The sequence below is a fragment of the Oceanospirillum maris DSM 6286 genome (assembly GCF_000422865.1).
GTDB lineage: Bacteria > Pseudomonadota > Gammaproteobacteria > Pseudomonadales > Halomonadaceae > Oceanospirillum > Oceanospirillum maris.
Genome location: NZ_AUGW01000003.1, coordinates 230,686 through 288,356 on the forward strand (window position 1 = coordinate 230,686; position 57,671 = coordinate 288,356).

Sequence of the window (57,671 nt, forward strand, 5' to 3'; positions counted from 1 at the left end):
ATCAATAAAGCTAATACCGTTGCAGATTAAGACCAAATGCTGCAACTGAGGCTGCTCAGAGATAATTGCCATCACCTCATCTTCAATATAACGAGTGTTAGCAAAATAAAGGTTTTCATCAATGCGCAGTCCTAAACAGCAGGGATTAGTTTTCACCTCAAAACGCTTAACATTACGAAAGTGCTCACTGTTACCAACCCGTCCTACCACTGCAATATGAGGTTTACTGGTACGTTGCAAAAGTAACCCCACAGACAGCACCATACCGGAGAGAAGTCCTATTTCAACACCAAAGACCAGTACCATTGCGAACGTTACCGCCAGTGTTAACGCATCTGCACGATTAAAGTTCCATGTGTTTTTAATACCGGAAAGATCAATCAATGGCAGCACCGCCATAATCACAATGACACCCAATACCGCCTTTGGCAGATAATAAAACCACGGTGTAAAGTAGAGTACCGTTAACGCCAAGCCAGACGCAGTAATCACAGAAGCTACTGTTGTTTGAGCACCAGATGCATCATTCACCATTGATCGGCCAAAACCACCGGCAACAGGATAAGCCCCACTAAAAGCAGCACCTATATTGGCAAAACCTAAAGCGATCAGCTCTTTATTAGGTATGATACGTTCGCGGCGTTTACTGGCTAACGCCGTTCCAACAGAGACACTTTCTAAAAAACCGACTAAAGCAATCAGCAAGGCTGCAGGTAATAAGCTTACCCACCAATCTATCTCAAAAGGCAGTAGAGAAAACTGCGGTAATCCAGCAGGAATATCACCCACAATACTAACGCCATGCTCTGTATGAAGATCAAAAACCACAACAGACGCAACACCGGCTAAAATAGCAAACATGGGGCCTGCCTTCGCAAAGGAACCTGCTAATAACGGTGAGGCACCCCATTTTTTTAAGACATTTGCCAAATATGTCTTGCTGAACCACATAATAAAAAAGGCAACCAAGGCTATCGCCAAAGTAGCTGAGTTAAACGTCGGCAAGCTGAAATAAAGACCTTGTAACGTCTCATAAAATTGATGGCCCCGAGGAAACTCCAAGCCAAAAACATATTTCAACTGACTGAAAGCGATCATCAGAGCGGCGGCACTGGTAAAACCCGTAATCACCGAATGGCTGAGGAAATTAACTAAACGGCCTAACCTCAGCATAAACATCAACAACAAAATCATGCCAACCAACAACGCCAACACCATGGCAGTGGTGATATAAAGATCTGTTCCCGGCTCTGCTGTTTGGGAGATCGCCTCCCCAACCATTAAAGAGGCAATAGCGACAGGGCCCACCGCAAGACTGCGGCTGCTGCCTAAAAAGGCATAGATAAACAAAGGAATAATACCAGCATACAACCCCATTTCTGGCGGTAATCCGGCCAAAAAGGCATAAGCCATGCCTTGAGGAACCAGCATAATCGCAACAATAACACCGGCTAACGCATCGTTAATGAGAGTATCGCGACGGTATTGCGATAGCCAGCCTACAATAGGAAAGAGACGCTGCAACTTATTAGGCTTGAAACTGTTGCTAGGTTTAAAACTTTTGGTGCTAAAGCTATCTGCTTTGGCCTTGTTCGACTTTGGAGCGGATGATGACATAGGAAAAAGCCTGATTATTAAAACTTTTTGGAATATTGTTATTATAAATCATTATATGCTAATATTCCATTGAATCGCGCTTTCTGCCAAAAGATAAGCAAATAACAATACGGTCACAACTTAATCCTGTATCCGTCACCCGATCTGCCCCCAATCCCTCCCATACGAAGTTAAACAAGGCAGGGATAGCTGCTGAAAGGAGATTTTTTATGAGCGCCCAAATCAAAGCTTTCTTCCATGAAACAACCTCAACTTTTACCTACGTGGTGCATGATGGGATAAACCCTGAATGCGCAATTATTGATCCGGTTTTAGATTTTGATTATAAATCAGGTCGCACTAGCACTCAGTCTGCCGATTCAGTTATTCAGTGGATTAAAGACCAAGCATTGTGTTTAAGCTGGATTATGGAAACCCACGCCCATGCAGACCATATCAGTAGCGCCAAGTATATTCAGAATCAAATAGGTGGAAAAATTGTTATTGGCGAGCATATCACGTTGGTTCAGGGTGTTTTTAAGAAAGTCTTCAACTACGGCGATGAGTTTATTGCCGACGGCCATCATTTCGATCATCTAATCGCTGAAAACGAAAGCTTTAAAATAGGCGAGCTTGAAGTCAACGTATTACATACACCGGGCCATACACCAGCCTGTATCACCTATGATATTGCCGGAAAACTGTTTGTTGGTGATACCTTGTTTATGCCTGATGTCGGCACAGCCCGTTGCGACTTTCCCGGTGGCGATGCACAAACCCTATATGATTCTATTCACCACCTACTAAGCTACCCCGATAACACAGAGCTCTATATGTGTCATGACTATCCGCCACAAGGTCGTGAAATCTGCCATGTGTGTACCGTTGCGGAGCAGAAAGAGAGCAATATTCATGTTGGCAAGGGTGCCAGTAAAGCTGACTTCGTTGAAATGCGCTCAACCCGTGATGCCACCCTGGAGATGCCAAATCTAATTCTGCCATCTATTCAGATTAACATCCGTGCCGGTGAACTGCCGGATGCCGAGAACAACGGTGTTTCCTACCTGAAACTCCCCTTGAACCAATTTTAAGCCATTAAAAAACCCGCCTTTCCTTTGATCGTTTACCGATCATCGAAAAGACGGGTTTTTTATTTGATGAGCATAGAATCTAACTCATCAGGCCACAGTCAACTTACAGCTGGCTACGACCTTTCTGAGCAGCAATGCGCATACGCAGTGCATTCAGTTTGATAAAGCCTTCTGCATCTTTCTGATCATAAGCACCGGCATCATCTTCAAAGGTTACAATATTGCTATCGTACAGGCTGTCTTCAGACTGACGACCTACAACAATCACGTTACCTTTGTACAGTTTCACTCGAACGACACCATTTACGTATTCTTGAGAGTCATCGATCATGGTCTGCAGCATCTTACGCTCAGCACTCCACCAGTAACCGTTGTAGATCAGCTCGGCGTATTTCGGCATGATGCTGTCTTTCAGATGCGCGGCTTCACGATCCAAGGTGATTGATTCGATCGCGCGGTGCGCTTTCAAAATAACCGTGCCCCCTGGTGTTTCGTAGCAACCACGGGCTTTCATACCTACGTAGCGGTTTTCTACGATATCAACACGGCCAATACCGTTAGCACCAGCTACCTCATTCAGGTAAGTCAGTACGGTTGCAGGGCTCATCTCTTTATCGTCAATTGCAACGATATCGCCCTTCTTGAAGGTCAGGTTTAAATAGGTCGCTTCATCTGGAGCTCGCTCTGGACTCACAGACCAACGCCACATATCTTCTTCTGGCTCCGCCATTGGATCTTCCAGAATACCGCCTTCGTAGGAGATATGTAGAAGGTTAGCATCCATTGAGTATGGTGATTTTTTCTTACCAGAAGAGAAATCAACAGGGATATTACGTTCTTCACAGTACTGCATCAGAGTATCACGAGACGTCAAATCCCACTCACGCCAAGGCGCGATCACTTTTACGCCAGGCTTCAGCGCGTAGGCACCCATCTCAAAGCGTACTTGGTCGTTACCTTTACCCGTGGCACCGTGAGCAATCGCATCCGCACCGGTTTCATTCGCAATTTCGACCAAACGCTTAGCGATCAAAGGTCGAGCGATAGACGTACCCAGTAGGTACTCACCTTCATAGATGGTGTTGGCACGGAACATAGGGAAAACGAAGTCACGTACATATTCTTCACGCACGTCTTCGATGTAGATTTCTTTAACCCCTAGCGCCTCAGCCTTAGCACGGGCTGGCTCTACTTCTTCACCCTGACCTAGGTCAGCGGTAAAGGTCACAACTTCGGCGTTATATTCGTCCTGTAACCAGCGCACGATTACAGAAGTATCCAGGCCACCAGAATAGGCCAGTACTACTTTTTTGATATCTGACATTGGATGCTCCACGCTGACTTAAATAACCAGAGACCTCTCTGGTATTAATACTGTTGCTAGTATTCGTGTTTTAACGACGTAGTAATTGACTAGCAAAACAAAGATAAACGGCCATCATTTAGATCACCGCTCAGGCGTTATATTTACCTGAAAATTCTGGGGGGTATTGTATACGACTTACGAAAAAGATACGACTTACGAAAAAGATACGATTTGAGATAAAGCACATAGAAAATTCAGGCCATCTCAAACCGTACGCTCTAACGCACTGACTAAAACTTTACTGAAGCTGGCCGTTAAACTCGCCACTATATTCATTAAGCGTATTAGGATCGCCAGGAGCCAAGCCTTCACGCTCTAAACGAATTGTCACACGGCGGTTCTTCGCGCGATTTGCTTTAGTCGTGTTAGGAACAATAGGATAGCGCTCACCGTGATAGCGTGCAGTGACCATTTTATCATCCAAGCCCACATCCAGCAGGTAATTCAGAACCGTGTCCGTACGCTGCTTAGAAAGCTTACGGTTATCACGGCGGGAGCCATAACTATCCGAGTGGCCATCAAGGAACACGTATTTCACCGACGGGTCCGCTTTAATATAACGAACAATCAAGCTTAACCGTTCTTTGTCATCAGCGGTAATATCAAATCCGCCACCGGGAAATATCACTGTTGAGCGAGCGATCTGATCGAAATTCACCGGTAATAATTCACCACGACAAGCAATATAATCGAAATAAACCGGCTTAAAGTTGAGGGCGCTTAACGAACCTCGAACAGGAGCATAACGGCTGTCTCTTGGAGTTTGCATAAAGGTAGGGTTCAACCCTTGGGTCAAGGCCTCTATCATCAGGTGTGCTTGTTTAGAGCCTACACGCACACCTTCTTCACCAGCACCAACCCTTACCTTACCTAAGTCCAGAGGGGCATCTCCGGGCTTCCAGTTTGGCGGCAAAGCCATTAGGTCTGCTGCTCCTATCCGCAAGGGCTGCCCCAGCGGCTCTAAAAAGAATTTAAGGTCTTCGCCAGATCGATGGGTAAATCGAGCCATCCCCATATCTGGAATAGAATGCGTTAGTTCACAATAGAGCGGAGATGGCTCAGTAGCCCGCCATTCACTATTGCCAATACCTGCGCCATAATCAGCAGCCAAAAGGCTCGATGACAGCAACAAGCCTAAACCTAACGACAGGCCTTGTTTTCCTCGTGACGGTTTTACTGGCGACCGAGTCAGCGACATCAGTGGCAATCTCCTTGATTTTTAAGAACTCTATTTTGCCCTCATCGGCCTACAAACTCAAAACTTTAGCCTATAACTGTTAGATTGAATCAGTTACCATTTGAAAAAATACAACTTCGACCAAATTTGATTAGGGAGCAGAGGGTCTTGGATTCATTCACATCTGATACAGAGCACTATGGCGACAAACACCCAATGGCTAACCGTTTCCGAGGGTTCTTGCCTGTTGTTGTCGATGTAGAGACTGCGGGATTTAACGCAAAAACTGATGCTCTGTTAGAGATTGCTGCCGTAACCCTGATGATGGATGAAGAGGGGTATCTACATCCATACAACACCTATTCTTTTCATGTAGAGCCCTTTGAAGGGGCGAACATTGAACAAGCCGCATTGGATTTCACTAAAATTGACCTTGAAAATCCGATTCGTAAAAGCATGGCAAAAAGCGAGCAACAGGCCTTAGGCGATGTGTTCAAACCCGTGCGTAAAGCATTAAAAGAGTTTGGCTGCACCCGTGCGGTACTCGTCGGCCACAATGCTAGCTTTGATCAGGGCTTCTTAAACGCTGCCGTGGAACGCAGTGGTATTAAGCGTAATCCGTTCCATCCTTTTTCAAGCTTTGATACCGCAACACTCTCAGGCTTAGCTTATGGCCAAACGGTACTCGCCAAAGCCTGTAAAGTTGCCGGTATCACATTTGATAACAGCCAAGCACACTCGGCGCGCTATGACACAGAAAAAACGGCAGAGCTGTTCTGTTCCATTGTGAATCGCTGGAAAGAACTTGGAGGATGGGAGCTAGCGGCAGAAGAACAGCACCGCTTACGAGATTAAGCGCCTAATCGTCTAAACTTTAACAACACGGCTGGTCATTACTATAAAAAATAGCCATATAAAAAGATATTTATAAAAAAACCGGCCACTTCAAAAATGGAATGAAGTGACCGGTTCTTTTATGGCCGAGAATTTAAGACTGATGTCTTAAATTACAGCTTGTCGGCTTCACCGGTCAGGTAAGATGCAACACCTTCTGGAGATGCGGTCATACCTTTATCACCTTTGCTCCAGCCTGCAGGGCAAACTTCACCATGCTCTTCATGGAACTGTAGCGCGTCAACTAAACGGATCAGCTCATCCATGTTACGGCCTAGTGGCAGGTCGTTAACGATTTGAGAACGAACATTACCTTCCAGGTCGATCAGGAAAGCACCACGGAATGCAACACCGCCATCAGCTTCAACATCATATGCTTGGCAGATGTCATGTTTAACATCAGCAACCATAGTGTATTTAACAGGACCAATACCGCCATCATTGATCGCGGTGTTACGCCATGCGTTATGGGTAAACTGAGAATCGATAGACACAGCGATAACTTCAACGCCACGGGCTTTAAACTCATCCATGCGATGATCTAGAGCGATCAGCTCAGATGGGCAAACAAATGTGAAATCCAGCGGGTAGAAGAAAACCAGACCGTATTTGCCTTTTAGCGCTTCAGTCAGATTGTAGTTATCAACGATTTCGCCAGTACCTAGTACCGCTGCTGCTGTAAAATCAGGAGCTTTCTTGCCAACCAATACGCCCATTTTCATTCTCCAATTATTGAGTTATTTAACGGTGAAAAAATTCTGAAGCCCAAAAGCCGCAGAATTAAAAATACATTATCGCCATAAGCTATAGGCAAAGATCAAATATTCAAGCTTCGCTTTTACTTACGGCTAAAGAACTTAGGAAGCAACCGCTTCAGAGATCTGTGTTTTCAGCTCACCGGACTGGTACATTTCCATAATGATATCGCAGCCACCAACCAGCTCGCCTTTAATCCACAGCTGTGGGAATGTTGGCCAATTGGCATATTTAGGCAGCTCTGCTCGAATATCAGGATTGTCCAAGATATTAACAAAAGCGAATTTTTCTTCACAGGCCATCAATGCCTGCACCGCTTGAGAAGAGAAACCACACTGTGGCATCTGTGGATTACCCTTCATATAAAGCAAAATAGGGTTGCTGGAAATTTGTTCTTTGATGGTGTCTAAAGTGCTGCTCATGTGCGTTCCTTAAAATCGGGGAAAAGCATTTCTGGTATTAACGTGTAACTCTACAGTATTAACCTACTAATAAGGTCAATTTTACCGTGCTTCATTTAAAAATGCAGCCACAATAGACTTGATTCAAGTCAGAGACCTGTTTTTTTTATAAAACCAATCGTTTTTTAAAAATGCGACTTTATTGACAGCGACACATTTTGGCATTAGCTTTACGCCTTTGGTCATCTTTCTCGGCAGCGCTTACGCTGCCGTTTTCTGTTTTAGGGCACAATTTTTTTCGAGATTCTGTTTTCTTTGGATACATGTCTTCTTTAAGAGAGCTTTTTTCGAGATGGTGTTTTCTTCACGATAGAGATTCAACGCCAATATTTGTGACCATGCTTGCGCGACAAAATGGACGACCGAAAAATACAGCACCACTTCGGCTTTAGGGATAAATACTCCCCATTAGATTGATCAAGCAAGCATCGCCGAATAGAGATAATAAACTGAACCTGACTATTCTGGTGCTACATACTTTTCTGTGGCACCTGTGAACTCTATTATTGGAATTCGAGAAAATGGCAAGACACTTTTTAACCTTACTGGACTTAACTCCAGAAGAACTCAACTATGTTATTGAACGGGCGATCGTGATCAAAAAGGGCCTAAAAGCCGGTAAGATTTACGAACCTCTAAAAAACAAAGTTCTCGGTATGATTTTCGAAAAGTCATCCACTCGAACCCGAGTATCTTTCGAAGCAGGCATGACTCAGTTTGGTGGTAGCGCTATTTTTCTATCCTCACGGGACACTCAGCTAGGCCGTGGCGAACCTGTTGAAGACAGCGCCCGAGTACTATCTGAAATGGTTGATGCCGTGATGATCCGTACCTTTGATCATGCCACCGTTGAGCGTTTTGCTGAATACTCCAGTGTGCCCGTGATCAATGCCCTAACCGATGATTACCATCCGTGTCAGCTATTGGCTGACGTACAAACCTTTGTTGAGCTACGCGGTAGCATCCAAGGTAAAACCGTCACCTGGGTTGGTGATGGCAATAATATGTGTAACTCGTACATTAACGCGGCCCGTCAGTTTGATTTCCAACTGAATATTGTTTGTCCAGAAGGTTTCGAGCCTCTGCCAGAGTTGATGGCCGCGAACAAAGAGCGTGTTCAACTGTTCCGTAAACCTGAAGAAGCAGTTGCAGGCACTCATCTGATTGTCACCGACGTTTGGGCTTCTATGGGCCAAGAAGAAGAGCAAAAAGAGCGCGAAAAAGCCTTTGCAGGCTATCAAGTGACCACAGAAATGATGGACTTGGCAGCCAAAGACGCACTCTTTATGCACTGCTTACCGGCTCACCGTGGTGAAGAAGTCAGCGCAGAGCTGATGGATGATGAGCGTGCGGTTATCTGGCAGGAAGCAGGTAATCGTCTTCATGCACAGAAAGCCTTGCTAGAATTCCTGATTCTGGGCAAAATTGAGAATAACTCTTAATTAGCTTTTTTAGGCAGAATAATAAAGAGCCCGAAAGTACCCTTTCGGGCTTTTTTATTCATATATCTGCCGCCCCGCCCATGTAAGGATCTCCGAATGAGCACTCTGCTTCAGGTCGATAATATTGAATGTCGCTACGATCAACTCGTTATTACTCAAGAGATCAGCTTTAGCCTGAACCAAGGCGATATTTGTTGTCTGCTTGGGCCAAGCGGCTGCGGCAAGACAACGTTACTTCGAACGATAGCAGGGTTCGATCCTATCTATACCGGTGCTATTAGCCTAAATGGTGAAACCATTTCCGCACCAGACTTTATGGTGCAACCAGAAGATCGTCGTATTGGCATGGTTTTTCAGGACTATGCACTGTTTCCGCATTTAACACTGGCTGAAAACGTTGCCTTTGGCTTGCGTAAAATGCCGGATGCTAAACGTAAAACCCGTGTTGCAGAGATGCTGGATCTGGTTAATATGAGCGATTTGGGACACCGCTACCCCCATGAGCTTTCTGGCGGTCAACAGCAAAGGGTTGCTTTAGCCCGTGCACTAGCTCCCCGACCACAGATGATTTTGTTGGATGAGCCTTTTTCGAATCTTGATTTTGAGCTACGAAAACATCTGGGTTTAGAAGTCCGTCGCATTTTGAAAGCCCTGAATATTAGCGGTATTCTCGTCACCCATGACCAAACAGAAGCCTTCGCGATGGCTGATTACGTAGGCGTACTCAATCAGGGCCGCTTGCAGCAGTGGGACACCCCTTATAACCTTTATCACGAACCACAAAACCGCTTTGTCGCTAACTTTGTTGGGCAAGGTTATTTTATTCCCGGCACTTTACAAAACCATACCAATGCGGCCACGGAAATAGGGGTAATCGAAGGTAATCGAGCCTACCCTTGGGAAGACGGTACACCGATTGACGCTCTGTTACGCCCTGACGATATTATCCATAACCCTCAAGGGCCGATTAAAGCAACGGTTGAGCAGTTTACGTTTAGCGGCTCCGCAACCCTGTATCGACTGAAGTTACCCTCAGGTCAAGTGGTTGAATCTATGTTCAATAGCCATGAAGAATTTAATATCGGTGATACCGTACATTTGGAAGTAAAAGCAGATCACCTGATTCTTTTTCCTCGCACTAAAGCGGAATCAGGCTCTAACTTCTAGCTTCTAACTAGCAATGGTTTCTTTCTTTTCTGGCTCCAAATGGCCCAGAGCCTCGGAGCCAGACGCTACCGCACGCTGCTTGCGGCGGATATAAAGCGTTCGCATCACCCGAGCAACCAACTCACCGTTATCATCTCGAATTTGCACCTCAAACTGTGGCAGGTATTTTTCACCCTTTGCTGTTTTTTCACGAATATCCTGCAACATCTCTGGAGTTACATTAAATTCCGTGCGAACCGTTGACCGCCCCGGCTTAATATAATCAATATGCGCCGCCTTATCCCAAACCACATAGTCTCGCCCTAGGCTTTCAGAGAGCATCAACATGTAAAAAGGGTCGGTCATTGAATAAAGAGAGCCACCATAATGCACACCGACATAATTGCGGTTATACCAACGCAGCTTCATGCGAATACGCGCATAGGAAAAATCCTTGGCTAATACTTCCACTTTAACGCCAGCGCCAAGAAGCGGTGGCCAAAGGGATATTCCCCACTTTAAGAATGCTGCCTTCACAATAGGATTACCTTATAGCTAGAACTAAATATCAAACGATCGTTTGATATTAAAACAGAAACAAAAAAAGGAAGGCAAGCCTTCCTTTTTAAAAATCAGATTAATTCAGCTATTAGCTTTTAATATCAAGCAAATTACCCAATGACGCCTGATTGGTTCTTACTTCAGACTGCTTAAGCAACGAATCATTGCCTTGATCCTGAACACTGTTGTAAGTTTTTTGCTGTTCGACAGTTTCCACTGCCCGGTTAACCTGATCGCTCGGTGCGGAACTGATGGCAACACCACCTTTCACAGCATCGGCAGCAGTAATACCAGCACTAGAAGTTGGCTGAGTAGAACCGCCCTCTTCTTGTCGACTTTCACTCGCAGCATCTAGCCGTTGCTGAGCCTGATTGTTTGTACCGGCAATCTGACGGTTCGCCAGAGTGACCTGTGAAACAGATGATTCAATCATGTTGGCCTCCCAGAAGAAAAAATTAAACCCATGTGAGTATCAAGTAAGACTACGGATACAGACATGGGTTCAATATAGCCTCTAACTCAAGCTTCCGAAAGGAAGTATTAGAAATAAATTATGTTTATTTAGGCTTATCATTTTTAATAAAGTAGATTAAACCGCCAAAAAACGCGATTGCTCCGCCAATTACCAGCAGGCTGGCGAATACAGCATCATCCATATACATAGTCAGCACCTCAAAGGGTTTGTTTCGCAATAAACTGAGTCCAGACTAACAAGCGATGAAGAGATAAACCCTGCCCTAGATCAAGTGAATTAGCGCTCCAACATATAGTCCTATTAAGCTTGTGACCCGCGTCAATAAACCGCAGTTACGGGCCAAAAGAAGTAGCCGTTAACGGTTTTATCATCTACGGCTTAAACAAGCCTGCTACCCCTTAATTTGAGGTCCGCTGTATTTGATCTTGAATAAACAAACCTATCGCTTCAAGCTCTGCCATACACACTTCATGCATCATAGGATAAGCCTGCCATTGGGAGCGTCCTGCTAGGGCTCGCGTTATCTCTACAGCTTTTTTACCCATACTGAAAGGCACAACATCATCCTGAGAGCCATGCCCATGCCAGAAAATCAGTTGATTTAACTCTAGGTGAGGCATATCAACAGGAAGCGCAACATAAGTCGATAATGCCAAAACCGCTGCGGGTTTGGTCGGAGTCTTTTTAGTCGAAGCCTTTATATTGGCTGCCGTATTATCAACAATTTCATCCGAAGCGTTCCCTACAGAATAACGCCCCCCATTAAGAGCCGCTTCTAACACAACAGCACCACCTTGAGAAAAGCCGACCCAGAAGATTCGCTCCTCCGGAATCCCATCATCAATCTGGGCTTGCGTTAGTTCATGTAAGCCCTGAGCCGCTTCATAAAGATGCTCCGGTACAATTTCACGTTCAGGTAACATTTTTAAAATGTCATACCATGCGGGCATCGCCCAGCCGCCATTAACGGTAACAGGCCTCTCAGGAGCCTGCGGGAAAAGAAAGCGTACCCGAGCATCATCGGGCAATTTTAGATGCGGAACTGCTGGAATAAAATCATCGGCACTAGCGCCCAGTCCATGCAACCAGATAACACAAGTATCCGGCTTAGGTGATGTTTCAAGCGATTTTAAACCTAATGTAAAAAGATCCATGACAGCCTTCTCAAGAGTTACGTTAATAAAATTATATTCTTACATAGCGGTATAGAGGAAACGGTATCAAGCCCTAACAATCAAGCCCTAAAAAATAGACTAATAAAGACAATTCTGATATTGATTTTATTGATTAATCCCACTATTTTTAAGATATCTTTGAAAACATGACGTATTTTCTTTATGCTTCCGCTTCTGTGCGCCATTCAATCCAGCCAGACTTAATGCCATGCCTAAGCTGCTCGTCCATATTATTCTTCTTATCGGAAGCCTTTTGCTATCTGCCTGCAGTAGTTCGCCCTATGGGCCAGCAACAAGCAAGGTGCATTTAGTCAGGCTTGGGGAAACCTTCTACAGTATTGCCCGTCGCTACGATGTTGATCTTGAAACCCTTGCCCGCTACAACCCTAAAGTCGTACCTCATCGGCTAAAAGCCGGTACAGAGCTGCAAATCCCTGCCCGTGGCGTCGTTGCGCAAAAGCCCAGTATTCAATACACCGTGCAAAGAGGCGATACCCTAAGCAGTATTTCTGATCATTTTGCTACCCCCCTTGGCGATCTAAAACAAAGCAACCCAGGTATTGACCATGACCGTCTGTTTCCGGGTCAGAACCTCATTATTGCCGTTGGTACTCGCCGTGCTGCAACAGGCTATATTTGGCCGATTAGTAGCCCTCAACTGATTAGCGGCTTTGGTGAAGAAAACTGGGGCTTGCAAAAAGGGGTAAACTTACGAGCAAAACAGGGGCAAACAGTATTCGCGGCTAAAGGAGGCTCTATCAGCTTTGCAGGGGAAATGAGAAGTCTCGGCAAGGTTATTATTATTCAGCATCCAAACGATCAGCAAACCGTTTATGCCAGCTGTGAAGCTCTCGTCGTTAAAACCGGCGATCGCGTGAAAAAACAGCAACCCATCGCTACTGTTGGTTTTAATACTTTGGTTAACGAAGCAGCCTTACATTTCCAGTTCCGAGACAGGGGCGCCCCCCTGCCACCAGAAAATTACCTACCAATCATTGAATAAACCTTTCTAGCTCTTCTGACGCTTGGCAATAGCATCCTGTAGGAAGCCTGCAGGCATCGCTTTGGAAGCCTGGGAGAAATCCGTTCGCGCGCCAGCTTCATCAACCCAGCAACTGATAAGTCGTGACGGCGTCACATCAAAATAGATATTTCGAGGATGAATAAACTCAATGGCAGGCAGTTGTAGCTCATCCGTTTCCATCTCTTCCAGTTCAATCTCATCCGCACGTCGACGACTATGCTTAAAGCTCTCTGCCACGAAAAAGACTGGAACAGCATGATCACGAGCCGCTAACGCAACCAAATACGTACCCGCTTTATTCACTACAGAACCATCATCAAGCACGCTGTCGGCACCCAATAGAACAACATCCGCTTGATTGATAAAGCAGCCTAGCTGAGCTTCTGTAATGTAGGTAGTTTCTATTTTCATCTCCGACAAGGCACGAGCTAACCGACGCCCTTCAATACCGGGACGCGCCTCCGTAATAATCACACGGCAATCTGCCGTTTGCATCGTCTCAAGAATGGCTAACACCGTGGTACTGTAGCTATGGGTTAAAATCACGCTTCCCGGTGGAATCTGGGGACTCACCGCCTGAACAATCGCCTTACCCGCTTGCAAAGACATCTTCTGCAGCATTTCAGCCTGTTCAATGCCGTATTCTCGGGCAGCATCCATTGTATCCTGCGGCATATTTTCCAACTGCTCAATCCAACGCTGCATAACATTCCACAACACAGCCATACTAGGCCGAGCCAACTGCATCTGCATTGCCAGATCCAGTAGTTCACTTTTCAAATCAGTGGGGCTATCAGCATCACAAGTATTGGAATACTCTTTAAGATCTTCAAGGGCACTGCGAGACAGCTCACTACCGCCTTTACGCACATCTTCTTTTGCCGCACGAATGCGACGTTCCTTGAACTGGTCATTATTGATATACATGCTTGGATTTTATCCTTACTCAGACGCTGACCTACAAGCTGCCTCATCTGAAAAATACGATTAAGTCTGTGCAATGATACTTATTTTCTGTCATCAGTTCTTTATCAAAAAAATAGCTTAACCTATTGGAGCAAGTAGTTGTCTAAGCTGCTCTAATTTTAATACGACATCCTGGCGATCATTTCCCACTAAAGCACGAGGTGTTACCAACCAAGTGCCACCCACAACAGGGACATTAGGTAGTGCCAGATAGTCCATCATATTGTTTAGCGTAATACCACCGGTAGGGCAAAATTGAATATCTTGCAAAGGTGCTCCCATCGCTTTTAGCAGAGCAATACCACCAGCGGCCTCTGCCGGAAAGAATTTTTGCAAGCCGAAACCATACTCTCTGGCCCGCATCGCCTCGGAAGGCGTCATAACGCCAGGAATAAAAGGGATCGGACAATCTTGAGCTGCATCCAGTAGTGCATCGGTTGCACCGGGTGAAATAACAAATCCTGCGCCAGCATCAGCGGCTTGTACCATTTGGTCTGCAGAGAATACCGTTCCAGCACCAATAGAAAGCTCGGGGAAATATCGACAAAGATGGGCAATAATATCTAATGCTCTTGGGGTTCTCAGCGTCACTTCTAGCTGAATTAAACCTGCATCAACAAAACAACCCGCCAGCCAATCGGCTTGGGCGGTCGATTCTAAAACCAACACAGGAAGCACCCGCTGCTGGGTTAGTTGAGACAATAACATGGCACTCTCCTCTGGCCTCTATATTCTGCGGTCTATTTTTAGATGACTTATTTATGATCCCTGTACCAGTCTTCGACAGGGTGTAACCAAGAGGTAAATAGTTAACCAAGAGATGAATAGTTAACCAAGCGGTGAATAGTTAACGCAATTTCGACCCTTGTTTTTGGATTCATAAAGAGCATGGTCTGCCGCTTTAACGATCGCCCAGTCATCCAAGTCAGTCGCTAATTCATGCTCAGGAATGAGCGTGCTAAATCCAATGGATATCGTCACAACGTCATATGTGGCGTTGGGCGCATGGGCAATATTCAGCTGCTCTATGGTTTTAAGCAGCTCATCGAGCAACAAACCCGCGCCATCAATATCCGTATTAGGCAAGATAAAAGCAAACTCTTCGCCACCATATCGAGCCGCAAGGTCTGTTGGTCGTCGAGTACTGAGGTACAAAGCGGAGGCGATATTTTTGATACAGTCATCGCCCTCTATATGACCAAAGTGATCGTTGTATTTTTTAAACTCATCAATATCAATCAACACCACCGTTAAAGGTTCACGCTCACGGCGGGAGTGTTTTAAATCTATAATCAATTGTTCATCAAAGGTGCGCCGGTTAGCCAAGCCGGTCATACTATCCGTGTGAGCAAGCTTTTCAAGTAACCGGATCACGCGATGGTAATCTAAATGAGTCTGAACCCGGGCTGCTACGACGCGTGGCTTAAGGGGTTTAACAATATAGTCAGCCCCCCCTACATCGAATACTTTTTCTTCAAACCCCACCTCGCTATGACTCGTAATAAACAGTATGGGAATGTCTTCTGTATCAGGGCTACTTTTTAGTTTAGAGCACACTTCCAAACCGCGAATATCCGGCAGCTCTATATCGAGCAAGATCAGATCAGGGTGACGCTCCTCTATCATGGCAAATGCTTGCCTTGCATCTGATGCAAAACGGATACGCCCAATTTTATTCAGTGCTTTGTTCAACGCCATTACAACCGAGCTGTCATCATCAATAATCAAAATATCAGCCAATGTATTCTTTGTTTTTATCATACCGTTATGCCGTCCGAAGGGTCTTTTTAAGAGAGTCAAGCAAGGCGATGACTTCTTTATAATCAAGTCTTGCTAAGCTCTCTTGAAGTTGTTGAAAGCGCTCTTCCCCCAGGGCATCACTGAATGAGGCACTGTACTTATCCACCTCTTCCAAAGCGCCCAAGTCTTGTTCTGCCAGTAGTGTCAAAATATGTTGTACTGTTTCTAGTTGGAGCAAAGGTGCATTTTCTTTAAACATTGAAGCGCCAAACTTCTCTTTTCTCCATGATTCGAGCACTCCAACGCTGGCCTGCTGTAATGCTTGTATCGCAAGAGAAAGGGCGGTCAATATATCTTTTACCGCTTCATGTTCTGTTCGCAATCTTTTTTCAGCTTCTGAAGCAAGTTGTTGTATTTCCTCAGCACCAACCATGCCAGAAACACTTCTTAACTTATGAACCTGAGAGGCAATTTGCAGCCGTACAGAAACCGATTCAGGGGCATCAATATCAATTTCAGGCAATGCAATTAAGTTAGCATGTTCTATCAACAACCCATTCAATGTATTTAAAAAGAGTTGCTTATCGTCAAGTAACAAGCTTTTAGCTTTATCAATATTTAACCCCGTAATGACGGGCCATGCATTCTGTTCAGAGGAATGAGGCTTGAGCGACTCTATCGATATATCTTCTCCCCGATAAGCCTCAACTAACATGCGCAATACATTAATAAGTTTTGAAGGATTGATAGGTTTCGTCAGGAAATCATTCATACCGGCTTCCAAGGCACGATTTTTTTCTTCCAACAGCGCCCCAGCGGTGAGTGCAATAATAGGCAATGATGCCAGCCCTAGGTTATGACGAATGCGCTGAGTTGTCTCAAGACCATCGATCCCCGGCATCTGCACATCCATCAAGACCGCATCATAGTCATTGGAAGTTTCTTCCAATAAAAGCAGGGCTTCTTCCCCACTATTTGCCGTTTGCACGATCGCGCCGTTATGCTCCAGAATATGCCCAACAACAACAAGATTGGTGGGGCTATCATCCACCACAAGCACTCTCATATCAGGCAGCCATTTTACGCCAATAGCTTCGGTACGAGTCGATTGTAGTACCCGCTTAGCGTTACCTGTATTTAATGTCACAATGTCATTAATCGCATTAAACAGTGCTGAGGCGTTAATAGGCTTCATCAGAAAGCTATTAACTAAATTTTCTGGCGTATAGGTCGTGATACTCTCCTTATCATGGGCTGATACCATTAATACCGCAGGTAAATTCTCACGCCCAATTTGATGGGCTAGGGCATTAATAGCGTCTAGGCCATTCATTAAAGGCATCTGCCAATCCACAATCATGGCATCTGGCGGACGCAATTTATTATCTTGGCGAGCCATATAGGCTTTAACGAGTTCATCGCCATTACTAACAACTTCAGACCGCCAACCGAGGGCTCGCGTCATTTTCTGGAGCTGTATGGTATCGGCTGGATTATCTTCCGCGATCAGTACAAAAAGAGCTTGGTTTTGGTTATCTTGCGCGGCGGCTTCGTCAGAAGTTTGAACCCTAAAAGGTAAATCTACCCAAAATTTACTGCCAATATCCTCAGTACTTTCAACACCAATTTTACCCTCCATTAGTTCAATCAATTGATGTACGATGGATAACCCTAGACCTGTGCCACCAAATCGCCGTGTCGTGCTCGAATCAGCCTGAGTGAAAGGTTTAAACAAACGAACTTGGGCTTTGGGTGAAATACCAATGCCTGTATCTTCAACCGTTAAACGAACCGCTATATGGTCTTCCGGTAACTCTTTTCCATCAAGCATCGCGTCTGACCCCGTCAGCACTTCGGCTTGAAACGAAATTTTGCCAATGGTGGTAAATTTAAGAGCATTACTGAGTAAGTTGGCTAGAATCTGGCGTAATCTAACACTATCCGTAACAACCCAGGAAGGCAGTTGAGGGTCTAACTCAAAGTTGAACTCTAGATGCTTTGCTTCCGCCTGAACAGAAAAGACACTAAACACTTCTTCAAAGAGTTCCCGCAGCTCAACAGGCTGTATTTCAAGCTCCATTTCATTCGCTTCTATTTTCGAAAGATCCAGTACATCGTTAACAATCCCTAGTAACGACTTACCTGATATCTGAATCTTGGCAACTAACTGATGCTGCTCCTCGGTCAGTTGTTCTTCAGCTAATAAATAACCCAAGCCAATAATAGCATTGAGAGGCGTTCGAATTTCATGGCTTGTATTCGCCAAAAATGCACTTTTAGCCTCAGTCGCAAGCTCAGCGTCATGTAGCGCTGTACGTAGCTTTTCATCAATGATAAGCCTTTCGGTGACATCCCGAACCGAGACAGACACCAGTATCGTGTCATCCAAATTGATCGCACTTAGGCTGATTTCTATAGGGAACTCACACCCATCAGCTCGTAATGCAAGAAGCTCTTTATTACTTGCTGTACTCGTTGCTCCAGGCTGGCGTATGCAGTTGAGTATCTGCGCTTCATAGGTATTACTAAAGTGGGTGGGAAGTAATTTATGGATTGACCCCCCTTCTAACTCAAGACGGTCATACCCAAACATACGTTCCGCTTGTGCATTAACAATCTGGATAATCCCGGCTTCATTAACCACAAAGGTCGCATCAGGAGCGGATTCCAATAGCCCCTTAAACCGCCCCATCTCTTTGTTTCTCTGATCTTCTATCTGTGCGTTCAACACATTTCTTTGACGTATTTTTTCTCTTAACCATACCCAGTACTGAATAGTGAACCCCGTTAGAGCTATTAATAAAAGAACAACCGTAACACCGCCTATTTCAACGACTATTTGCCTAATGATCAAAAATTGAGACGCTGTGCTGTAAATTCTCAAAAATCGTTCATCGGTATTTCCATTCAGATCAACACCCCCACTAAGAGGAAAAATGCATTGCTCTACAAAAACATTGCCCTGCTCGCCTTGATAGCTCATTAATTTGAAAGAACTTAGACCATAAAATAACGTTGTCGGGGTAAACGCATCCTGCCAACGGTTAGGGTTGCCATACTCAAAGGTGAAGGCTCTTGAGGCATTAGGATGAAGTAAAAAATCGCCCTCTTTATTGGTGATATACAGCTGAGTTTCTTTGGCAACGCTCTTAGCAAGGGCTTTGAGGAAGTGGTCAGCACTAACGTTGACAATAATAATGCCGAAAGGACGGCCATCAGAATGAAACAAAGGTGTGGAAAAACGCCAAACAGGTCGGCTAGGTTGTTCTATTTTCCCAAATTCACGGTTCAGATTGATATCTGATTCGAAGACATTATCGGCCCCAACGTGAAGAGTTTGGCTAATGTATGGCTCATTTTCTTTAGACTGAAGCAGCTGATCACTGAAGACCTCGGGTACCTCACCAAAACGCTGTACTTTGACCACTTCTCGCCAATCATTAACCGCCCCAATAAAACGAACTTGATACACATCTCTTTTGGACAACATATATGTCTTAAGAATGTCGGCTAATCGTTCATTCCACTGCTTTAATTGAGCCTCATTTTTTTCTAAGTGAGGATCGTCAAAATATAACTTTTCTAGAGCACGTATTGGCGGCGTATTGGCGAGAAAGAGGGTGTCACGACGATACCGTTCAGCTTCGGTATCTAGTATTGACAGGGTTGAGCGTTTTGTTTTTAAAAGATTATGACTCACCTCTTGCAGATGGCCTCGTAAAATCAACCCACTGGAGACCACAAAAATAAGAAAAATCATCAGCAGCACAAAAGGATAGGGTTGTTTAAATTGAGGGGTTTTCAAAAAAGCAAATATGCTTTGAAGGCTCAGCTGGTGAATGTCACCCTCTTGGTCTTCTCTGAAAGGATGGGTACGCAAGACGCTTATAATAAAGAAACTGCATAGCGTCAGCCCTAAGCCAAAGATGATGACCCAACCTATAGGCCAAGATCGCACTCTATCTATTTCTTGGATTGAGGGGATCAATTCCATTTTCCAGTGCTGGCCTAACACAAAGATATTGCGTGCTACCCTTTCTTTTGCGGCTTGTTCTTTTAATAGATCAGAGATATCAATATCTTTTGAGTGATAGAAAGGCTCACTTTCTGTCATATTCGTTAATGCGACGGAGGCTTGATCGGTCAAGTCCTTAATATCAGCTAAAACATCATCAATGACTAACGGTGCATAAGACCAGCCGATCACAGCGTTTTCACGGGCTTCTGGGCTATCAAGTGGCATATTCTCAGAATAGATAGGAAATAATACCAGAGCACCCTTCCGAGGCTTTTTATTGACCTGAACAAGTGTAATAGGGGCCGTTAGATATGGCTTATCATTTTTAGCCGCCAATATAGCCGCTAAACGCCGGTTAGTTTCCGACCCGACATCCAGTCCAATCGCTTGTCTATTTTTATCCACTGGATAGATATATTGAATAACAAACCGGTCTTTATCATGGGGTATTAAGGTTCTTATGCTAAAATTAGGGGCGTCATCTTCGCGGGCATGGGCAATAAAAGAGGGTTCTTGCTCTACAGGGACTCGTCGAATAAAACCAAAGCCAAGCGCTCCTGGAAATTCATACGCCACATCACGGCTATTACTGTAGCGCTCAAATTGCTTTCGAGTGATATTGTTAACACCCGTTGCAATAACAGCACCTCTCGCCCCACGCAGGCCATACTCAAAATGTTGGAAACGCTGCTCGATGAGCGTCTCTGCTTTATCGGCAAGGCCATTTGTGTAGCTCCTTACTTGGTACTCATTTTGATAATTGAGAGCCCATGCCGTTAAAAATGTAATCAACACACCCGCTAATAGCGGAGGCCAACAAGTAAAGGCACCAGGTTTTAGAAAGTTTTTATAATGCATTCTGGTAGCCACCCTTAGCTTCACTTGCCGAAATTGACCCGAAGAAGTAACACCTTAATACTTATGCCAGTGCTGCTATAGTTTTTAATGAGTATGAGTTCTAACGAGTATGCCATCAATCAAGACAATACAACCTATAATAAGTATCTTTATTGGCTATGTTCAGCAACCGTTCACCAATCCCTATTAATTTTAGAATCTTTTTTTGTACACCTTTTAACGTCGATCAATTTTTTTTATCACCTGAATATCTAAACGTTTTGCCAAACGCATTAAATTTGCGCGATCCATACCCAGCAAACGGGCAGTAGCGGCCCAGTTTCCATGCTCTTTTTCCAAATACTGCATCAAAATATTTCTTTGATAGGTTTCCGTCATCTGCTTTAAGCTATACCCCACTGCAAATGATGGATTGTTTTCCGTAAAGCCCAAGCCCTGAACTGTTTTTGGTTTGCTTGTTAGACCAGACATCAATACCTGATCAGAAGTAGCATAGTCTACTGAGGAGTTATTGACTAAGGGACGGTTGATCAGAGTGCGACTGGTTAGAATGCTATCAGCGGCAATATCCCCGAGGTGCCGGCACTCGATACAAGCGGTGCGAGCTTTTAAAGCATATTTCTTTTTCTCTTCAAGATTGGCCGTTACGCTTGGCATTGATTCCGCATTAGCGATGAGCGCTGCACGGCCTATCACATGTTCTAGCTCACGCACGTTACCCGGCCAGTTATAACGTTCAAGCACCTGCCGAGCGTTATCCTCCAGCAGCAACTGCTGTAATCCTAATTTACGCCGCGATAATTCCAAAAAATACCCCGCAAGTAGCGCCACATCACCATCCCGCGCTCTTAATGGGGGAACCGTCACAGGGTACACACTTAAGCGATGATACAGATCGGCTCGAAATCGTTTTTGAGCGACTTCTTTTTGCAAAACACGATTAGTGGCCGCAATAACCCGCACATCAACCTGAGAAATTTGATCTTGGCCCACCGGCTGAATCTCTTGGCTTTGTAGTACTCGCAGCAACTTACTTTGCGCTGCCAAGGGTAGTTCTCCAATCTCATCTAGAAATAATGTACCGCCATCAGCCAGGCCAAATTTACCTTCACGGTTTCGATCAGCACCGGTAAAAGCCCCTTTTACATGCCCAAACAGTTCGCTTTCAACCAAGTTTTCAGGCATCGCCGCACAATTAACATAAACAAGGGGTCCTTTGGCACGCCGTGATTGTCCATGCAATGTACGGGCGACTAACTCTTTACCAACACCGGTTTCACCTTCGATTAGAACCGCATAATCCGATGGAGCCACCAACGCCAGCTCGCGCTTTAAGGCTTTCATTACTTCACTTTCCCCCATCAGTTCACCGCCATCCTTGGTCAGTGCTTCTTGGGTTAGCTCACAAATAACATTACGCCTATGGGTAGAGTCATCTTCAAGATGTTGAAGTAGCATGGCGGTTTTTAAACTGGCCGCAGCCATAGCGCTGATGACTTCTAACGTATGCTCAGGAATATCATCAAAAATACCAGGAGTCATACTATCCAACGTTAATACGCCAATTAAGCGATTATCAGAAAGTAATGGCAGCCCCATACAGGCATGTACAGGAAGATCTCCAGAAAAGCCCTTTAACATGCCGTCATAGGGATCTGGCAAACCACACGTTTGCTGAAACCGCACAGGAGCCGATGCGGAGCAAATAGCATCAAAACGAGGATGTGAGCTAATTTCAAAACGTCGCCCTAGGGCATCCGCCCCCAACCCCTTTTGCGCGAGAGGCTTTAGCTCCGACCCTGTTCGCTGTAACAGCACCACCGCATCACAAGGGATGCTGCCACGCACCGTATTAAGCAGTCGATTAAACCTGTCTTGTGCACTCAAGCTATCAGCCATATCAATCGCAAATTGCAGTAACGCGCTTTGAGATAACGAAGAAGATACCTGTGAAGATCGTTGGGAAGATGCTGAAGATAATGGTAGTGGTGACATACAAGCCGCGCCTTAGTGAATCAAAACATAGTAGAAAACAAAAAGTCTTTTAACAGCACAAGTGTCATTAAGACACTTTTTTAATACAGTCATAATGACTCTATAAATCATAAAAAACAGAAAAACAACCATAACTATATGATTTACAACAAAAAATAAAATATGGCATATACGCTGCAACCCTGTCGTCGTTGATATATTTGAAAGAGTTTAAAGACTCAAAAAAGACTGATATTTTAAGGGCTTACCATGCTGACAACATCTCACATCACGATTGTAAAAAGCACTATTCCACTACTTGAAAGCGCTGGCAGCAAAATCACAGAACACTTTTATCAGCGGATGTTCAGTCATAATCCTGAACTGAAACATATCTTTAATATGAGCCATCAAAGCTCAGGCCGCCAATCCGTTGCTCTTTTTAATGCCGTTGCAGCTTACGCCCAACACATCGACAACCTACCGGTATTACAGGCAGCGGTGGAGCGCATTGCTCAAAAGCACACCAGCTTCAACATTCAGCCTGACCAGTACGCCATTGTGGGCCATCACCTCATTCATACGCTAAAAGAGCTTGCACCAGACGCCTTTACCACTGAGGTTGAGGAGGCATGGGTTGCGGCGTACCAACAGTTAGCTAATATATTTATCCAGCGCGAAGCGGAAATTTATCAAAAAAATATGGCAAGCACTGGCGGCTGGGAAGGTGCTCGTCGCTTCCGTTTGCTAGAGAAAAAACAAGAGTCTGAGCAGGTACAAAGCTTGGTTTTTGCCCCTATTGATCAACAGCCTGTAGCGTCTTATCGTCCAGGACAATATCTGGGTATTCGCGTGCAACCGAGCCGCTCCGAATATCAAGAAATTCGCCAATATTCCCTATCAGATGCCCCTAACGGTAAAACCTATCGTATTTCTGTAAAGCGGGAACAGGGCGATATTGACGGATTGGTTTCTAACTATCTGCACGATGAATTACAGGTGAACGATGAAGTAGAGTTATTTACTCCAGCCGGTGACTTTTTCTTTGAGGATCGTAACAAGCCCGTTGTATTAATTTCAGCAGGCGTAGGGCTTACACCCATGATGGCCACGCTGGAAACGCTGGCTAAGGCACATTATACCCATGGGGTAACTTACTTACACGCCTGTGAGAATCAAGCACAACACTCGTTTGACCAAAGAATAAAAGCATTAAGCGCTAATTTAAACCTATCCGCCCACACTTGGTACAATCACGTATCAGAGACGGATGCGCCCCTTTCCGCAGGCCAACGTCATACAGGCCTGATGCAGTTAGCTGAGCTGGGAGATGCTTTACCTGTTGCTGACGCGGACTTTTATCTATGTGGCCCAGTTGGTTTTATGGGATTTATAAAAGCTCAACTGCTTGAGCTAGGGGTTGCGGATTCGCGTATTCACTACGAAGTTTTTGGCCCCCATTCAGACCTGTAACAGGCGATAGGGATAAGAACATAGAATAGCGAGAATAGCGAGAAAGCGCTAAGCAACACGGCTTAGGGCTTTCTTTGCACTTTTTGATTCTCCCTAGCACTTTAAAACAGGGTATTTGAAGACAAGGCACTTGAAGATCAAGAATCCAGAAACGCTTGAACTGCAGCGAAGAACTCTAACGGCTTTTCTGCGTGCAGCCAATGACCGCATCCCGCTAAAGTGACGCTTTGGTGATACGGAAATAGAGCCTGAATCTGCCCTTGATGTTGGGGTAGGACATAATGGGAAAGCTCACCACGAATAAAAAGTGCAGCCTGATTAAATACTGGCCCTTCAGGTGCTTTCATCACGCTATCATAGCCGGCTTTAATCTGATCCAACCCCATTCGCCAACCTAGCTTACCATCGGCTTTTTTCTCTAAATTGGTACTCAGGAACTGGCGCACGCCTAACGTATCAAGGTGCTCCGCCATTAGCTGATCCGCGTCTTTTCGACTCACCGCACCACCGGCATTGCGCACCGCATAAAGTGCAGAAAGCACCTCATCATGGTCATGCCCATAGGCAACAGGGGCAATATCAGCCACCACCAGCTTTTCGACACGACCAGGATAATTTAGCGCCAGCTGCATGGCGACCTTCCCACCCATCGAATGCCCTAGCACATGAGCTTTCTCAATGGCTAGACGATCCATTAAGGCAAGTACATCGGCAGCCATATCGGGATAACTCATACCGTCAACATGCGGCGACCGACCGTGATTGCGCAGGTCTAAAGCAATAACTCGGTAATGCTCTGCAAACTTCTTCGATAGCGTACGCCAGTTATCTGCAGAGCCAAACAGGCCGTGAATAATCAGCAGCGGAAAGCCTTCACCCTGCTCGGTAAAATAAAGCTCTGTAGTGGATAGCACACAGCACCTCGTAAAGAATTAAGCGTGACCAATCAAAAAGATTAGAACCCTTCGTGCATTATGCAATGCCTCAGCGTATGCATCCAGCTTGCTATAAAAATCAGACGCTTATTTACAAAACCTAACCCTTTGCCATCAATCTTATGCTTTTGCCGTAAAAGCTGTCGCAAAAGAGACACGCAAACGCGCTATACTGCACCACAGCATTTGAAGTCTTTTTGTTTTATATCATGCCTTTTTTTGACTTGCGCCTGCAGGCTTCTTGCAAAAGAATATCCTGTTTATGTAAGGTGATTAAGCCAAATGGAAAATAACAAAAATGGCTTCTCTACAGTCGTCACAGGAGTGCACAGTATGAGTATTGCTCGATTAGAATTGATTTATCGCCTCGCCAAACAGCCGGATGCAGTTCCGGTGCTTTTTGTTCATGGGATTTTCAGTGGAGCTTGGATCTGGGAAGAACACTTTTTAGATTGGTTCGCCCAACATGGATACCATGCTTATTCCGTTAGTTTACGCGGTCATGGCAACTCCTCTTCCCCCGATCCAACAGGACAATATAGCCTTAAGGATTATACCGAAGACCTTAAAGACGCTATTCAGGCCATCGAACAAAACCACAAACAACCACCTTTATTAGTCGGCCACTCAATGGGCGGCATGGTTGTTCAACGCTTTTTAAGTCAGCATATTGGCCGCGGTGCCGTGCTGCTATGCAGCATCCCGCCCCAAGGCATGATGCCTTTATCAATCCAAAGTCTCTGGAGCAATCCCGTTACCGCTTTAGAGATGTCGCATACTTATATGATGCCCGAACTTGCCACCACGGGGCAGTTACAACGCTATATGTTCTCAGGCCCAGTTGAACAACAGAAACTTGAGAAATGGTTGCTGCATATGGTGCCAGAATCCCAGCAACTCATCTGGGATATGAGCTGGAGAGACCTGCCTAACCCCTTTGAAGTGAGCAAAACGCCTATCGCGGTTATCGGTGCAACTCAAGATAAGTTAGTGCCTAGAATGACGGTCTCACTGACCGCTGCGACTTACGGCTGTAAACCTTACTGGGTGAACTCAGGTCATGGCGTTATGCTTGATCATAACTGGAAAGATGCCGCTGGTGTTGTTGTTACAGCCTTAGCTGAACTTTTAGCTAAAGAAGAGTCGCTATCGGCTTAACTTCTCTTAATGAACCCCGCCCTAACAATCACATCAATCATTAGGGTGGGCTTTAGGTGTTAGTGGGCTTTAGGTGTTAGTGCTTTTTAGGTGTTAGCACTATTTTTCTTCTGTTAACAATTAAGCGGCTTCTTCCTCGTAGCGCCTAATCACCTGCACGGGCGCATCCAGCGCGCCTCGGTTTCTAAGCATTTTACGGAATTCACAAAGGCTTGGAAGTTGTTCAAAGTAGAAAAAATGACCTGAACACTGGCAGTCTGTCGCGCCCATATCCTTAACAGGTAACTGACTATTAGGCATAGCATCTAATGCCGCAGCCCAATCATGCTCACGACACTCCTTGTCTTCAGTAAGCCATAAACTAACAAAGTGCATCGCTGGCCGAACATAGTCTAAATGCCAATGATTCCGTTCACTGATATTTAAGTGATGCCTTAAACGTGCATGTAGACCTCCAGGGCCAAAGGCGCTACCCACATAGGCGTAGAAGCCCGGTAAAAAATGAGTCTCAGATAACTTCCCCACACGAATAGTTTGAGGTTTTCTCATCTCGAAAAAGAGCAAATACGTACCTTTTTCTTTTGATAGCTGACGGGTTAATTCAGCAATATCGAGTCGTGACAGGTCTTTTATTTTTTTCATAGGATCCCTGTTAGCGTTTTTTTAGATATATTCCTATACTGGTGTAGGCTTAATTATGTTGTTGTAGGCCAATCAGCAGTATTTTTTATTTATTCGTACGTTTTATTTAATGATGTTTTTAAGGAGGCAGATCATGGATCTTTCTACCCACAATCTGAAAAACCTATTTGATCAGCTTGGACTCCCTAGCGACGATGCGTCCATTCAACAGTTTATCAAGGACAACGCCCCAACCCCCCCAGACCAGCCTATTTACGAATCCAGTTGCTTTAATGATGCTCAAGCAGCCTTTTTAGCCCAAGGGTTAGATGAAGACTCCGATTGGACAGAAGTTATTGATACGCTACACGCAGCACTAACTGAAGTTGTTAACTAGCTACGCTGGGATAGACTATAACTTAAGCTATCCGTTTTAAGTTACACAACCCATAAAATGATACAAAAACCCAGCCATCAACACATATTTTGTTACGCAATACGATTGCCGGCTGGGTTTTACTGGCATCGCTATTTGTCTATCATTTCATTCGCCCTGCCGTCTTGGCCCGCTAACATAAGCCCGCCTCTCTTTTTTAGTCTAAAAATCCTACCCCACTCTATATACCAACACTATTTACTCGCGTTTAAGCTTTTCCCCAGAACAGCAATCAGGTAGGCTACTTAAAAAAATAATCGATAAAAAAACAAACAGCTAAAATGCTTATCTCAAGCAACATGAGCTCTACAGCCCTCTATCGATCACAAATTTCCAGAAAATGAGGCATCATTAAATGCGAATACATGTGTTTCAGCATGTTCCTTACGAAGGCCTAGGAAGCATTGCCCGTTGGGCAGAAAAAAAGGGTCACTCTTATTCTAGCACCCACTTCTATAAGGGTGATTCTCTGCCGTCTCACGATAGCTATGATCTTCTACTCATTCTTGGTGGCCCTATGAGTGCCAACGATGACTTTAATATTGACTGGCTAAAAGCTGAAAAGCAGTTTATTCGTGAGGCTATTCAGCAAGAAAAAATGCTACTTGGCATCTGCCTTGGTTCTCAGCTTATTGCTCGGGTACTTGGTGCTAGCATCAGTAAAAACCAGAATAGAGAGATCGGCTGGTTTCCGATTACAGCTACCCCGAATGCGATGGTTTTAGGCTTACCCCAGCAATTTCAAGCCTTTCACTGGCATGGCGACACCTTCACCTTACCAAAAGGCGCTACACCTATTGGCCACAGCGAAGGCTGTGAGCAACAGGGCTTTATCTACCAAGATCGCGTGGTAGGCCTTCAGTTCCACCTTGAAACAACGCCAGATGCAGCGCGCGAGTTAATTGATGCCTGCGAGCATGAGGCCAAGGAAGGGGGCCCACATATCCAACCCGTTGAAGCGATGCTACTTGATCTAGAGCTATTTGCAGAAGCGAACCAGCGTATGGAGCAGATTATGGGCTATATGCTAACCCAGCTTGAAGTAGCCGTAAGTTGAGTAGCCTTTTAACTGCTATCATACTGGCCGCGACGCAATATAGGCCTAAGATCTATCAAACCAAACGGCCATGATACCTACCGGCACAGCGTTAAGGCCGTGCCGGCTGCTATTATAGGTATTTATACTGCCACGGGTATTTCTATTGCCACGGACGTTTCCTATTACCAGAATATTAACAGGCAATAGAGAACCCTACAGACAAGGCCGCAGCTTAACACTGCGCGATGAAAAGCTAAGCCCCTTAGTACCTCGGTACCCTGCCATCACCGCTTCAATCAACGGCTCTTGAGCATCATCATCCGTAGCCCACTGCACAATAAAATTAGCGCCTGCCCCACCGCTTAAATCCTGCTGTTCAATCACAAAGGAAGCCGTTGCCATTGGAGCCAATGCAAACCAACCTTTAATTAAGCTGTCCACTTTTTGCCCCGTGGTATTAAAGTAATCAACCGCTTTAATAATAAGTCGTTTATCAGGATTAATATTACGAACACTAAGCGTTACAGCTAACGGTACCTGAGAGTTTTCTGATAGGTAAATATGAGAATACGCAGGCACATACACAGAGCAATCTCGACTGGCCTTAACATCTTCTGGCTGCACCGAATAAAAATGCACGCCCTTACCGGGACTTTTACGGGCTAGCTCACTGTGGGCCGGTAAAGAAACGGCGAACAATGCTAAACCCATTAACAGTAAGCATGTCAGCACCTTAGCCTTCAAGACTAATCGTTGCGAACCCAACCTTACTCGCTCATCCATAACAGCCTCCTTTATGCTTGTGAAAAATCGAGTATACCGACTCTAGATGAATCTAGCACTCAAGCTACTAGCCTATCAGTCGCTTTATTTCAGGCATAAAAAAACCGGCCCCGTGGAAAAAGGCCGGTACTTCGAATAAGCACTGACGCGGCTCAAGCATCAGGAATGAAGTTTAATAGTGTGCAGGTGCCTCTAGCGTTTAACTAATAAGTCCTTAATGAAAGGGTGATTAGCAAAATACTATCTGGCTGACGTATTAACTCATGAACCGCAACATCAATACGCCTGACAATCCGAGCGAATGGATCACAACCGCTCGAATACTGTTGCCACGCCTTGACCCATACCAATACACATGGTCGCCAAGCCGAGGGTTCCACCGCGCTGCTCCATAACATTAAGCAAAGTGGTAGAGATACGGGTACCGGAACAACCCAGAGGGTGGCCCAGTGCGATTGCACCGCCGTTTAGATTCACTTTATCGTCAACCTTATCCAGCAACTGCAGATCTTTCAGTACAGGGATTGCCTGTGCAGCAAATGCTTCATTCAGCTCAACAAAGTCAATATCACCAATGGTTAGACCCGCCGCTTTCAGCGCTTTTTGCGAAGCAGGAACAGGGCCGTAACCCATAATCGACGGATCACAACCCGCCACACCCATGGAGCGAATCTTGGCAATAGGTGTTAAGCCTAAATCCTGCGCCCGTTGAGCAGACATCACTAGCATACCGGATGCACCTACCGATAGAGCAGAGGACTGGCCCGCCGTTACCGTACCGTTACGCGGATCAAATACTGGGCGCAATGCTCCCAGACTCTCCATTGTGGTTTCAGGTCGAATAACTTCATCGTATGAGATCAGTTTGCGGAAACCATCAGCATCATGACCTTCAATACCGATAATCTCTTTATCAAAACGTCCAGCCTGTGCCGCTTCATAAGCTAAGCGGTGTGAACGTACACCTAAAGCATCTTGATCTTCACGGCTAACACCGTGCATTTTGCCTAACAATTCAGCGGTTAAGCCCATCATCATGGCAGCTTTTGCGGCATGCTTAGACGCTGAAGGGTTAACGTCAACACCGTGCATCATGTCAACGTGGCCCATATGCTCTACGCCACCGACCATGTACACATCGCCCAAACCGGCCTGAATATTGGCAACAGCAATATGCAGCGCAGACATTGAGGAACCACACAAACGGTTAACCGTTTGAGCCGGAACCGTACGCGGAATACGGGTTAGGATCGAAGCGTTACGAGCAACATCGTAGCCTTGTTCTAGCGTCTGGTTAACACAACCCCAAATAATATCATCAATCTCAACGGGGTCTAACCCTAGGTTACGGTCTAATAAACCTTCCATTAAAGCCGCAGATAGTTCTTCAGCACGTACATTGCGGAAAGCGCCATTCTTTGCTTTCGCCATGGCACTACGGGCGCCATCTACAATTACTGCATCACGAGGATTCAAGCTCATGATTATCTCCTAAATTTTTTATTCTGGTTCTGGCTGAGTCGCCTTAGCGAATACTCAGCCAGATATCGGTTCGGTCTATTGGCAGCACTTAGAAAAATGTCTTTCCTTCAGCAGCCATAGCACGCATCTTTTCTGTTGGCTGATACAGCGGCCCAAGTTCCTGGGCGTGCTTATCGGCCATCGCACAGAAAGCATCCAAACCGATACTATCGATATAGCGCAGTGCACCACCACGGAATGGAGGAAAACCGATACCGAAGATCAAGCCCATATCCGCTTCAGAGGCCGTTTCAACAATACCATCTTCCAGGCAGCGTACCGTCTCGATGCACAGAGGAATCATCATGCGCTCGATAATCGCTTCATCGGTCAGTTCACGGGTATCCTGAATTAAAGGCTTCAGCAATTCGTAAGCCGTCTCGTCCACGACTTTCTTCGCACGGCCTTTGCGATCTTCTTCATAGGCGTAGAAGCCCAGTTTATTCTTCTGACCCAAACGCTTAGCACCGTACATAACGCTCAGCGCGGTTTCGCCTTCTCGGGACATACGATCAGGGAAGCCTGCAGCCATTACATTGTTGGCATGTTCAGCGGTATCCATACCCACGACATCCAGCAGGTATGCAGGGCCCATTGGCCAGCCAAACTTCTCCATCACCTTATCAACACGCTGGAAATCGGCACCATGTTCGATCAGGCTCATAAAGCCGCCGAAGTATGGGAACAAAATACGGTTGACTAAGAAACCTGGGCAGTCATTGACCACAACAGGGGTTTTGCCCATTTTCTTAGCGTAAGCAACCGTTGCCGCAATCGCTTTCTCACTGGTTTTCTCACCACGAATCACTTCTACCAAAGGCATTTTGTGCACGGGATTAAAGAAGTGCATACCGCAGAAGTTTTCTGGGCGTTTCAGATTTTCAGCCAGAGAGGTAATAGAGATCGTAGAGGTATTAGAGGTCAAAATGGTATCTTCCGACACCTGATCTTCCAGTTCTGCTAGAACCGCGCCTTTTACTTTCGGGTTCTCAACAACCGCTTCAACAACCAGATCCACGTCACCGAAGTCACCGTAGCTCAAGGTTGGACGAATGGAGTTCAAGGCATCCGCCATTTGTTCAGGGGTCATGCGCTTACGCTCAACCCGTTTGGCCAGTAGTTTTTTAGCTTCATCCAGACCCAGCTGTAATGCGGCTTCATTAATATCTTTCACCATAATCGGCGTACCCTTGTACGCCGATTGATAAGCGATACCACCACCCATAATACCAGCACCCAACACAGCAGTTTTATGCACCGGCTGAGCATCTTTCTCATAAGCGGCTGATTTTTTCTTCAGTAGCTGATCATTCAAGAACAGACCAACAAGGCTACTAGCAACTGGCGTACGCGCCATGCGAGCAAAGCCTTTTGCTTCAGCTTTTTGGGCTTTAGCACGGCCTTCACCAGCGCCTTTTTGAATACTTTTGATCGCTTCAATCGGTGCAGGGTAATGAGGGCCAGCTTGACTTGCGATAAATCCTTTCGCCGTTTCGAAAGACATCATCGATTCGATCATATTGAGCTTCAGTGGCTCTAATTTTTCCTGACGCTTCACTTTCCAGTTTAGCTTGCCTGCATTGGCTTCTTTGATCAGGTCGATGGCCGCTGCATCCAGTTTTTCTGGCGCAACTACGGCATCTAACGCACCTTCTTTCAGAGCTGCGTCTGCATTCTTCTCTTTTGAAGCACAGATCCATTCAAAAGAGTTATCCGCACCAATAATACGAGGCAAGCGAACCGTTCCACCCCAACCAGGGATGATACCCAGTTTAACTTCTGGTAACCCAACGCGAGCCGCTGTCGAACCAACACGATAGTCCGTCGTTAAACAGATCTCAAAACCACCGCCTAAAGCGATGCCATTAATGGCGGTCACCGTCGGATAAGGCAGGTCTTCTACACGGTTAAAAATCTCGTGTACGGCCATATTCATAGCAACCAGCTCTTCTTCTGATTGGCCGAATACTTCGTGAAACTCTGTAATATCAGCACCAACAATAAAGGAAGGTTTGGCGCTACGAATGACAAGACCTGTAACACCCTCGGCTTTAACCAAGGCTTGGGTGGCCTGATCTAATTCTTGAATCGTCATACGATTAAACTTATTGACGGATTCACCTTGTAGATCAAAGGTCAGTTCAGCAATGCCGCCTTCAATCTCTTTTACCGTGATGGCTTTACCTGCGTAAATCATCCACTGCTCTCCCCATTGGGTCTTAGTTCTATCATCCAGCATAGCGGCTAAATCGTTATTGTTGTGATTGCGCGCCGCCCGCCGAAGCCAATTGTTCTGTCGTATAAATATCTGAATGAGAATTTCTCAATCTATGTTTCATACAGATAATTCATACAACCGTTTGAATATGGAATTACAATGCGTCAAAAAACCAACAGTGTCAAACCCTTTATCGGTTAAAAAGATAGTTTTAGTGCGACCTAAGGGTCATCTAGTTGGCCTTAAAGCAGACTTCATGGAGCAGAGGTGCGTTTTAAACTCAAAGAATAACAAGGAAAGACAGACATAGACCGAAGGCAGAGCTAAAAGGGTAATATCAAAAAGAGTGAATGAAATTCAAGGCAAAAAAAAAACCGCATTCCGAAGAATGCGGTTTTTTATAATTTGGCTCCCCGAGCAGGACTCGAACCTGCGACCAATAGATTAACAGTCTACTGCTCTACCAACTGAGCTATCAGGGATCTCTCTAAGAGATGGGAGGCATTATAGCGGTATCTTTATAAATTACAAGCACTTATCTTAAATTTTATTTCGGTATCTTTTCAGGCAATCTGAATCAAAGGTTGCTCGCCCTCAAAATCGGGTAACAGCCAAATCTGTTCAAAGGGATGCTCGGTCTCATCAAATTCCATGGCAATGTTTAATAAATCAGAGCGCGCCCAAAGCGGGCTGACATTGCGGATCACAAGCCAAACTCGCGCAGAGTCATAATGCTTCTGAGCTTTGCTATGCAGTAAACGTAGTAATGCTGCTTTTAATCGATCACAGGGATCGACCGTAACCAACTCAGCAAGATAGTGCCAAAGTACGTCCGTATTATCTCGGTCATGCACATGTTTGGCTTCCTCTGATGTTGCATAAAGATGTGCAATCTCAAGATCCAAAGGTTTGCTCTGAAAATAACAAGAGATATCGGGTTTAGAAGGTTCGTTATGCCAGATATGCCGCATCGGCTCACCAAAGTCTTGCTCATAACGACGCATAAACAAGCGTGCAGCCTCTCTCTCTAGCAATCGTTTCTCAAGATCAGAGTGACTCACCGAGTGACCGGTGGTGGTATGGCGTGGATCAGACGTCATAATATTCTCTCAAGTCTGTCAGCAGAAAAAAACCGCCACTGCTACAGAGTAGAAGATGGCGGTTTAAAGATGCTGGTTTGAAAATAACGATTTAATGTATACCGAGTAGGCTTAACGCCTAAAAATCGAACTTACGTTCTGAGTAGATTTTAAAGGCTTTTTCCCAAACATCACCAATCTCACCTGAACCCACAGGCTTACCATCCAGCTGTGTTACAGGCGCGATCTCTTTAGAAGAACTGGTCACCCAAAGCTCATCGGCGTTAAGTACCTCATCCATGGTTACAATACGCTCTTCAACCTCTATAGAGCCATCCGCTCGCAGGCTATCCAAAATAATACGACGGGTAATCCCCGGTAGAATCTGATTGTCCTGAATAGGTGTAATAACTTTACCGTCTTTTACAATAAAGGCGTTACTAGAGCTGCCCTCTGTTAACTCACCTTTAGCATTAAAGAGTAATGCTTCATCGCAACCTGCCGCATAACCTTGCTGATAGTGCATCACATTACCAAGCAATGCGGTCGATTTGATATGACAACGCTGCCAGCGCAGATCCTCCGTACTAACCAAACTTAGAGGCTTGGCTTGGGCACGATCAACAGGCTCTGGCTCTTTAATCGGGAAAGCAAAGGCAAAAATAGTGGGTTCTACATTGTCGGGATAAGCATGGTAACGCTTAACATCAGTACCCCGAGAAACATGAACGTAAACACCAATATTTTTACCTTGGTCGCTGTTACGGGCAACCAGATCATCGAGTAGCTCAACCCATTCAGAGACACTTAATTTACACGCTATCTCAATAGCCGCCAGACCATTAATCATGCGCTCAATATGGGGCGTTAAACCGACGGATCGACCTGCATAGTAAGGAATAACTTCATAAATACCATCACCAAAGAGAAAGCCACGATCCAAAGGTGAAATTCGGGCTTCTGCCAAAGGTTGATAAACACCGTTCAGGTACGCAATGCTCATTGTTTCATTTCCTTTTATTAGGGATGTTGCTAATAACCTATCGCAGCACGTAGCTGGGCGATAACATGTTTACCTTCATCAGCAGGAAGGCCATCTTCGGTAAGCTCATTATTTCGGGTGACACCATCAACGCTACCAAGCTTTGATAGGTACTGAAGAATCTCAAGGGGATTAATATCACCAAGCAGGTCTTGCTCATGCCATAAACTTAGGAAAGCGATTAAACCATAGGCTCCCCAGTTAGACACATCGGCAATAAGCAACTCATCCACACAGGTCACTGAGGCGGTAATATCCAAATCTTTAAGCACATCGGCAATATTGCCCATACCGATCTCATTACCACCATCGCCAATACCAATAGTGGGGCATTTGGCATTCTTGATAAAAGTATCGAAGCAAGCCGTGCGCGCCGAGATACTTTCACCTCGCATATTGTAGTAGCCACCATCTTCTGCCTGACCGGGCCGTTCGATAGAGATAATCGCATCAGGGTTATAATGATACAGCGCCTTAAAGGCCTCTAATGTACGCTCCTGGTGCTCCCCAACACGAATCTCATGGACACGAAAGTTTTCCATTAATGCTTGAGATACCGGCGGCCCACAGACTAAAACGGGCGTTGCGCCCAATTTCTCTAGCGTTTGATAGAGTGCAATAGCGCCCACAGGGCCATCAGTTTCAAAGGTATCAACCACCGGAAACCCTGTGCCAATTAACACATGCCCTTTGCACTTATTCAGAATACGGGCTGCGCGTAGGTAATAACCGGATGCCAAAGCAGGTTGAATCGTCTTCATCCCTCTTAAGTTACGGGCAACAAGGATATCTTCGATCTGCTTGGAAAGTTCTGCTTCATTATTCATTATGATACGCTTTTGAAATCCGTTGGCTTAAGCTCAAGGGTTAATAAGCACAAGAGCTAAACAGTTAAAGGGCTAAATAGCTAAGAGGCTAAACAGCTAGACCGACTCAGGTTTAATTCGCTCAAAGTGAGCATGAGCAAGACAGTGCAGATTATGAGCATCATCAATAGTGATCTCTTCAAAAGACACCCGTGCCCCCGGCATCATCTGTGCGATACGGGCGGTATCTAACGAAATCATAGAACCAATTTTAGGATAGCCCCCTATCGTTTGCCGGTCATTCAACAGCACAATCGGCTGCCCATCTGCAGGTACTTGAATAGCCCCATGGCAGATACCTTCCGACAAAATGCCGTCAATTGAAGGCTTTATCTCAGGCCCTTCTAGGCGGTAGCCCATACGATCCGCTCGACTGGAAACTTTATATTCACTGCTAAAGAAGAGGCGTTTCTGGTAATCACTAAAGGCATCATGTTGATAGCCCGTAATGACCCGTAGCGTGATCTGATCAGAGTAATCAGGCCGGTAATTCTCAGGCAAACGTAGGGTTTGAGCAGGCTTCACCCCATGACATTTAAGATGATCGCCTTGCTTGAGTTTTTCTCCTGACAAACCGCCAATATTCTCCCGAGTAACCGTTGACGCACTGGAAAAGCGGTGCTCAACCTGAAAGCCCCCTGCAACCGCTAAATAAGCCCTAGCCCCTTGAGTAGTAAAGCCAACCTCAAGTTGATCACCGGCCTTAATCGGATGCGCGTGCCAACGATCACATTCCTTGCCCGCAATCTTAAAGGGCATTTCAGCCCCTGTCAGCACAACCCAAGTATCGACCTGAGCCAGCAGCACTAAGCCACCGACGCTCACTTCTAATACGCTGGCGTTGTTATCATTGCCTAGTAAGCGATTCGCCCACTTAAACGCCTGACCATCAAGGGGCCCACCCGTTGTTAGGCCGATACGGTGATGCCCAAAACGTCCAGCATCCTGAACTAGGGTTAATAAACCGGGCTGAACAACCTTAAAGCCCATTGTTTCTGAAAAGCTCAGTGTTTCTGATAACGGCTGTTGGCTCACAGTATGCCCTCCGGTATTTCACCGCCTAGCTCAAGAAATGCATCACGGCTAATGGGTTCAAAACGTACTCTATCCCCTACCTGAACCGGCATCGTCGGATCAGCGTCAGGGTTAAACATACGTGTAGGGCAAAGGCCAATCAAATTCCATCCACCGGGAGAAACTGCAGGGTAAACAGCGGTTTGGCGATCAGCAATGGCGATAGCACCACGGGGAACTTTCTGACGCGGCGTTGACAATCGAGGTGCTGCGATACGTGCATCAACCTCGCCCAAATAAGCAAAACCTGGAGCAAAACCGATCGCATAGACCCGATACTCCATCGCACTGTGTAGCTGAATTACCTCATCAATACTTAAGCCAGCACCTTCAGCTAAGGCTGCTAGGTCAGGCCCTGACTCTTCGCTATACCAAGCAGGTAACGCCACAACCTTACTTTCAAGTGTTGACGCATCTTCAAGTATTGAAGAAGAGGTCAAGTGAGTCAGAAGCGTTTTGATCCGGTGCTGCACCGCAAGATGATCGGTAAGATAAAGGTTATAGATCACCAAAAGAGAGGCATAGGACGGCACAAGATCGATAATATGTTCGCCCATCTGATCTTGTAATACGGCAACCGCTTGCTGAACTCGATCAGAAATATCTGGGCTGGTTTTATCCCCAAAATAGATAATGAGCGCATTCTCTCCGGCGATCTGAATATCAAGAGGAGCGACAGGCTGTAAGCCGTTAGCATCTACCATAACCACCTCATGACTGAATCAGTTGACGAATATCCTGAATAGCATTAACACCATCCATATTGTCACCGTGAACACACAAGGTATCGGCTCGTAGCGTTAAAGTGTTACCGCCAACGGTTGTTACCGTTCCGGTTTCTTTTAACTGTTTAACTTGCGCTAACATCTTCTCTTTATTATGTACCGCACCGGCTTTACTACGGGCCAATAGCTTACCGTCGTCGTCATAACAGCGGTCAGCAAAAAGTTCAAACCAAAGCGTTAAACCCGCCGCTTTAGCTTCTTCAAGATGCGCTTCTGCTTGAGGGGTACTTTGTAGCATCAGCACAAGAGGGCGATGGTACTCAGCAATAGCCGTCATAATAACCGAGCGAACCGCTTCATCAGCCATCATATCGTTATACATCGCGCCATGGGGTTTCACGTAGCTCAGTGTTAAACCTTGCGTCATCGCCATGCCATCAATTGCTGCAATCTGATACTGCACCATGGCTTTAAGCTCTGCGGGTGATGCTTTTATAGAGCGTCGACCAAAACCCACTTGATCGGGATACCCTGGGTGAGCACCAATGGTGACGCTATGTTCTTTTGCCAACGCCAATGTATTCTGTAGCACAAGCGGATCACCGGCATGAAAACCACAGGCAATATTAGCCTGATCGATATGGGGCATTACGGCATCATCTAACCCCATTTTCCATGCACCAAAGCTTTCACCTAAATCACAATTCAGCTTCATAACAAGACCCTCTTAAAGCACCGCAAGGCGGCTGTTTGGTAGGTCAGTAATCAGCATATGACCGGGGCTATGGGTAATACAAAGTGGTGGCTTGGCCTGTTCAATAGCCACTTGAGGCGTTACACCGCAGGCCCAAAAAACAGGCACTTCACCTTCGTTAATCGTGACTGCATCACCAAAATCTGGCTGATTGATATCACAAATGCCGATTTGAGCGGGATCACCAAAATGTAGCGGTGCACCATGAACCGAGGGGAATCGGGTACAAATTTGGATAGCGCGAATGGCATCCGCAGGCTTCATCGGACGCATACTAACCACCGTTGTACCACTGAAGCGACCCGCAGGACGGCAGTCAATATTCGTACGATACATCGGCACGTTAACGCCTTCTGTAATATTACGAACCTCAAGACCGTCCGCTAATAACGCTTCTTCAAAAGAGAACGAGCAGCCGAGAAGAAAAGTCACCAAGTCATCTTGCCAAAAGGGGGTTATATCCGCCACTTCCTGAGTTAACACACCAGCTTCATAAATACGATATTTTGGAATATCCGTGCGAATATCAATATCTTGGCCAAGGTCAGGCAACATGAAATCACCAGGCTGACTCGACATGCCTACAATAGGGCAAGGCTTAGGGTTGAGCTGGCAAAACTGTAAGAACTCATTCGCCCACTCTTTCGGCATAATCGCTAAATTGCCTTGCACAAACCCTTGCGCCAACCCTGATGTGTTGCCGGAAAAGGCACCACTGCGAATCTGTTGACGAACGTCGTATGGTGTCATCTCTTTCATAGAAATCCCTCTGGTGAGCAGCATCCGGTACATCGCCGGATTTAACATTATTATAGGTTGAGTCAATGGTAAGCTGAATCGATTCAAGCTTAAATCAGAATACCACTATTGCAGGAATCCCTGATAACAAGGCAAACACTGCTCGCCTGAAAACCAAAATGGAAGCGATTTATCCCATCCAGACACTTGATGTTACAGGGGTTAAAAATTTATCAGATTAAAGACAGAAAAACAGACTAAAATAAATCAATTTAACAGCATATAAAATAAGATTAAAAATAAATCACGGTAAAAAAAACCTAAAATAACAACATTACTAGAAAATAAAATGGTCATCGATTTAGCTTGTCACTCAAAGGCAGTCAAAAAAACAGCCCTATCAAGCACCAGCCTAGCGACTCATTATCGGATTATCGCTATAAAAAAATCGCTATAAAAATCTGTATAAAAAATAGCTCTTTATCTAATAGACTGATTTTATTAGAAAAAATAATTCACTCTCAGAAAAGCTAACCCCATAGTAAAAACACCTTCTTAAAAAATCTAACTTATTGATAAATATAATAAAATCATATAAAAAAACGTCAAAAATACAGATCACCTAAAAAAGAAACAACTTATATAAATCAATAAGTTAACGCACCGTATTGGAAAGCCTCCCCTCCTTCGCTAGACTCCCCCTCCCAACGAAAAAGCAAACGACGAGAAAGGAATCTCCTCAAACGGAGCACGTGATGAGATTTCTTTCCTTAATACTAATGTTTATTTTAACGCTATCGGCCCATGCAGCCCCCAGCTTCTCCTCAGCAAAGAAAGATGCGATCAAGGTCTATCAAGGCCAAGAAACCAGCTTCTACTGTGGCTGCAAATACAAATACCAAGGTAAAAAGCTGTCGCCAGACTGGGAAAGCTGCGGCTACCAACCTCGAAAACAGGCGAAACGTGGCTCCCGTATCGAGTGGGAACACGCTGTACCTGCGTGGCACTTTGGCCACCAACTACAATGCTGGAAGGACGGGGGCCGAAAGAACTGTACCCGCAATGATCCTAAGTTCTCTGCAATGGAAGCAGACTTGATGAACCTAGTACCGGCTGTTGGCGAATTAAATGGCGATCGTAGTAATTACAAGTACGGCATGATAGCCGGTGAAGCCCGAGCCTATGGCCGCTGTGATTTTGAAGTGGATTTCAAGGGAAAAACGGCAGAGCCAGCAGAACAGGTACGCGGTGATATCGCACGCATCTACTTTTATATGCAAGAGACCTACGGCTTACAAATCAGCCAACAACAGAAACAATTATTGGACGCGTGGAATCGACAAGATCCAGAATCAGACTGGGAGCGTGAACGTAAACGTCGGATTGAAAAACTACAGGGCGTGAGATTACCGCAGAAGAAAACCAAAATGGTAGCGCTAGCCACCAGCAGCCTAAACTGCGATGCCTTACCACGTACCTGCGGTCAGATGAATAACTGCAAACAAGCTAAACTGGCCCTAGCCTGTGGCAACACCCGTCTTGATCGAGACAACGATGGCGTCCCTTGCGAAGCGCTATGCAAGTAATTTAGCAGAGAAAAGTTAAATAAAGAATCAACTAGGCAGGAAAAAATAAACGGAGAGGGTGCTATAAGAAAACCTCTAAAAAGGAGGTTGGCATCCTTGCCAGTCATACCCCACATCACTTCCATGTTCGGCCTATGATAGAGCGCAGAGCGTTACAATAATACTGACCCAAACCCTAAAAACCCCAAGGGAATTCCCTAGCAATCAATCCAAAAACAGCCAACGGCAGAAAAATCTACCGTTAACATTAAATATAACTCAGTTTAGACGTTCGGTTTATTCCGTTTAAAAGTGCCGTTTAAACGGCGGCAGGCTATTCAATAGCTGTTTACCATAACGTTTGGTTTGCACCCGTCGATCTAACAGCGATACTGTCCCGGTATCACTTTCTGTGCGCAAAAGTCGGCCAACCGCTTGAACCAAGCGTATTGATGCATCCGGCACCGTAATCTGTAAAAAGGGATTCCCGCCTTTGGCTTCAATCCACTCAGACAGTGTTTTTTCAACAGGATCATCCGGCACAGAAAATGGGATCCGAGTAATCACGACATGGGATAGATACTTTCCAGGTAGGTCAATACCCTCGGCAAAACTGGCCAAACCAAAGATAATACTGCCTTGGCCATCATCAACCCGTGCACGGTGGCGCTCTAACAGCACCATTTTTGTTAAATCATCTTGAACCAAAATAATATTAAGTAGAGAAGCCGGTAGCTTATCGAGCACATCGCGCATCTGTCGACGGGATGAGAACAGTACCAAGGTGCCTTCCTCTTTTTTAATTTTTTCCTTAACAAATGTCACAATTTGCAGAGTATGCAATTCACTTTGTGTCGGGTCACAAGCTTCTTCGGGTAACGCCAAAACCCCATTATTTTGAAAATCAAACGGGCTAGGCACCACCATACAGGCCGCATCTTCAGGCAGTCCGGCGCGGGTTCGAATACGATCAAAACTCCCCAGGGCAGTTAATGTTGCGGAAGATAACACCGCCGCAAAACAGGGTTGCCATAAATTACGCGCTAAAGTACCTGCTGCACTAATCGGACTGCAGGACACCTCTAGGTCAAGATCCACTTGCTGATTCTGTAGAGTAATCCAACGGGCAATCGGCATAACGCCTTCTACTTGAGGTGCAGCATACATGCCCCATAATTCCCAAGCAGATACGGCTCGCCCGTGGAGCATGGTAGCCAAGGGCAACCATTGTTCGCTTTCTTCTTTGCCCAGAGCGCTTGCGGCTTCGGGATCAAGGGCATCCTTAAGCTGTTTAACGATAACCTCTAGCTTCTGACATAAACTGGCAAAGCTAATCTTAAGATTCAAAGCACTTTGGGTCAGTGCATCCGGTACGATACCCTTTTCAAAGCGATAAACAGGGCGAACATCTTTATCCATATTCTCTGGGGAAAAATGCGTTATCTCATGCAGCTGTCGATAACACTCCGCAAGCTCAATCTCTAAGGTATTGAGGATTTCGGGTAGCTGATTGAGCTGTCGAAGAATAAGCTCATCTCGTCCAAGCTCGGTATTTAAATCGGTGAGTGATTTTTTCAGTAACCGTAACCATTGCAAGGAAGCATTGACTCGGAAGCTACCGGCAAAGTGGTCAATCGCCTTATCGGGTAGATGATGACCTTCATCGAAGATATAAATAGTATCCTGAGGATCAGGCAAAACAACCCCGCCCCCTAGTGATAAATCCGCTAAGACAAGATCATGGTTAGCAACAATAATATCGGCGCCGTCCAACTCGTTTCTCGCCTTAAAAAAAGCACAGCTACTAAAGTTACTGCAACGACGATTGGTACACTGATTATGATCGGTGGTAATGCGCCGCCAAACAGGCTCCTCAAGGGAATCCTTCCAGCTATCTCTATCACCTTCCCAGCGACCCGATAAGTACTGCTGAGCCATCTCCTGATAAAGAGCAACCGCTTCTTTGGAGCTTTTATTGCTTTGCAGAAACTCATCAAACAACGACATGGTCGCCTGTGCTGCTTGAGGTTCACTGGCTTCTTCTAACGACTGCTCCAAACGGCTTAGACAAAGATAGCGACTACGGCCTTTAGCCAACGCATATTTAAAGGATATTTCAGCGTATTTTTGCAGATCAGGTAGGTCTTTAAAGATCAGCTGTTCTTGCAGGGCAACGGTTGCGGTAGAAACCACAATGCGCTTATCTCGCGCCTTCGCAACGGGCAGAGCCGCAACAAGATAGGCAAGGGTTTTTCCGGTACCAGTACCCGCTTCAATAGCACAGACATGGGCGGTGCTGGTACGAACCCCATCGCTTGACGTTTGAATATTACCCAACGTACGGGCAATTTGAGCCACCATAAGCCTCTGCCCCTGTCGCGCTTTAAGCTTACGATTTTTCAGGAAGGTGGAATAAGCAGACTGAATTTCAGATTTGATGGCGTCGGTTAACATGCAAGCCTCTTTTTATCGGTCTGCAATTTTAACCGAAGCCTGTGTTGGGTAACAGCACCGTTAAGGTACAAAAATGGAACACACCACAAGGCGCTAGTCATAAAACACAAAAAGCCGGACAAAGCCGGCTTTAGGTGATGTCTTTTTTTAACAATATATTTGCACCGTATGACGATGAAGGGCTACGTTCTATCGATTCTACCTACTCTATCGCTATAACCTCTGTTCTACCTATCGCTGCTATTCTGCCGCTGCTCTTTCTGAGGTCAGCAAAATAGTTTTAAGGGCTTGAGCATGCTCTGCTGCCGTGTGACCTAAAGAGGTTAAATAGCCTCCATCTTCCTGTGTAATTAAGCCCTTATCATACAAACGACACGTTGCAGCAATAATATCTGAATCTGCTTCACCATGAACCTTGATACCCTCTTGCATACTGCTGAGGTTAAATTGGATCAGTACGTTTATTTCCTGATGCTGCTCTTCCGTTATACGCATAATGCGATCCTCTTTTATTGTTCTAACGATGCCCATTTACAGCAAGCATCCTCTTTGATATCAGGATATCTACTACCGTTACTGTATCAAGTTTTTTTGCTGAGCGTTACCACTATTCTTGCTTATATTTTTACTTGGATGTGGATTCAAATAGCCACTTAACATGCTGAAAGCACAGACATAAAAAAACCGATACGAGAAATCGCATCGGTTTTTTATTTTTCGGATCAGGCAGGTCAAATCTAGAAGACACCCGCTCCGATTATCACCATCATTAACGGATATTATTGTTTGTTATCAACTAAGTTGTTATCAATTAAGCTTATATCAGGTTGTTGGCTTTCAATTTTCTTACCGATAAATTCTTCAATATCCGGTAGAACAAAAGCATCTTCTTCGCCAATAAAGCTGATAGAAACCCCCAGAGAACCCGCACGACCGGTACGACCGATGCGGTGTACGTAATCTTCTGGGTCATCCGGCAGTGTAAAATTCACCACATGGCTAACATCGTCAATATGGATACCACGTCCTGCCACATCAGTTGCAACCAAAACCTGGATTGACCCATCGCGGAAATTCTCAAGTGTGGAGATCCGTTTACGTTGCTCGACTTCACCGGACAGCATCGCAACACGAATACCCGCTCGCTTCAATTGATCGCAAAGTACGCGGACACGATCTCGGCGGTTAGCAAAAACGATAACCCGATCCCAGCCTTCTTTGCGCATTAAACTGATCAGCAGTTTCTCTTTATCAGAATCTGCGACGATATAGGCGTGTTGCTCTACATTAACGTTGGTCTGCTCTTCCGACTCAATTTCAATACGTGCAGGCTCATAAGTCCACATCGCCGCAAGGTTTTCAACATCCTGCGGATAGGTGGCGCTAAACAGGAAAGTCTGACGCTCTTCTTTCTTCGGTGTTGCACGAATAATACGCTTCACATCAGGAATAAAGCCCATGCTTAGCATACGATCAGCTTCATCTAAAACAAGAATCTCAACTTCACGTAGGTCTAAATCACGCTTCTGGTGAAAATCAAGCAAACGACCCGGTGTCGCCACCATAATATCAATCTGGCCTTTTAACTGATCACGCTGTCTTTGGTAATCTATACCGCCCACAATCGCGACCACGTTAAAACCACAATGCTTGTTCAACTGATGAGCATCTTTGGCGATCTGCATAACCAGCTCACGGGTTGGCGCGATAATCAGCGCCCGTGGTGCGCCATTTTTCTGTAGTCCTGGGCCTTCTTCTTCAAGGAAGTAGCTCAAGATGCTAATCAAGAAAGCGGCTGTTTTTCCGGTACCCGTTTGCGCTTTACCGATAAGATCTTTACCCAGCAGGGTATGTTCCATGGATTGAGATTGAATGGGCGTACAATACTCAAAGCCGGAATCTTGGATCGAGCGCATTAACGGCAGTGGTAAATCAAAATCATGAAAACGACTCTGACCTTCAACTTCCGGTACAACAAACTGAGATAGATCCCACGTTTCTTGTGCCTGGGTCTTTTGCGTATGAGCCTCTTGCGCGCGGGAGCCTTGTTTCTTAAAAGGCTGTCGACGACGGCGCTTATGGCTGCGCTTGGCGCTATTGGATGGTTTGCTGTTTGTTTCGTTACGTTGCTTATCGTTAATCTGTTCTGATGTATTCTGAGTTTCTGATGGGTTTGACACGGGTTTTTCTACTCCTGAAGCCCTGAACGCATCAGGGCTTGTCATTAATCTGTTCGCCGTTAGCCGCATTGTCTCAGGTTTTAAGCTTCAACACAGTTTTTTCTGCAAAAAACGTCAAACAAGCGCCGGTTATAGAATGTATAGAATGAATGACACATCAAATGCTGTCGCACGTTCAAGTGAAACCCTTAATGGTCTTTTCAATGGTTTTCAGTGCTTTTACACAAAGGGATATAGTTCCCAGGGTATAGCGTCGCTAGGTTTTCTGACAAACCGGAAGCTGTTACCAAATGAGCATGGTGACGGCGCAGTTCACGGGGTTCACGGGCACCACAGGAATGAGCAATAACGCCCACTTCTGAAATAAGATGCTGATGATAACTGGCTACTCGAACCGATTTATCTTTCGGGTTTAACCCTTCCTGCAGATCGGGGTCATGAGTTGTTACACCGGAAGGACACGTATTTTTATTACACTGCAACGCCTGAATACAACCTAAGGCAAACATAAAGCCCCGAGCGGTGACTGTAAAGTCAGCGCCTACGGCAATTGCCCAAGCCACGTCAGTCGGGTTAATTAGCTTACCCGAAGCGATGACTCGCACACGATCACGCAGATGGAACGCTTTTAGCATATCAATCACTAAAGGCAAACTTTCCTTCAGAGATAAGCCAACACTATCCATTAATGGCATAGGAGCTGCACCCGTCCCGCCTTCCGCGCCATCAATGGTGAGAAAATCTGGAGCACTTTCTTCACCTCGATGATTAATCTCGGTAAAAAGATCGTCAAGCCAAGCGTGACTGCCAAGTACAAACTTTATTCCAACGGGTTTACCCGTAACACGGCGGACACGATCTATCATATCCAATAGATCTTGAGGGCTGTTAATATCAGGATGACGGTTAGGACTAATAGAGTCCTCTCCCGTTGGAATCCCACGAATACTGGCAATTTCAGCGGTTACTTTTTCACCGGGTAAAATACCTCCTTTGCCCGGCTTGGCACCTTGGCTAAGCTTTATTTCAAACATGCGTACTTGTTCAATAGCAGCCATTTTTTTCAGCTTTTCATCGCTAAGCTGTCCGTGTTCGTCCCGAACACCATATTTTGCCGTACCAATTTGGGAGATAATATCGCAACCACCAGATAGGTGATAAGGCGACAGTCCACCCTCACCTGTATTCATCCAGCAACCAGCCATTTTAGCGCCAGCAGACAAGGCCTCCACCGCAGGGCGAGACAAAGCACCATAGCTCATACCGGAAATATTGATAATAGACTTGGCATAAAATGGCTGATCAGCGTAGGGGCCGACAATTAACGGCGGAGATTCTACAGCATCCTCTTTTAATGTGGGATACGGTGTATTCAAAAAGATAACAGCACCCGGCTTATGAATATCTCGACTGGAGCCAAAAGCAACGGTGTTATCAACATTTTTAGCCGCACGATAGGCCCAGCTTCGCTGCGCACGGTTAAACGGTAATTCTTCTCGATCCATCGCAAAAAAGTATTGGCGAAAAAACTCACCAAGATATTCAAAGAAATAACGAAAGCGGCCCAACACAGGAAAATTACGACGTATCGTATGCTGAGTCTGATGCTTATCAACGTAATACATAATCCCTACAGTAATAGCCCCTGCTAACAGCAATAGACCTAAACCGACAACCACAATATCTAAAATCAAAAGTGCGAACTGATCCATGGGAACTCCTTTATTCCTGATCTTCTGATTATACCTTATTTTTAGCTTCGCCTCCGCTCTAAGAGTGGGAGTTTATGCACCCTATTACTAAATCATGGGGACATGTTTCCGGTGTTTTAATAGCTTACTTTAATAACAAAGCTATTGATAATCCTTCTCATTTATATTCTAATAAGAGCAACTCAAACTTATTTCTTACAAGTTATAGTTATTTCTCACAAGCTATAGGATCTCACATGAAAAAAAGAACTCTGACACTGGCTATCGCCCTCGCCGCCGGTATCTCTGGCTGCAGCTTAATGCCTAGCGCCCAAGACAACACAACGGCTGAGCAAAAGGTTGTCAAAACCTATACCGATATCGCCTACGCAACCTTTGATGATGCTTACATTACAGCGCTTGAACTGCAAAAGTCAGTTGATCTTTTCCTAGCGAATCCTAGTGCTGAGGGTCTTGAACAGCTTAAATCTCAGTGGAAAATAGCCCGCGCACCTTACCAGCAAAGTGAAGTTTTCCGTTTCGGCAACGCCATTGTTGATGACTGGGAAGGTCAACTCAATGCTTGGCCGCTGGATGAAGGCCTCATCGACTATGTTGATGGCAGTTATTATCAGCATGAACTGGGTAACCCAGGTGCAGAGCTGAATATTATTGCCAACAGCAAGGTTCAAGTGGGTTCTGAAACCGTTAGCTTTGCTGAAATCACCCCAGAGAAACTGGCCAATATTAATGAGCTGGGTGGTTCAGAGGCAAATGTTGCAACAGGCTACCATGCCATTGAGTTTCTACTTTGGGGCCAAGATCTAAACGGCACCCGTTCTGGTGCAGGTGAACGCCCTTACACGGATTACGTTCAAGGCGGTGATTGCACTGGCGGCAACTGTGATCGTCGTGGCATGTACCTAAAAGCAGCCGCAGACCTACTTGTTGCCGATCTAGACTGGATGCGTAACCAGTGGGCTGCAGGCCAATCAGATAACTATCGCGCAACTCTTCTGGCGGAATCAGCGGAGCAGGGATTGCGTAAAATGCTCTACGGTATGGGCAGCCTTTCTTTGGGTGAGCTTGCTGGGGAGCGCATTAAAGTATCCATGGAAGCCAACTCAACAGAAGATGAGCATGACTGCTTCTCTGATAATACGCATTACTCTCACTATTACGATGCTAAAGGCATTCAGAACATCTACCTGGGTGAGTACACGCGAATTGATGGTTCTAAAGTCAACGGCACAAGCTTAAGTGATCTTGTCAAAGCAAAAAATGCAACGCTGGACAGCAATGTGCGCCAGCAATTTGCCACGACAGATAAAACCCTACAAGAGCTGGTTGATTTAGCAGAAGGCCCACAGCAGATCAAATTCGATATGCTGATCGCCCCAGGCAACAAACAAGGCGTGGATCTACTAACACGCTCAATAGGTACGCTGGTAGAGCAAACTCGATATATCGAGCAAGTGGCAGCAACACTTAAAGTTGATGCACTTAACCCTGACACAGCTGACCATGAGTTTTAATTTATGATTTAGGGCTAGAAACCCAGCATTAACGGCCCTTAGGGGTCGTTTTTGCGTTATAGAGACCGGAAAAAGATGATGCAGATCAAGAAATCAGACCTGTCACAAGCAGGCACAGCTCAGACAAAAACCTTAAAAAAATCTTTCGTTATGGCAACGCTCTTGGCAAGCGCAGCACTAACACTGAGCAACCCTTTATACGCCGACCCAAACCCTAGGCTAGGTGGTAAAACCAGCGTTATTCAAAGTGATCGCAATGCTTACTCAAGACCTGCGGCTAACTTATCACCGTTACGCCAGCTTGATTTCAAAGTGGGTAATAGTTTTTTCAAAGCGCCTTGGGTGATGGCTCCATCAAGCACCATTGCACGAGACGGCTTAGGGCCGTTGATGAACACAAATGCCTGTCAAAATTGCCACTTAAAAGATGGCCGTGGCCATGTACCGGATTACAACCCAGAACGTGCAGCCCTAACCAATCCCGCTGTTAGTCTATTCTTACGTATCAGTCGTCCTGCAAAAACCGAAGCGGAACATCAGCAACAAGCAAAGTTTGGCCCTCTGCCTGATCCCGTTTATGGCGACCAACTACAGAACCTAGCGACCACCCGCATCACACCAGAAGGTGAGATGCAGCTTAAATACACCGACAGAACCATGACCTACCCCGACGGCTCTCAAGCAGAGCTTCGCGTACCTCATTACAAAATGATCAATGCCGCTTATGGCGCACCCGTTGAAGGCTTACAAACCTCGCCGCGTATCGCCCCAGTAATGATCGGCCTTGGTTTGTTAGAGATGATTCCAGAAGCCGATATTCTGGCCCAAGCAGACCCAGATGATAACAACCAGGATGGCATCTCCGGTAAACCCAATTACGTCTGGAACATTGAACAACAAGCAACGACTTTGGGTCGTTTTGGCTGGAAAGCAGGACAGCCCAGTCTAAAACAGCAAAACTCTGGCGCTTTTGCTGGTGACATGGGGTTAACAACATCCCTGCATACCCAAACGGACTGTCGTAGTGCTCAGCCCTGCTCAGAAAGTGCCTCCGGTGGCACGCCAGAAGTCTCTGAAAAAACCCTTAACCATGTAACCTTTTACACCCGTCACTTAGCCGTACCGGTTCAGCGCAACCATCGCTCACCAGAGGTCAAAGCGGGCTATCAGCTGTTTAATCAATCAGGCTGTAACCAATGCCATATTGAGAACTGGAAAACAGGCCGTGCCGCCGACCGTCCAGAGCTATCCAACCAAGCTATTCGCCCCTTTACCGACCTGCTACTGCACGACATGGGCCCAGGTTTGGCGGATAATCGCCCAGAATATCTAGCCAATGGCCAAGAATGGCGTACAGCACCGCTATGGGGTGTTAGTTTAAATAAAGTAGTTACAGGGCAAGAAAATTATCTGCATGATGGCCGTGCAAGAACACTAGAAGAAGCGATATTATGGCACGATGGTGAAGCCGCCACAGCGCGTAGCCATTTTATGAATCTTCCATCAGACCAGCGCCAACAACTGATTCAGTTTCTGGAGTCACTCTAAATGTTTCACCGTTTTATATTACGTAAACCATTCCTGCGCCTATCGACTCTGGCAGCAACCTGCCTAGGGGTTAGTTTAGGCTACAGCTCAGCGCTACAGGCGAATCAGGGCAGCACACCGCAAGCTAAACCATCATTTAATTACGATGCGTATACCCGCTCAGTAGAGCAGGTGCAACTTCAAGAGATGAAGGCCTTAATTCAAGACAGTAAAGCCTTAAATACACTAACCACCGCAGCATGTCATGCCGAGGCTCGGGCTAATCATGAGCCATTAAGCCAATGGCCCGCGTTACCATCATTGCAAAAAAAATGGTTAGACACGACAGAGCAATGGCAGCGTTTGCAGGTATTTCCTCTAGGGCCAAATAACGATGTTACGGTGCGCCTCAACATCAGCTTTTGGCCTGATAAGAAAAACCTCGTAGAACGTAAGGCCCGAGGTTTACTGCAACAAGGGGAGTCAGCCGAGTTAAAACAAGGAGGTATTGCCCTTCAAGGCTTAACCGCCAGTGAATATCTCTTGTTTGATCCTAAGCACCTTAAAACATCCACACCATCCGCCACCTGCCACTTGCTGACTCAAATCACACATCAAAGTGAAGAGAACGCCAACGCCCTTTTAACACGCTGGAAAAAAAGTGACTTTTTAGTGGATTGGCATGATGCGGCCCTTGGTAACGAAACCTTTGCCAGCACCACTCAAGCGACAGGTTATTTGCTATCTAGCTTAGCGGAGACCTTAGAGTCCATCGCTAAAAATAAGATCTACAAGCCTTTTCGCCTTAACGACGAAAAAGCCTTACCTAACCCTTATCTGGCCGAAAACTGGCGCAGCAATCAAAGCCTACAGAATTTAGTCACCAATTTTGATCAAATCAGCCACTATTATCTAGGCTTAACGGTCTCTCAACCTTCAGAGAAAAAAACCGTTACGGTAAATGGCCCAGACCAGCTCTTGCGTCACCTAGGCTTCGCTGAAGAGGCCGATGCGATTGTGGCGCAGCTCGATAATAGTCAGCAGACACTTAACCAACTGGTTGTTCTCGGCTCAAGTGCTTACCTATCACAAGAAGGCAAAACTCTTGCTAACCAGTTACACCAGAATATCAAGCAATTAGAGCAAGCACTAAGAAAGCCGCTCCCACATTTCAATCTAACCCAGCGCTTTAATTCTGCTGATGGTGACTAGCATGAAGTCGTCTCACCGTAATAGCCATGCACCAAATATCGATCGGCGACGCTTGTTGCAAGGTTTAGGCTCTAGCTTACTGATGGGAACTATGGCACCGGCGTGGGCAACGCAAGCTTTAGTCGTCCCACCGCAAGCCGCTAAAAACGAAGGACTGCACCTTGCCAGCAGCATAAAAAATGATGCCAATGGCTATCAGTTACTCCGCTTTACAGGCTCTGAGCCAAAAACACAAACCAGCGGCTGGCGCGGGCATCAAGCCGTTGCCTCCTCTAATGGTCGTTTTTTAGTCTCTGTCGCCCGTAGGCCAGATACGCAACTGTTAATAGAAGACCTCAAAGCCGGTAGTCATTATTTTGTGGATGCCGATGATGAGCGGCATTTTTATGGTCACGGCCTTTTTACACCGGATAATCGCTGGTTTTATGCACCAGAGAATGACTACGAAAATGTACGCGGTGTTATCGGCAAATACGATGTACAAAACCACTTTAAGAAGGTCTCAGAATGGGACAGCCAAGGCGTTGGCCCTCACCAAATTGCCTTCTTACCGCAACAGGGAGAGGAAAAGCACCCTGTGATGGTTGTTGCTAATGGCGGGATTGAAACCCACCCTGATTATCCTCGTATCAAGCTCAACCCTGAAACCATGCAGCCTAATATCAGCTATCTGGACAGTAACGGCCAGCTGTTGGATCAGGTTGAGCCACCCCACCATCAACTGTCATTACGCCATCTGGATATCTCATCAGACGGTCAGGTCTGGACTGGGGCGCAATACCAAGGGGAAATATTTGAAAGCCCCAACTTGGTATACAGCCATCGCCTAGGGGAAAACAGCTTAACAGCGGTGAAAGCGGACGATACCTTATGGCCGCAGCTAAAAGGCTATATCGCCAGCGTTAGCTGTCACCCAAATCACGATACGGTTTGCATTACCGCCCCAAGAGATAATCTTATTACCTTTTGGCGGCGTTCTACAGGGCAGCTTATTGCCCAGCAAACCTTGGCAGATTGTGCGGGAGTTTGCGCCCACCCCAGTCTACCGTTATTTTATGTGAGTAGCGGCTCTGGCGATTTGGCTGCGTTTAATGCCCAGTCAGGGGAAAAACATTGGCAGCAGCACTTTGCCGGTATCCACTGGGATAATCATTTAACGTGGACAGTCTCTTGACATCCTCCCCGTCCTAAAGGGCGGGGATTCCTACAGCTAGACGGCCATGCCCGACCTCCGGTTATTACTCTCCGTGTTTTACTAGTGAATAACCTGACCTATACCTCTATACTGTTGCCCTAAAAACATCTCTCTATCACATCCAGTAACCCATAAAATATCAAGTGAGCCCAATATGACCCGCGCAAAGAAAACCCGCTCGCTGAAAGGCAAAGCCAATATTCGCACCGGTAAAAAAGAAGATTTTAAAAAGTGGCGTGAAGAGCAAGCATTGACAGGCAGCAGCCCAAAAACAGCAACTCAAAAGAAAAAAGCAAAGCAACGCAAAGAGCAAGCGGCTAAAAAACTGGCTCGAACCGGTGTAAAAAAAGCAGAAAGCTAAGCAAAGAAGCTAAGTAAGGAACTAAGCGAAAAAGGCTCAGCAGCCGCTTATTTTTCAATTTTAAACTTAAGCATAGGATACCCACGGTGAAAATCGTCAGCTTCAATATCAACGGCCTAAGAGCGCGCTTGCATCAAATTCAGGCAGTGATCGACCAGCTACAACCGGATGTTATCGGCCTTCAAGAGATTAAGGTACATGACGATGCCTTTCCTTTAGCCGATATTGAAGCCACAGGCTACCATGTTGAGTTTTTCGGCCAGAAAAGCCATTACGGTGTTGCGTTGATGTCCAAGAAGAAGCCGTTGTCTGTACAGAAAGGCTTTCCCAGTGATAAAGACGATGCTCAACGCCGTATGATCACAGCCGATTATGAAGCTGCCGACGGCTCTATCGTGACCGTCATGAACGGTTACTTCCCGCAAGGTGAAAATATTAGCCATGAAATAAAATATCCCGCTAAACGTAAGTTTTATGCAGACTTGCAAAACATGCTGGAAGGCCAATACAGCAATGATCAACAGATCGTTGTGATGGGGGATTTTAATATTTCCTCCACCGACCTTGATATCGGTATTGGCGAACAAAACGCCAAACGCTGGCTGCGTACGGGTAAAACCAGCTTTCAGCCGGAAGAGCGGGAATGGTTTAATCGCTTGCTTAGCTGGGGATTAGTCGATAGTTATCGGGTACAAAACCCCGAAGAAAACAACACCTTTAGTTGGTTTGATTATCGCAGCAAAGGGTTTAATGATGAGCCTAAGCGCGGCCTTCGTATCGACACCTTACTGGTGACAGAAAACCTAATGGCGAAATGTAACGCAACGGGCATTGATTACGATATCCGCGCAATGGAAAAACCATCGGATCACTGTCCTGTTTGGGGCGAGTTTACGCTCTAACAGCATCTTTATGCTCTAAACAGATCAACCCGTTAGAATAAAAAATGCCCCACAGGTAAGACCTGTGAGGCATTTTTACGTTCTGGCTGTCCGCAAAGATGAAGAACAGCCTGCGATTGAACGCTTTTCAGCTATTTGGAAACTAAAGCCCAATCTAGTTTATCACCAGAATAAGAACTTACAGCTTACCTTCTAGCTCAGGCAGTGCGCTGAACAGATCAGCAACTAGACCGTAATCAGCTACCTGGAAGATCGGCGCTTCTTCATCTTTATTGATGGCAACGATCACTTTTGAATCTTTCATGCCAGCCAAGTGCTGGATCGCACCAGAGATACCAACCGCAATATACAGATCAGGCGCTACAATCTTACCTGTTTGACCAACCTGCATATCGTTAGGAACAAAGCCCGCATCAACCGCTGCACGGGATGCACCAACAGCAGCACCCAGCTTATCAGCAACTTTGTTCAACAGTTCAAAGTTCTCACCATTGCCCATACCGCGACCACCGGAGATAACGACTTTAGCGGCCGTTAATTCAGGACGATCCGACTTAGCAAGCTCTGCGCTAACAAAAGCAGATTTCTCAGCATTCTGGGTATTATCCAGCGCTTCAATCGCCGCAGAACCATCAGCAGCAACAGCATCAAAGCCTGTGCCACGAACAGTGATTACTTTGATCGCATCATCAGACTGAACCGTTGCAATCGCGTTACCTGCGTAGATAGGACGCTTAAAGGTATCAGCAGACTCTACTGTGATGATGTCAGAGATCTGAGCCACATCCAGTAGCGCTGCAACACGCGGCATAATATTTTTGCCGTTAGACGTTGCTGGTGCAAGAATATGCGTAAAATCTTTACCAAGGTCAGCAACCAGCAGAGATACGTTTTCAGCCAGCAGGTGCTCATAAGCAACGTTGTCAGCGACAACAACTTTGGATACACCATTCAGTTTTGCAGCTTCTTCTGCCGCTGTACCACAGTTGCTACCGGCAACCAGAACAGTAATATCACCACCAATTTGCTGTGCAGCAGTAACAGTGTTTGCCGTTGCGCCAAACAAAGCAGCATTATTATGGTCAGCTAGGACTAAGATACTCATGATCAGATCACCTTCGCTTCGTTTTTCAGTTTTTCTACCAGCTCATCTACGCTGCCCACCTTGATGCCCGCACTACGTTCTGCTGGTGGCTCAACTTTCAGAGTTTTCACTTTAGAAGCAATATCAACACCTAAATCAGCTGGAGTTTTAACATCCAGAGGTTTACGTTTAGCTTTCATGATGTTTGGTAGAGAGGCATAACGTGGCTCGTTCAGACGCAAGTCTGTGGTCACGATAGCAGGCAAGTTCAATGCCACGGTTTGCAGACCGCCATCAATCTCACGGGTGACATTAACTGTTTCGCCATCAACGGCCACTTCAGAGGCAAATGTGCCTTGAGGCATACCCGTCAATGCACCTAACATTTGACCGGTTTGGTTGTTGTCAGAGTCGATGGACTGCTTGCCTAGAACAACCAGACCTGGCTGCTCTTCTTCAACCAGTTTCGATAGAATCTTGGCAACACCCAGAGAATCTACTTTTTCAGCAGTCTCTACTAGAATTGCACGATCAGCGCCCAGCGCTAGGGCAGTACGCAACTGCTCTTGTGCTTCTTTAGGCCCTACAGATACCACAACAATCTCAGTTGCAACACCTTTCTCTTTCAGACGAACCGCTTCTTCCACTGCGATTTCGCAGAACGGATTCATCGCCATTTTCACATTGGTCAGATCAACGTCAGAGTTGTCCGCTTTAACACGAATTTTGACGTTGTAGTCAATGACTCGTTTGACAGCAACTAATACCTTCATAGATTCCTCGTTCTTTGTTCTTCGATAACTGTAACGTGACGAGCTTTAGTTGGTAGGCACTTAGTTTCAATAAGCTTAAAAAAGCACCTACCACATCTTTGTGGTAATTCAGGTCAGATCATAGAGATTGCAATATTTTCTGCTCTATATATCTGCTACCAACCAGCTACCTGCATTACCAGAATTCGTTTCAAACGAGCGTTTGCTGCGCTCGCAATCTCATAATGACTATTTTTTACGTTTAGGTCAAATCCCTTTCTAAACTGACTGGTCACAATTTTACCGTTATACTTGCTGCGCCGCATTAAACACTTGGTCTGAATCTTCTGATGTTTATTCGAGTTTTACTCAACCTTTCATATTCAGCGTAATACGTGACTTGTACTAAAATAAGGGTTGACCAGAAGCAAACGTCCGTTTTAAATGAAACCATAAAATAATTACATGCGCCCTACGGTTCTAGCCTGTTCATTAAACTTAAGATGCAATAAGGCAATATACAGAACCCGAAAGTCGCAATATGCTGTTTGAGGAGTGTATCGTGGAAAGAGAAGCGATGGAGTTCGACGTCGTAATCATTGGCGCAGGCCCAGCAGGCCTTTCAGCTGCTATTCGTTTAATGCAACAAGCGAATGAGGCGAGTCAAGAATTAACGGTTTGTGTCGTTGAAAAAGGTTCTGAGGTTGGTGCTCACATCCTGTCTGGTGCGGTTATTGAGCCTACGGCTTTAAATGAGCTTATCCCTGACTGGAAAGAAAAAGGCGCGCCACTTTTAACGGCAGTGACCAAAGATCAGGTCGTTATGCTGAAAGATGCCGTCGGTAGCAATACTTTCCCGAATGCGATTGTGCCAAAAAATATGCACAATGACGGTAACTACGTTGCCTCTCTAGGTAATGTCTGCCGCTGGCTAGCCACGCAAGCAGAAGAACTAGGCGTTGAAGTTTTCCCTGGTTTTGCCGCCGCTGAACTGCTGATTGAAGACGGTGTTGTGAAAGGGGTTATCACCGGCGACATGGGTGTGGCAGAAGATGGCAGTGAAAAACCAGGCATGTATATGCCCGGCATGGAGCTGCGCGCTAAATATACAATCGTCTCTGAAGGTAGCCGTGGACATCTAGGCAAGCAGCTCATCAGCCAGTTCAAACTGGATGAAGGCAAAGACCCTCAGCATTACGGCATCGGTATTAAAGAGCTATGGGATATTGATCCCGCCAAACATCAACCAGGCCTTGTTGTCCACGGTTCTGGTTGGCCTTTGACTGAAAATGGCGCAAACGGTGGTTTCTTCCTGTATCACGCAGAAGATAACCAAGTTGTTGTTGGTCTAATCACCGACTTAAACTACGACAATCCGCTTCTCAGCCCGTTTGATGAATTCCAACGCATGAAGCACCACCCAGAGCTGAAACAGTATCTTGAAGGTGGCAAGCGTGTATCTTATGGTGCCAGAGCGATTACTAAAGGCGGCTATAACTGTCTGCCTAAAATGACCTTTCCCGGCGGCATTGTAATCGGTTGTGATGCAGGCACCCTGAACTTCTCTAAGATCAAGGGTACCCACACGGCCATGAAATCCGGCATGATTGCCGCAGAAAGCATTTTTGAAGCGATCAAAGGTGGCGATGAAGGCGGTCAAGATCTAACGGCCTATACCACCGCTTGGGAGCAGTCTTGGGCGTTTAAAGAGTTGTACGCAACCCGTAATTTTGGCCCAGCAATGCATAAGTTTGGCCCGATGATGGGTGGTGCCTTCAACTTTATCGACCAGAATATTTTCAGTATTCCAGTAACACTCCATGACACCCATGAAGATTACGCCATGCTGAAACCTGCGGCAGACTTCCAGCCGATTAACTATCCAAAACCAGATGGTGTTCTGAGTTTCGACAAGCTGTCCTCTGTGTTCCTATCGAACACCAACCACGAAGAAGATCAGCCGTGTCACCTTAAACTGGCGGATGAAACTATACCGTTGCGGGTCAATCTACCAAAATGGGCTGAACCGGC

At 45.8% G+C, this 57,671-nt stretch carries 49 protein-coding genes and 1 tRNA gene (2 of these 50 only partly in view); 17 read left to right on the forward strand and 33 right to left on the reverse strand.

The annotated features are described in order from the left end of the window. Positions 1-1,617, reverse strand: the 5' portion of a protein-coding gene (locus tag G517_RS0100960; protein WP_084632002.1) for a SulP family inorganic anion transporter. Its footprint begins 189 nt before the window's first position; only the first 1,617 of its 1,806 coding nucleotides appear in the window; the start codon lies at positions 1,615-1,617; the stop codon falls past the left edge of the window. Positions 1,618-1,826: 209 nt separating this feature from the next. Between G517_RS0100960 and G517_RS0100965 the strand changes: the two genes are divergently transcribed. Further along, positions 1,827-2,687: an MBL fold metallo-hydrolase gene (locus G517_RS0100965; protein WP_028302837.1), complete on the forward strand. Its 861-nt coding sequence runs from the start codon at positions 1,827-1,829 to the stop codon at positions 2,685-2,687. Between the two features lie 103 nt (positions 2,688-2,790). Here G517_RS0100965 and G517_RS0100970 read toward each other — a convergent pair whose 3' ends face one another. Then, complete coding sequence (locus G517_RS0100970) at positions 2,791-4,011, reverse strand: argininosuccinate synthase (protein WP_028302838.1); 1,221 nt, start codon at positions 4,009-4,011, stop codon at positions 2,791-2,793. A gap of 280 nt (positions 4,012-4,291) precedes the next feature. Further along, positions 4,292-5,251, reverse strand: coding sequence for a flagellar protein MotY (locus G517_RS17255; RefSeq protein ID WP_051205801.1), 960 nt, complete (start codon positions 5,249-5,251; stop codon positions 4,292-4,294). A gap of 195 nt (positions 5,252-5,446) precedes the next feature. Between G517_RS17255 and rnt the strand changes: the two genes are divergently transcribed. Further along, on the forward strand, positions 5,447-6,085 hold the full coding sequence (rnt, locus tag G517_RS0100980) for a ribonuclease T (protein WP_028302839.1): 639 nt from the start codon (positions 5,447-5,449) through the stop codon (positions 6,083-6,085). A gap of 152 nt (positions 6,086-6,237) precedes the next feature. Here the strand turns inward: rnt and G517_RS0100985 are convergent, their stop codons facing one another. After that, positions 6,238-6,840, reverse strand: a complete 603-nt coding sequence (locus G517_RS0100985; RefSeq protein WP_028302840.1) for a peroxiredoxin — start codon at positions 6,838-6,840, stop codon at positions 6,238-6,240. Between the two features lie 141 nt (positions 6,841-6,981). After that, positions 6,982-7,302 carry a Grx4 family monothiol glutaredoxin gene (gene grxD, locus G517_RS0100990; RefSeq protein ID WP_028302841.1) on the reverse strand — a complete coding sequence of 107 codons (321 nt, stop codon included), beginning with the start codon at positions 7,300-7,302 and terminating at the stop codon, positions 6,982-6,984. 560 nt (positions 7,303-7,862) lie between these two features. On the opposite strand from grxD, the gene argF reads away from it, so the two are divergent. Both argF and G517_RS0101000 read left to right on the forward strand, forming a co-directional pair. Continuing rightward, positions 7,863-8,783, forward strand: a complete 921-nt coding sequence (gene argF, locus G517_RS0100995; protein ID WP_028302842.1) for an ornithine carbamoyltransferase — start codon at positions 7,863-7,865, stop codon at positions 8,781-8,783. Between the two features lie 96 nt (positions 8,784-8,879). Continuing rightward, positions 8,880-9,950: an ABC transporter ATP-binding protein gene (locus G517_RS0101000; protein ID WP_028302843.1), complete on the forward strand. Its 1,071-nt coding sequence runs from the start codon at positions 8,880-8,882 to the stop codon at positions 9,948-9,950. A 3-nt stretch (positions 9,951-9,953) separates the two neighbouring features. Here the strand turns inward: G517_RS0101000 and G517_RS17260 are convergent, their stop codons facing one another. The 4 genes from G517_RS17260 to G517_RS17265 all read right to left on the reverse strand — a co-directional run bounded on the left by G517_RS17260 (position 9,954) and on the right by G517_RS17265 (position 12,119). Further along, positions 9,954-10,466 carry a DUF4442 domain-containing protein gene (locus G517_RS17260; RefSeq protein WP_245543157.1) on the reverse strand — a complete coding sequence of 171 codons (513 nt, stop codon included), beginning with the start codon at positions 10,464-10,466 and terminating at the stop codon, positions 9,954-9,956. A gap of 112 nt (positions 10,467-10,578) precedes the next feature. Next, positions 10,579-10,923: a hypothetical protein gene (locus G517_RS0101010; RefSeq protein ID WP_028302844.1), complete on the reverse strand. Its 345-nt coding sequence runs from the start codon at positions 10,921-10,923 to the stop codon at positions 10,579-10,581. A gap of 124 nt (positions 10,924-11,047) precedes the next feature. Next, the gene (gene ccoM / locus G517_RS21170; protein ID WP_281167485.1) at positions 11,048-11,152 is read right to left on the reverse strand and encodes a cytochrome c oxidase subunit CcoM; all 105 of its coding nucleotides are present in this window, start codon (positions 11,150-11,152) and stop codon (positions 11,048-11,050) included. 211 nt (positions 11,153-11,363) lie between these two features. Then, positions 11,364-12,119 carry an alpha/beta hydrolase gene (locus G517_RS17265; RefSeq protein WP_036589987.1) on the reverse strand — a complete coding sequence of 252 codons (756 nt, stop codon included), beginning with the start codon at positions 12,117-12,119 and terminating at the stop codon, positions 11,364-11,366. A 229-nt stretch (positions 12,120-12,348) separates the two neighbouring features. Between G517_RS17265 and G517_RS0101025 the strand changes: the two genes are divergently transcribed. Beyond that, on the forward strand, positions 12,349-13,143 hold the full coding sequence (locus G517_RS0101025; RefSeq protein WP_028302845.1) for a M23 family metallopeptidase: 795 nt from the start codon (positions 12,349-12,351) through the stop codon (positions 13,141-13,143). A gap of 6 nt (positions 13,144-13,149) precedes the next feature. Here G517_RS0101025 and G517_RS0101030 read toward each other — a convergent pair whose 3' ends face one another. The 5 genes from G517_RS0101030 to norR form a co-directional block, all read right to left on the reverse strand. Beyond that, positions 13,150-14,091 carry an eIF2B alpha/beta/delta subunit family protein gene (locus G517_RS0101030; RefSeq protein WP_028302846.1) on the reverse strand — a complete coding sequence of 314 codons (942 nt, stop codon included), beginning with the start codon at positions 14,089-14,091 and terminating at the stop codon, positions 13,150-13,152. Between the two features lie 117 nt (positions 14,092-14,208). After that, the gene (gene eda, locus G517_RS0101035) at positions 14,209-14,838 is read right to left on the reverse strand and encodes a bifunctional 4-hydroxy-2-oxoglutarate aldolase/2-dehydro-3-deoxy-phosphogluconate aldolase (RefSeq protein ID WP_028302847.1); all 630 of its coding nucleotides are present in this window, start codon (positions 14,836-14,838) and stop codon (positions 14,209-14,211) included. A gap of 120 nt (positions 14,839-14,958) precedes the next feature. Then, positions 14,959-15,891 carry a diguanylate cyclase gene (locus G517_RS0101040; RefSeq protein ID WP_028302848.1) on the reverse strand — a complete coding sequence of 311 codons (933 nt, stop codon included), beginning with the start codon at positions 15,889-15,891 and terminating at the stop codon, positions 14,959-14,961. Between the two features lie 4 nt (positions 15,892-15,895). After that, a complete protein-coding gene (locus tag G517_RS0101045; protein WP_028302849.1) occupies positions 15,896-20,746 on the reverse strand; it encodes a CHASE domain-containing protein in 4,851 nt (1,616 codons plus the stop codon). A 216-nt stretch (positions 20,747-20,962) separates the two neighbouring features. Further along, positions 20,963-22,741 carry a nitric oxide reductase transcriptional regulator NorR gene (gene norR / locus G517_RS0101050; protein ID WP_051205806.1) on the reverse strand — a complete coding sequence of 593 codons (1,779 nt, stop codon included), beginning with the start codon at positions 22,739-22,741 and terminating at the stop codon, positions 20,963-20,965. A gap of 249 nt (positions 22,742-22,990) precedes the next feature. Between norR and hmpA the strand changes: the two genes are divergently transcribed. Continuing rightward, positions 22,991-24,193: an NO-inducible flavohemoprotein gene (gene hmpA, locus G517_RS0101055; protein ID WP_028302851.1), complete on the forward strand. Its 1,203-nt coding sequence runs from the start codon at positions 22,991-22,993 to the stop codon at positions 24,191-24,193. A gap of 137 nt (positions 24,194-24,330) precedes the next feature. Here the strand turns inward: hmpA and G517_RS0101060 are convergent, their stop codons facing one another. Continuing rightward, on the reverse strand, positions 24,331-25,107 hold the full coding sequence (locus tag G517_RS0101060) for an alpha/beta fold hydrolase (protein WP_028302852.1): 777 nt from the start codon (positions 25,105-25,107) through the stop codon (positions 24,331-24,333). 303 nt (positions 25,108-25,410) lie between these two features. Between G517_RS0101060 and G517_RS17270 the strand changes: the two genes are divergently transcribed. Further along, positions 25,411-26,286 carry an alpha/beta fold hydrolase gene (locus G517_RS17270; RefSeq protein WP_084632003.1) on the forward strand — a complete coding sequence of 292 codons (876 nt, stop codon included), beginning with the start codon at positions 25,411-25,413 and terminating at the stop codon, positions 26,284-26,286. A gap of 120 nt (positions 26,287-26,406) precedes the next feature. Here G517_RS17270 and G517_RS17275 read toward each other — a convergent pair whose 3' ends face one another. Continuing rightward, positions 26,407-26,928: a GIY-YIG nuclease family protein gene (locus tag G517_RS17275; RefSeq protein ID WP_051205812.1), complete on the reverse strand. Its 522-nt coding sequence runs from the start codon at positions 26,926-26,928 to the stop codon at positions 26,407-26,409. A gap of 133 nt (positions 26,929-27,061) precedes the next feature. Here G517_RS17275 and G517_RS0101075 point away from each other — a divergent pair, with 133 nt between their 5' ends. Next, entirely contained in the window at positions 27,062-27,304 is a 243-nt protein-coding gene (locus G517_RS0101075) for a DUF2789 family protein (protein ID WP_028302853.1), read from the forward strand. A 394-nt stretch (positions 27,305-27,698) separates the two neighbouring features. Next, entirely contained in the window at positions 27,699-28,400 is a 702-nt protein-coding gene (locus tag G517_RS0101080; RefSeq protein WP_028302854.1) for a type 1 glutamine amidotransferase, read from the forward strand. Between the two features lie 195 nt (positions 28,401-28,595). On the opposite strand, the gene G517_RS17280 is transcribed toward G517_RS0101080, so the two are convergent. From G517_RS17280 to G517_RS0101135, 11 genes are all read right to left on the reverse strand, one after another. Next, positions 28,596-29,165, reverse strand: coding sequence for a DUF3124 domain-containing protein (locus tag G517_RS17280; protein ID WP_051205814.1), 570 nt, complete (start codon positions 29,163-29,165; stop codon positions 28,596-28,598). A gap of 306 nt (positions 29,166-29,471) precedes the next feature. Further along, positions 29,472-30,647: an acetyl-CoA C-acyltransferase FadA gene (fadA, locus tag G517_RS0101090; protein WP_028302855.1), complete on the reverse strand. Its 1,176-nt coding sequence runs from the start codon at positions 30,645-30,647 to the stop codon at positions 29,472-29,474. Positions 30,648-30,735: 88 nt separating this feature from the next. After that, the gene (fadB, locus tag G517_RS0101095; protein ID WP_028302856.1) at positions 30,736-32,883 is read right to left on the reverse strand and encodes a fatty acid oxidation complex subunit alpha FadB; all 2,148 of its coding nucleotides are present in this window, start codon (positions 32,881-32,883) and stop codon (positions 30,736-30,738) included. Positions 32,884-33,310: 427 nt separating this feature from the next. Continuing rightward, positions 33,311-33,386, reverse strand: a tRNA-Asn gene (locus G517_RS0101100). 81 nt (positions 33,387-33,467) lie between these two features. After that, positions 33,468-34,004 carry a hypothetical protein gene (locus G517_RS0101105; RefSeq protein WP_051205816.1) on the reverse strand — a complete coding sequence of 179 codons (537 nt, stop codon included), beginning with the start codon at positions 34,002-34,004 and terminating at the stop codon, positions 33,468-33,470. Between the two features lie 118 nt (positions 34,005-34,122). After that, positions 34,123-34,986 carry an aminotransferase class IV gene (locus G517_RS0101110; protein ID WP_028302858.1) on the reverse strand — a complete coding sequence of 288 codons (864 nt, stop codon included), beginning with the start codon at positions 34,984-34,986 and terminating at the stop codon, positions 34,123-34,125. 29 nt (positions 34,987-35,015) lie between these two features. Beyond that, complete coding sequence (locus tag G517_RS0101115) at positions 35,016-35,852, reverse strand: DUF4392 domain-containing protein (RefSeq protein WP_028302859.1); 837 nt, start codon at positions 35,850-35,852, stop codon at positions 35,016-35,018. Between the two features lie 96 nt (positions 35,853-35,948). Next, entirely contained in the window at positions 35,949-36,926 is a 978-nt protein-coding gene (locus tag G517_RS0101120) for a 5-oxoprolinase subunit C family protein (protein ID WP_342662477.1), read from the reverse strand. Further along, on the reverse strand, positions 36,923-37,669 hold the full coding sequence (pxpB, locus tag G517_RS0101125; protein WP_051205847.1) for a 5-oxoprolinase subunit PxpB: 747 nt from the start codon (positions 37,667-37,669) through the stop codon (positions 36,923-36,925). Before pxpB ends, G517_RS0101120 begins: the two co-directional genes overlap by 4 nt. A 7-nt stretch (positions 37,670-37,676) precedes the next feature. Beyond that, a complete protein-coding gene (locus tag G517_RS0101130; protein WP_028302862.1) occupies positions 37,677-38,405 on the reverse strand; it encodes a 5-oxoprolinase subunit PxpA in 729 nt (242 codons plus the stop codon). A 12-nt stretch (positions 38,406-38,417) separates the two neighbouring features. Beyond that, the gene (locus G517_RS0101135) at positions 38,418-39,203 is read right to left on the reverse strand and encodes a putative hydro-lyase (protein ID WP_028302863.1); all 786 of its coding nucleotides are present in this window, start codon (positions 39,201-39,203) and stop codon (positions 38,418-38,420) included. Between the two features lie 734 nt (positions 39,204-39,937). On the opposite strand from G517_RS0101135, the gene G517_RS17285 reads away from it, so the two are divergent. After that, positions 39,938-40,768: an endonuclease gene (locus G517_RS17285; RefSeq protein WP_084632004.1), complete on the forward strand. Its 831-nt coding sequence runs from the start codon at positions 39,938-39,940 to the stop codon at positions 40,766-40,768. A 285-nt stretch (positions 40,769-41,053) separates the two neighbouring features. Here the strand turns inward: G517_RS17285 and dinG are convergent, their stop codons facing one another. From dinG to G517_RS0101165, 4 genes are all read right to left on the reverse strand, one after another. Continuing rightward, a complete protein-coding gene (gene dinG / locus G517_RS0101150) occupies positions 41,054-43,201 on the reverse strand; it encodes an ATP-dependent DNA helicase DinG (RefSeq protein ID WP_028302864.1) in 2,148 nt (715 codons plus the stop codon). Between the two features lie 240 nt (positions 43,202-43,441). After that, the gene (locus tag G517_RS0101155) at positions 43,442-43,696 is read right to left on the reverse strand and encodes a TIGR02647 family protein (RefSeq protein ID WP_028302865.1); all 255 of its coding nucleotides are present in this window, start codon (positions 43,694-43,696) and stop codon (positions 43,442-43,444) included. Between the two features lie 284 nt (positions 43,697-43,980). Continuing rightward, entirely contained in the window at positions 43,981-45,381 is a 1,401-nt protein-coding gene (gene rhlB / locus G517_RS0101160; RefSeq protein WP_245543158.1) for an ATP-dependent RNA helicase RhlB, read from the reverse strand. A 200-nt stretch (positions 45,382-45,581) separates the two neighbouring features. Continuing rightward, complete coding sequence (locus G517_RS0101165) at positions 45,582-47,093, reverse strand: FMN-binding glutamate synthase family protein (RefSeq protein ID WP_051205819.1); 1,512 nt, start codon at positions 47,091-47,093, stop codon at positions 45,582-45,584. 236 nt (positions 47,094-47,329) lie between these two features. On the opposite strand from G517_RS0101165, the gene G517_RS0101170 reads away from it, so the two are divergent. The 6 genes from G517_RS0101170 to xthA all read left to right on the forward strand — a co-directional run bounded on the left by G517_RS0101170 (position 47,330) and on the right by xthA (position 53,804). Beyond that, on the forward strand, positions 47,330-48,607 hold the full coding sequence (locus tag G517_RS0101170; protein WP_028302868.1) for an imelysin family protein: 1,278 nt from the start codon (positions 47,330-47,332) through the stop codon (positions 48,605-48,607). Between the two features lie 75 nt (positions 48,608-48,682). Beyond that, entirely contained in the window at positions 48,683-50,155 is a 1,473-nt protein-coding gene (locus G517_RS0101175; RefSeq protein ID WP_211224206.1) for a di-heme oxidoreductase family protein, read from the forward strand. Then, entirely contained in the window at positions 50,156-51,346 is a 1,191-nt protein-coding gene (locus G517_RS0101180) for an imelysin family protein (protein ID WP_028302870.1), read from the forward strand. A 1-nt stretch (position 51,347) separates the two neighbouring features. After that, the gene (locus G517_RS17290) at positions 51,348-52,520 is read left to right on the forward strand and encodes a DUF1513 domain-containing protein (protein ID WP_051205821.1); all 1,173 of its coding nucleotides are present in this window, start codon (positions 51,348-51,350) and stop codon (positions 52,518-52,520) included. Between the two features lie 175 nt (positions 52,521-52,695). Then, positions 52,696-52,902: a hypothetical protein gene (locus tag G517_RS17295; protein WP_036589988.1), complete on the forward strand. Its 207-nt coding sequence runs from the start codon at positions 52,696-52,698 to the stop codon at positions 52,900-52,902. Positions 52,903-52,988: 86 nt separating this feature from the next. Further along, the gene (gene xthA, locus G517_RS0101195) at positions 52,989-53,804 is read left to right on the forward strand and encodes an exodeoxyribonuclease III (protein ID WP_028302871.1); all 816 of its coding nucleotides are present in this window, start codon (positions 52,989-52,991) and stop codon (positions 53,802-53,804) included. 178 nt (positions 53,805-53,982) lie between these two features. Here the strand turns inward: xthA and G517_RS0101205 are convergent, their stop codons facing one another. Both G517_RS0101205 and G517_RS0101210 read right to left on the reverse strand, forming a co-directional pair. Further along, on the reverse strand, positions 53,983-54,909 hold the full coding sequence (locus G517_RS0101205) for an electron transfer flavoprotein subunit alpha/FixB family protein (protein ID WP_028302872.1): 927 nt from the start codon (positions 54,907-54,909) through the stop codon (positions 53,983-53,985). A 2-nt stretch (positions 54,910-54,911) separates the two neighbouring features. After that, positions 54,912-55,661, reverse strand: coding sequence for an electron transfer flavoprotein subunit beta/FixA family protein (locus tag G517_RS0101210; protein WP_028302873.1), 750 nt, complete (start codon positions 55,659-55,661; stop codon positions 54,912-54,914). Positions 55,662-56,181: 520 nt separating this feature from the next. On the opposite strand from G517_RS0101210, the gene G517_RS0101215 reads away from it, so the two are divergent. Next, on the forward strand, positions 56,182-57,671 hold the 5' portion of the coding sequence (locus tag G517_RS0101215) for an electron transfer flavoprotein-ubiquinone oxidoreductase (RefSeq protein WP_245543159.1). Its footprint extends 184 nt past the window's final position; only the first 1,490 of its 1,674 coding nucleotides appear in the window; it begins with the start codon at positions 56,182-56,184; its stop codon lies off the right edge, out of view.

What these genes read in the sequence shown, in the direction of transcription:
- G517_RS0101040 (WP_028302848.1), bottom strand. Translation starts at nt 15,891, where the DNA reads ATGATAAAAACAAAGAATACATTGGCTGATATTTTGATTATTGATGAT.
- G517_RS0101130 (WP_028302862.1), bottom strand. Translation starts at nt 38,405, where the DNA reads ATGAAGCTGAATTGTGATTTAGGTGAAAGCTTTGGTGCATGGAAAATG.
- G517_RS0101080 (WP_028302854.1), top strand. Translation starts at nt 27,699, where the DNA reads ATGCGAATACATGTGTTTCAGCATGTTCCTTACGAAGGCCTAGGAAGC.
- pxpB (WP_051205847.1), bottom strand. Translation starts at nt 37,669, where the DNA reads ATGGTAGATGCTAACGGCTTACAGCCTGTCGCTCCTCTTGATATTCAG.
- G517_RS17285 (WP_084632004.1), top strand. Translation starts at nt 39,938, where the DNA reads ATGAGATTTCTTTCCTTAATACTAATGTTTATTTTAACGCTATCGGCC.
- dinG (WP_028302864.1), bottom strand. Translation starts at nt 43,201, where the DNA reads ATGTTAACCGACGCCATCAAATCTGAAATTCAGTCTGCTTATTCCACC.
- G517_RS0101170 (WP_028302868.1), top strand. Translation starts at nt 47,330, where the DNA reads ATGAAAAAAAGAACTCTGACACTGGCTATCGCCCTCGCCGCCGGTATC.
- G517_RS17255 (WP_051205801.1), bottom strand. Translation starts at nt 5,251, where the DNA reads ATGTCGCTGACTCGGTCGCCAGTAAAACCGTCACGAGGAAAACAAGGC.
- G517_RS0101155 (WP_028302865.1), bottom strand. Translation starts at nt 43,696, where the DNA reads ATGCGTATAACGGAAGAGCAGCATCAGGAAATAAACGTACTGATCCAA.
- G517_RS0101115 (WP_028302859.1), bottom strand. Translation starts at nt 35,852, where the DNA reads ATGAATAATGAAGCAGAACTTTCCAAGCAGATCGAAGATATCCTTGTT.
- ccoM (WP_281167485.1), bottom strand. Translation starts at nt 11,152, where the DNA reads ATGTATATGGATGATGCTGTATTCGCCAGCCTGCTGGTAATTGGCGGA.
- G517_RS17295 (WP_036589988.1), top strand. Translation starts at nt 52,696, where the DNA reads ATGACCCGCGCAAAGAAAACCCGCTCGCTGAAAGGCAAAGCCAATATT.
- G517_RS0101135 (WP_028302863.1), bottom strand. Translation starts at nt 39,203, where the DNA reads ATGAAAGAGATGACACCATACGACGTTCGTCAACAGATTCGCAGTGGT.
- G517_RS0101210 (WP_028302873.1), bottom strand. Translation starts at nt 55,661, where the DNA reads ATGAAGGTATTAGTTGCTGTCAAACGAGTCATTGACTACAACGTCAAA.
- G517_RS17290 (WP_051205821.1), top strand. Translation starts at nt 51,348, where the DNA reads ATGAAGTCGTCTCACCGTAATAGCCATGCACCAAATATCGATCGGCGA.
- eda (WP_028302847.1), bottom strand. Translation starts at nt 14,838, where the DNA reads ATGTTATTGTCTCAACTAACCCAGCAGCGGGTGCTTCCTGTGTTGGTT.
- G517_RS17280 (WP_051205814.1), bottom strand. Translation starts at nt 29,165, where the DNA reads ATGGATGAGCGAGTAAGGTTGGGTTCGCAACGATTAGTCTTGAAGGCT.
- norR (WP_051205806.1), bottom strand. Translation starts at nt 22,741, where the DNA reads ATGTCACCACTACCATTATCTTCAGCATCTTCCCAACGATCTTCACAG.
- G517_RS0101000 (WP_028302843.1), top strand. Translation starts at nt 8,880, where the DNA reads ATGAGCACTCTGCTTCAGGTCGATAATATTGAATGTCGCTACGATCAA.
- argF (WP_028302842.1), top strand. Translation starts at nt 7,863, where the DNA reads ATGGCAAGACACTTTTTAACCTTACTGGACTTAACTCCAGAAGAACTC.
- G517_RS0101025 (WP_028302845.1), top strand. Translation starts at nt 12,349, where the DNA reads ATGCCTAAGCTGCTCGTCCATATTATTCTTCTTATCGGAAGCCTTTTG.
- G517_RS0100985 (WP_028302840.1), bottom strand. Translation starts at nt 6,840, where the DNA reads ATGGGCGTATTGGTTGGCAAGAAAGCTCCTGATTTTACAGCAGCAGCG.
- G517_RS0100970 (WP_028302838.1), bottom strand. Translation starts at nt 4,011, where the DNA reads ATGTCAGATATCAAAAAAGTAGTACTGGCCTATTCTGGTGGCCTGGAT.
- G517_RS0101180 (WP_028302870.1), top strand. Translation starts at nt 50,156, where the DNA reads ATGTTTCACCGTTTTATATTACGTAAACCATTCCTGCGCCTATCGACT.
- fadB (WP_028302856.1), bottom strand. Translation starts at nt 32,883, where the DNA reads ATGATTTACGCAGGTAAAGCCATCACGGTAAAAGAGATTGAAGGCGGC.
- hmpA (WP_028302851.1), top strand. Translation starts at nt 22,991, where the DNA reads ATGCTGACAACATCTCACATCACGATTGTAAAAAGCACTATTCCACTA.
- G517_RS0101030 (WP_028302846.1), bottom strand. Translation starts at nt 14,091, where the DNA reads ATGTATATCAATAATGACCAGTTCAAGGAACGTCGCATTCGTGCGGCA.
- rnt (WP_028302839.1), top strand. Translation starts at nt 5,447, where the DNA reads ATGGCTAACCGTTTCCGAGGGTTCTTGCCTGTTGTTGTCGATGTAGAG.
- G517_RS0101105 (WP_051205816.1), bottom strand. Translation starts at nt 34,004, where the DNA reads ATGACGTCTGATCCACGCCATACCACCACCGGTCACTCGGTGAGTCAC.
- G517_RS0101175 (WP_211224206.1), top strand. Translation starts at nt 48,683, where the DNA reads ATGATGCAGATCAAGAAATCAGACCTGTCACAAGCAGGCACAGCTCAG.
- G517_RS0100965 (WP_028302837.1), top strand. Translation starts at nt 1,827, where the DNA reads ATGAGCGCCCAAATCAAAGCTTTCTTCCATGAAACAACCTCAACTTTT.
- fadA (WP_028302855.1), bottom strand. Translation starts at nt 30,647, where the DNA reads ATGAGCTTGAATCCTCGTGATGCAGTAATTGTAGATGGCGCCCGTAGT.
- grxD (WP_028302841.1), bottom strand. Translation starts at nt 7,302, where the DNA reads ATGAGCAGCACTTTAGACACCATCAAAGAACAAATTTCCAGCAACCCT.
- G517_RS0101205 (WP_028302872.1), bottom strand. Translation starts at nt 54,909, where the DNA reads ATGAGTATCTTAGTCCTAGCTGACCATAATAATGCTGCTTTGTTTGGC.
- G517_RS0101045 (WP_028302849.1), bottom strand. Translation starts at nt 20,746, where the DNA reads ATGCATTATAAAAACTTTCTAAAACCTGGTGCCTTTACTTGTTGGCCT.
- G517_RS0101010 (WP_028302844.1), bottom strand. Translation starts at nt 10,923, where the DNA reads ATGATTGAATCATCTGTTTCACAGGTCACTCTGGCGAACCGTCAGATT.
- G517_RS0101165 (WP_051205819.1), bottom strand. Translation starts at nt 47,093, where the DNA reads ATGGATCAGTTCGCACTTTTGATTTTAGATATTGTGGTTGTCGGTTTA.
- G517_RS17275 (WP_051205812.1), bottom strand. Translation starts at nt 26,928, where the DNA reads ATGAAAAAAATAAAAGACCTGTCACGACTCGATATTGCTGAATTAACC.
- G517_RS0101075 (WP_028302853.1), top strand. Translation starts at nt 27,062, where the DNA reads ATGGATCTTTCTACCCACAATCTGAAAAACCTATTTGATCAGCTTGGA.
- G517_RS0101110 (WP_028302858.1), bottom strand. Translation starts at nt 34,986, where the DNA reads ATGAGCATTGCGTACCTGAACGGTGTTTATCAACCTTTGGCAGAAGCC.
- G517_RS17265 (WP_036589987.1), bottom strand. Translation starts at nt 12,119, where the DNA reads ATGGATCTTTTTACATTAGGTTTAAAATCGCTTGAAACATCACCTAAG.
- G517_RS17270 (WP_084632003.1), top strand. Translation starts at nt 25,411, where the DNA reads ATGGAAAATAACAAAAATGGCTTCTCTACAGTCGTCACAGGAGTGCAC.